Source organism: Caballeronia sp. LZ016, from assembly GCF_031450805.1.
Taxonomy (GTDB): Bacteria; Pseudomonadota; Gammaproteobacteria; order Burkholderiales; family Burkholderiaceae; genus Caballeronia.
In genome coordinates, this window is record NZ_JARTVY010000001.1 from 1,035,193 (window position 1) to 1,092,863 (window position 57,671).

Sequence of the window (57,671 nt, forward strand, 5' to 3'; positions counted from 1 at the left end):
CGACGAGATCCACTTCCGTATGCGGCACGCCGAGCGCCTCGATCATGTGCTTGGTCGACGACGTCGGCGGACAGGCGCATTCGAACGTGCATCCCCGCTGCGACCGGGCGAGGAAGTCGTTCAGTTCGTGATGAAAATGAAAGCGCGCCGTGACCATGCAGCAGTATGGCATCGGCCGCCGCTGCGTGCTTCGGGGCGTTGTGCTCTACTGGCGTGACTCAGGACAACGGATAGCGGAGCGCATCAGTATGGATATCGGATTCATCGGATTGGGAGAAATGGGCAGCGCGATGGCGAGCAATGCGCTGAAGGCGGGGCATTCGGTGCGCGTGTGGAATCGCTCGCGCGACAAGACGCGCGCGCTCGCGGATCAGGGCGCGTCCGTCGTCGATACACCCGAGCAGGCCTTCGCCGGCGACGCGGCCTTCTCCATGCTCGCCGACGATAACGCGCTGCGCTCGGTGCTCATCGACGGCGGCCTCGTCAAGCATGCGCCGAAGGGGCTCGTGCACGTCAACATGGCGACGATCTCGGCGGCGCTCGCCGTCGAACTGGCGGAACTGCACGCGCAGCATGGCGTCGCGTATGTCGCCGCGCCCGTGCTCGGCCGTCCCGATGTCGCCGCGGCGGGCAAGCTCAACATTCTCGCGGCGGGCGCGGACGCGGATATCGATCGCGTGCAGCCCGTGCTCGATGCGCTCGGGCAGAAGACGTGGCGCGTCGGTCAGGCGCCGCAGCACGCGAACGTGCTCAAGCTCGCGGCGAATTTCATGCTGGCATCGGCGATCGAGACGGTCGGCGAAGCGGCGGCGCTCGTGACCGGCCACGGCATCGAAGCCCAGGCGTTCCTCGACGTCATCACGAATTCGCTGTTTCCGGGGCCGGTCTATGCGGGATACGGCAAGATGATCGCGGAGCGACGCTACGAGCCGGCGTTGTTCAAGGCGCGGCTCGGGCTGAAGGACGTGCGCCTCGCCATCGCCGCCGGCGATGCCGTCAACGTGCCGCTGCCTGTCGCAAGCGTCGTTCGCGACAACCTCGTCGATGCGCTTGCGCACGGCGACGGTGAGAAGGACTTCGCGGTGCTCGGACAGGTCGCAGCGCGGCGCGCGGGTCGATAAACAACACGCGCGTTGGGCCGGGAGGGGCACGCGGCATAATCCTCTCCCTTTCTTTTCTTCCCATGCCGCAATGAAGTTGCAAGTCTGGTGGCCGTTCGTCGCCTCCGCCTTCGTGATATTCGCCATTCCCGGTCCCAGCCTGCTGCTCATGATGACGCACGCCGCGCGCTACGGCATGCGCCGCTGCGTCGCGACGATGGCCGGATCGCTCTGCGCGCTCGTCATCATGCTGTCCGGATCGGCGGCGGGACTGCACGTGCTGCTCGATGCATGGCCGCGCGTTTTCGATGCGCTGCGTATCGCCGGCGGCGCCTATCTCGTCTGGCTGGGCGTCAGAAGCTGGCGCGCGAAGGCCGGCCCGGTGGAGGCGCGCGATAACAGCGGCGGTGCGCAAACGCCCGTCGTCAAATCCGCGACGCTCTTTCGCAATGGATTCTTCGTCGCGAGCAGCAACCCTAAAGCGATCGTCTTTGCCGCCGCGGTGCTGCCGCAATTCATCGATGCCACGCAGCCGATCCTTCCGCAGTTCTCCGTGCTGTTGCCGACGTTCGCGGTCATCGTGGTCGGCTGGTACGCCGTCTATGCGGGACTCGGCGCGCGCATCGGCGAGAAGCTGAGAAGCGCAGCCGTCGCGCGAACCTTCAACCGCTTGACGGGCGGCGTGTTCGTCGGCTTCGGCGCGGTCATGGCGCTGCTGCGGCACTGATACTCCGGACCGCTAAGGTCTGCATAAACGGGAGCAGGCTTTGCTGCTATTGCAACGCTTCATTCGCTTGCGAACATACGGGCACGGCTCGCCAGGACGATAGTAGCGGTCGGGCAGCACAGCGAGAACGCAACTGTCGCGCGGCAAGGCCTGTGCGACACGTTGCATGGGATGAAGGCCGCCGCAATCACGACACGCGAGCCGCGCTCGATCGACAGGAGACGCCCATGCATACAAGGAGACGAAGCGTCGCGCTCACCGCGTTTTGTTGCGGCGTGATGATCGCGTTGCCGTTCGCGTCAGCCGCCCGCGCCGACGATACCCCAAGCCCCTGCGATGCGTTGAAGCGCATCGTGGCGGCATCGCCGAAGTTTTCATCGCTGACGGCGATCGACGGCCGTCCGGTCGCGCTCTCTTACGGCGACGACGCGCAATGCGCGGCATCGCAGATGAACTATCGATGCACGTGGACGCCGCACGGCGGCTCGAGCGCCGACGCGCTGCAAGGCGTCGCCGCCGATATCGCAGCGTGTCTGCCCGACGCGACGCACGACCAGAACTCGCCCGCGCGGCAGCATTTCGTCATCGGGCCGCGTGGATCGCGTACGGAAATCGCGGCGTCGCAGGCGGGCGCGAACAAACTCAGGCTCGAAATCTACGCAACCCGGTGAGGCGGTCATGAGCAAACGCATCCTGATAGCCGATGACGACGACGACGCGTTGACGGGTCTCGCGCATCTGCTCAACGGCATGGGACACGACGTGGCGCTGGCGGCCAACGGCGCGCAGGCGGTGAAAGTGGCGGCTCAGTTCGCGCCGGAAGTGGTGATTCTCGATCTCGGAATGCCCATCGTCGACGGCCTCGCTGCGGCGCGTGCGTTGCGCGAGACGCCCAACGGCGCGGCAATGCTGCTGGTCGCGCTGACGGGCTGGGGACAGCCGCAGCATCGGGAGATGACGCAGGAGGCAGGTTTCGACATTCATCTCGTCAAGCCGATCTCTGCCGATCAACTGCAGTTCATCCTGTCGATGACGCAGCCATGAAGCGGGAATTGTTGCGACGCATCATTTATTTTGGTATAGTCGTTCCTGTCTCCTCCATGTCTCCACTGAATGGATTCAGCCCGCCAACCCAGGCGGGCTTTTTTTCGTCTGTCGTCCGCACGTTGCGCATGAAAAAAGCCGACGCAAGGTCGGCTTCCTGGTCCGATACAGCGACGTGGTCAGCGCTGCAGGCCGGCGGCTTCGTCCGCGCCGATGGCCAGATTCATGCACTGGATCGCCGCGCCCGATGCGCCCTTTCCGAGATTGTCCAGCCGCGCGACCGTGACGAAGCGCTCGTCGTTGCCGAACACGAAGATATCGACGCGATTGGTGTCATTGCACGCCTGAACGTCGAAGAAGCCGTTATCCAGATTGCTTTCGGCGTCGAACGGCATCACGCGGACGAACGGCTCGTTCGCGTAGTATTCGGCGAGCATCGCGCGCACGTCCTGCGGCTTGGCCGGCCGGGCGAGCTGGTCGGGCGAAAAATACGTCGTGACCGCGAGACCCTTCAGGAACGGCCCGACGATGGGCGTGAAAATCGGCGCGCGCTGCAAGCCGGTGCGCACCGACATCTCCGGCAGATGCTTGTGCGTCAGGCCGAGCGCATAGGCGCGCGGGCTCGTGAGGCGCGCATCGCCGCCCGCTTTGTATTCGGCGATCATCTTCTTGCCGCCGCCGCTGTAGCCGGTGATGGAGTACGCGTGCGCGGCGAAGTCGATCGGCAACAGTCCGCCCGCGACCAGCGGCTGTACCGACAACACGAACGCCGACGCATGGCAGCCCGGCACCGCAATGCGCTTCGACGTGCGCAGCCGCTCGCGCTGGGCGCGCGACAGTTCGGGCAGGCCGTACGCCCAGTCGTCGGCGGTGCGGAAGGCGGTGCTGGCATCGATCACGCAGGTTCTGTCGTTGCCCGGCTCGACCAGGGAAACCGATTCGCGCGACGCCGCATCGGGCAGGCACAGGAACGTCACGTCCGACGCGTTGATGAGCCGGCCGCGCTCGGCGACGTCCTTCCGTTTCGCTTCGTCGATGCGCAACACTTCGATGTCACGGCGCTGCGACAGATATTCAAAAATCTTCAGGCCGGTGGTGCCTTCCTGTCCGTCGACAAATACTTTCGTGGTCATCTCGATCTCACTGGTTCGGGCGACACCGCACGCGCGCCTGCCGCAAAAACGCCATTCTAAGTCGTTTCCGAGGCCGGTTGATGTCGCGCCGCGCAGCGAAGACGAAGCGGCCGCGTCCTGTTGCGCAACTTACCGGCCGGACCAGCGCGCCGTGACGGCGGCGATGCGCGCGCCGAACGCCTTCGCCGTTTCCAGATCGCCGGCGGGCGGCGCTTCTTCCGGCGATGCATCGGCGGGCGATTGCGCCAGCAGTCCCGTGAAACCGCCAACGAAGTTCAGGTCGTTGCGCGTCGCGGCCTTCGTGTTCGACGGCATCATGCCGGTGCCCGCCCAGATCATGCCGTGCTGCATCGCGAGCGTGACCAGATAGGAGATCGTCGAGAACTTGTCGCCGTTCATCGTCGCGGAATTGGTGAAGCCGGCCGCGATCTTGTCCTTCCACTTCTGGGCGAACCACGGTTTCGAGCTGGCGTCGGCAAACTTCTTGAAGTCGGCGGACGGCCCGCCCATGTAGGTCGGCGCGCCGAAGACGATGGCGTCGGCGGCGTCGAGTTCGGCCCAGGCGGCATCGTCGATTTCGCCGACAGCCAGCAATTTCGCGTTCGCGCCGGCGTCGCTTGCGCCGGTCAGCACGGCTTCTGCGACCTTCTTCGTGTGACCGTAGCCGCTGTGATAAACGATGATGATGTTCGACATGTCCCCTCCTGGCTGCCGGTCCGCCGATAGCGGCGCGCGCATCGAAACGCGAATGGCACGATGCGCGCGGCCAGTCTAGCAAGAACAAATTCGTCGATACTGGCGCGAACGCACGCTGGAAGCGAAATAGTCGCGCGGGCGTTCAGCGCTCGGGCCTTTCGGTTATCGCTTGAGGGTGAAGGTGAACTGCGCGCTGGCGATGGCCATCGTGCGGATTTCGTGCTCGAACATGAGCGCGGGCGTGCCCTGGCGCAACCGCAGTTCGTCGCTGCTCAGCGCGTACACGGTCACGACATAGCGGTGCGCCTTGCCGGGCGGCGGACACGGGCCGCCATAGCCTTCTGTGTCCCAGTCGTTGCGCGCTTCGACTGCGCCGAGCTTGCGCAGCGCGCCGGACGCGCTCGCGTTGGCCGGCAGACGGGTGACGTTCGCCGGAATGCCGGCGACGGCCCAGTGCCACCAGCCGCGTCCGGGAGCGTCGACGTCGAAGATGGTTATCGCGAAGCTGCGGGTTTGCGGCGGCGCGCCGCGCCATGCGATCTGCGGGGAGTGATTGCCGCCTTTGCAGTCCGACTCATTGAAAAGCAATTCCCGGCCGACGGATTTGCCCGGCGTGATATCCGTGCTCGAAACAGTGAACGCCGACTCTGCAGCCACGACGCGCGCATGGAACAAAAAAGTGACGAAACTGATGGCACTCGAGGCAAATACAGCAGCGTTTCTCCAACGCATGATCCGACATGCGACGCGCATGGCTGACTCCAGGCAGTCGCTTCCGCGCGTATAGCAGCGTTTCGCCGACTGCAACGATGTTTTTTGTCTCAGTGATGCGCTTCATACGAAGATGCAGTTTAACATTGCAACAAAGCATTAAAAGGTTGATCCTTGGGATTCAACCTATAGCGCAAATTCAGCGGCGTTCTGTATGGCGCTCCTGAAGGCGGTCATGACACCAGACTCTGTTGGTCAAAATATGAGCTATTTGACATCGATTCGCGTGGCAGTCAATCAACCGGATATGGGGGAAGAATAAATGAGCCAGCGAATACAGGTCATCATCGCAGACGACCATCCGGTCATTTTGTTCGGCGCCACGCAGGCACTGAGCAAGTTTCCGGAAGTCGATGTGGTCGGGCAGGCCCGGCAGTCGACGGAACTCGTCCAGCTTCTCCAGAAAACGCATTGCGACGTTCTGGTGACGGACCTTGCCATGCCCGGCGGATCATACGGCGACGGCATGCCGCTGCTCGGCTATATCGGCCGCCAGTTCCCGAAGGTGCGGCTCGTCGTGCTGACGATGCTCGAAAATCCGGCCTTGCTCAAACGTTTGCGTGAAGTCGGCGTCATGTCGATCATCAACAAGGCCGACGACATGAACCACATCGGCTGGGCCATCCAGCACGTGATGCGCGGGCAGGAGTATCTGGGGCCATCGGTGAAGGCGGCGCTCGACAGCATGGGCATCGGCGTGACGGGGCAACAGCGCGGCGTCATCCTGTCTAAGCGTGAGCTCGAAGTGGTGCGCCTCTTCGTGTCCGGCATGACGATTACTGAAATTGCGGCTCAGTTGCGTCGCAGTATCAAGACCATCAGCACGCAAAAGAACACGGCGATGCGCAAGCTCGGCATCGAACGCGATTCCGAGCTTTTTCAGTGTGCGCAGAGTAACGGGTTAATGAATCTGTCCGCATATTCAGGCGATGGCTCGCTTGAAGATTCTCCGATGCCCAATCCCAACGCGCTTTAACGGCTAATAAGCGCTCGAATGAAAAAAGCCGCTGATTTTAGTCAGCGGCTTTTCTTTTTTATGTATTAAAAACAGCGAGCGCCTTATTGCGGTGCTGCGGTGGCGCCGCCGTGCGCGGCCGACCATTCAGCCGGCGCGTGCAGGAATTTCTCGACTTCATCGAGCGTTCTGGTTTCGAAATAGCCCTGTTCCTTGGCGACGCGCAATACGTCCCACCAGGTGGCGAGCGCGTGCAGATCGACATCGATGTCCTTCAGCACCGACACGCTTTCCTTGAAGATGTTGTAGTGAAACAAGACGAAGCAGTGGTTCACCGTTGCGCCGGCCGTGCGCAGCGCGTTGATGAAGTTGATCTTGCTGCGGCTGTCGGTGGTCAGGTCTTCGACGAGCAGCACGCGCTGGCCTTCGGTGAGCAGGCCTTCGATCTGCGCATTGCGGCCGAAGCCCTTCGGCTTCTTGCGCACGTACTGCATCGGCACCATCAGGCGATCGGCGATCCACGCGGCGAACGGAATACCGGCGGTCTCGCCACCCGCGACGGCATCGATCTGTTCGTAGCCGACATCGCGCAGGATGGTGGCTTCCGCCATTTCCATCAGGCCGCGGCGCACGCGCGGATACGAGATCAGCTTGCGGCAGTCGATATAAACCGGGCTCGCCCAGCCGGACGTGAAGATGAACGGTTTTTCCGCGTTGAAATGCACCGCCTGCACTTCGAGCAGCATCTTGGCGGTGGTGTCGGAGATCGTCTGGCGATCGAAGCCTGTCATGGGCGAATCCTTGAACTGGTGTGGCGCTTCGAGAAGCGAGAAGGCGGCGCGAGGGCCCGGGCGTTTTGGGCGGGACGCGAAACGAGCCGTCTTTCGAAGGGCTGTTCCACCTGTCCCTGCGCGCGTGTCGACGGGACTTTCGACGCCTCCAGCGCCCACTGTCCCACGCACGGCTAACCCGCGATTTTACCCGAGGCGGCGCGCCGGAGCGAGCCGCGGCCGGTGTTTCGCGCTTTCTGGCCGGTATTTGCCAAAGTCGCAGCGGCGGGGCGGCGCGCTGGCTCCTAGACTGATCTGACACCGCTGCAGACGACGTTTAAGGCAAGCGGTGATTCATCCTTGGGGTGCGCGTCGCTGTACGGCATGCCTTTGTTCAAGGGAATTCGCATGGTGCGTGACAAGGCGGACAACGTCGGCGCGCTGATCGTCGTGCTGTGGCTTGCAGTGACTCATGCGTCCGGCGGGCAAGCCGCGACGTGTGCGCCCCCATCACCTTCGGCAACGTCCTATACGGCGAGCGGCTGCGACGCAATCGTCCCCGGCGGCACATTCGATACGGGCGCGGCGGCCTACGCGGCCGTCCTGCATGCCGCGAATAGCGGATCGATCACCGTCACCGCGCCCGTCACGCTTCGCTCATCCGGCGACGAATCGACCGGCGGCTATGTCGAAAGCGGCGGCCGCATCGACTTCGGCGATAGCGGCTCCTCCGTGACGACACGCGGCGCGCATTCCAACGGCGCGCACGTGTTCGGCGACGGGAGCATCGCCGGACGCGTCAGCCTGACGACCTACGGCGAGCGCTCCCATGCCGCGTTCGTCGATTTCGGCGGAACGATGACGCTCCGCGATTCGACCATCGTCACGTACGGGCCGCAGGCGGGCGGGCTGATCGTCGCGACCGGATCGATCAGCCTGCTGGGCACGAGTTCGGTAACGACAGCGGGCGACGACGCCCCGGGGCTCGGGCAGTCTTCGGACGGGTCGAGCATCGTCGTCGATGCGGGCGGCGGCCGCACATCGGTGCGTACGACGGGGACCGGCTCGCCCGGCGCGCTCGTCGAATCGCCCGGTTCGATGGTGCTGCGCAACGTCGATGTGCGCACCGAAGGCGGCGCGTCGCCGGGGCTTGCCGCGACGGTCGCGGGCGCGTCGATCGATGCAGCCGGCACCACCGTGACCACGCTCGGCGATGCCGCAATCGGCGCAGACGCGACCGGCTCGGGCACGCTCACGTTGAACGCCGGTGCGATAACGACATCCGGCGCTGGGGCGCATGCGCTCGTGGCGAGCGGCGCGGATTCGCGGATCACCGCCGAGCGCGCGCAAGTGACGACGCAAGGCGCGTCCGCGCATGGGATCGTGTTGCGCGACGGCGGCGGCATCGTCATGCGCAACGCGGCGGTGCGGGCGCTCGGCGCGGCGGCGGACGCGTTGAGGGTGACGGGCGGTACGCCATCCGCTCCGATGCGCGCGGAGTTCGCCGGCACGACGCTCGCGAGCAGCCAGGGCGCGGCAATCGCCGTGCAGGACGGATCGGCGCGCGTGCTGGTTGCGGGCGGTGGCGCATCGGGTCCGGCGTTGCTGGCGGTGGACAGCATCGCGCGGTCGAGCGATCTCGAGCTTACTGCGAGCGGCGCGACGCTCTACGGCGCGTCGGCGATGCGCGGGCCGGCGTCGGCTGGCGCGACCGTCCGCGTGACGCTCGTCGACGGCGCGACGTGGTGGATCACCGGCGATTCCACGCTCACGAGCCTGAACAGCGCGGGCAGCGTCGCAGGCTTCGCACGGGTCCCGGATGGCGCGTTCCACAGCCTGACGGCGCGCCAATTTCACGGCGACGCAGCGACGCTCGTGCTGAACACTGCGCTCGGCGGCGATCGTTCGGCGTCGGATCGGCTCGTCATCGACGGCGGCGCGGCAACGGGCACCACCGGCGTGCGCATCGCGAACGCGGGGGGACGCGGCGCGCTCACGTTCGACGGCATTCGCGTCATCGAAGCGATTAACGGCGGCATCGCGCCCGAGACCGCGTTCAGATTGAGCGGGCGGGCGGTGGCGGGGCCGTATGAATATCGCCTGTATCGGGGAAGCCTCACCGCTCCCGGCGATGGCAACTGGTACTTGCGCTCGCAGCGACCGCCCAAGCCGCCGCTGCCGCCGGCGCCTTCGCCCGGTCCGACGCCATCGCCATCGCCATCGCCGTCGCCGTCGCCGTCGCCTGAACCTGCGCCCGGTCCGACGCCGACGCCCACGCCGCAATATCGCCCGGAAGTAGCGGCCTACCTCGCGAACGCCACTGCCGCGAGAATGATGTTCCTTCACAGCCTCCACGATCGCCTGAATTCGCTTCCCGCCGATCCCGCAGCGGCCTCCGACGAAGCCGGTCGCGACGCATGGCTGCGCCTCGTCGGGCGTTCGACCAACAGTGCTGCATCCGGCGACGAATACAGCGCGCGAATACGCAGCGTGCTGCTTCAGGGCGGCAGCGACCTCGTGCACCGCCGCCTTATGAGCGATGACGATCGCCTGCTGTTCGGCGCGATGGCCGGCTACGGCTACGTCCACAGCGATGGATCCGCTGCCGACAGCGACGAGCACGCGGCGGGCACCGTCAACGGCTACAGCGTCGGCATGTATGCGACGTGGTTCGCAAACGCACGATCGCGTCTCGGACCGTACGTCGATAGCTGGCTGCAATTCGGATGGATGGACAAGCACGTGCGCGGCGACGACCTGCCGGACGTCGGGTATCACACGAAGGCGTGGGCGGCATCGGTCGAGACGGGCTGGGCGTTTCCGCTCGGCGTGTCGTGGCGGATCGAGCCGCAGGTGCAGGCGGTCTGGCTGCGGCAACTCGGTATCGACGTGACGGAGCCGAACGGCACCGAGCTCACGAAGGGCGCGTCGAGCAACATCATCACGCGCGTGGGCGTGCGGCTATCGCGTGAAATCGACGCGGGCGGCGGCCGGCGCTTCGCTCCTTACGCCGCGTTCAACTGGTGGCACGACCAGTCGAACCTCGTCATCGCATTCAGCGATGTCTCCTTGCCGCAGATGTTTCCGACCAACCGCTACGAAGTGCGGCTTGGGCTGAACGCCGCATTCGCCAGGCGCTGGTCGGCCTGGGGCGACATTTCCGGCCAGTGGGGCGCACAGGCCTATTCGCAATACGGCGTGCGGTTCAACGCGCGCTACATCTGGTGATCCGTCACGCCGACGAACGCAGCCTGCAATGCTGCTTCGCGTCATTTCAAAGACGCGGTGTACACTGAACGTCCAAAAAATATCGAGCCTTCGTCCGCCCGCATCACCCCTGCGGGCGCGACGCCGTGTCTATCCGACATGCCGGGCGACTGAAAACATGGGTCCATCGATTCACACCCCCACTCATTGTTCGAGCGGTCGCAGGCTGTGAACCCTGTCCAAATAAATTCCCAAACGTCTCAGGATAATCAGGTCAATCATGGACGAACAACTGAAGCAAAGCGCTCTCGCGTATCACCAGAATCCCCGCCCCGGCAAGATTTCGGTCACGCCGACCAAACCGCTGTCGAATCAACTCGACTTGTCGCTGGCGTATTCGCCGGGCGTGGCAGCCGCCTGCATGGCCATCTTCGATGAACCGCTCGACGCGCAGAAGTACACGTCGCGCGCGAACCTCGTCGGTGTCGTGACGAACGGCACGGCCGTGCTGGGCCTCGGCAACATCGGTCCGCTCGCGGCCAAGCCGGTAATGGAAGGCAAGGGGTGTCTGTTCAAGAAGTTCGCGGGCATCGACGTGTTCGATATCGAGTTGGACGAAACGGACCCGGACAAGCTCGTCGATGCGATCGCAATGCTCGAGCCGACGCTCGGCGGCATCAACCTCGAGGACATCAAGGCGCCGGAATGCTTCTATATCGAAAAGAAGCTGCGCGAACGCATGAAGATTCCGGTCTTCCATGACGATCAGCACGGTACGGCGATCATCGCATCGGCCGCGATTCTCAACGGCCTGAAGGTGGTCGGCAAGAAGCTCGATGAAGTGAAGCTCGTTTGCTCCGGCGCGGGTGCGGCAGCGATCGCATGTCTGGACCTGCTCGTGCATCTGGGCCTGAAGAAGTCGAACACGCTCGTCGCCGATTCGAAGGGCGTGATCTATGAAGGCCGCGGCAATCTCGATGCTTCGAAGGAGCGCTATCAGGCGAGCACCGACGCACGGACGCTCGGCGATGCGATGCACGGCTGCGACGTGTTCCTCGGCTGTTCGAGCGCCGGCGTGCTCAAGCCGGAGATGGTCGCGACGATGGCCGACAAGCCGCTGATTCTCGCGCTGGCGAATCCGGAGCCGGAAATTCGTCCGGAAGAAGCGAAGAAGGTGCGGCCCGACTGCATCATCGCGACGGGCCGTTCGGACTATCCGAACCAGGTCAACAACGTGCTGTGCTTCCCGTTCATCTTCCGCGGCGCGCTGGATGTCGGCGCGACGACCATCACGGAAGAAATGAAGCTCGCATGCGTGCGCGCGATCGCGGAACTCGCCGAAGAAACCGATCAGGGCGATGAAGTCGCCAAAGCGTACGAAGGCCATTCGCTGGAATTCGGTCCGGAGTATCTGATTCCGAAGCCGTTCGATCCGCGTCTCATCATCAAGATTGCGCCGGCTGTCGCGCAGGCCGCGATGGATTCCGGTGTCGCGACGCGTCCGATTCAGGACATGGATGCGTATCGCGAGACGCTCGGCGCGACGGTGTATCGCACGGGCATGGTGATGCGTCCGGTGTTCGCGGCGGCGAAGGCGGCGCCTGCGCGCATCGCGTTCGCGGAAGGCGAAGATGAGCGCGTGCTGCGCGCCGCGCAATTCGTGCTGCTGGAGAAGATTGCGAAGCCGATCATCATCGGCCGTCCGGCGGTGGTCGAGATGCGTCTGCAAAAGATGGGTTCGAAGCTGAAGCCGGGCGTCGACTTCGAGATCGTGAACCCGGAAGACGATCCGCGCTATCAGAAGAGCTGGCAGGCGTATCACGAGATCGCCGCGCGCGAGGGCGTGACGCCGGAAAGCGCGAAGGCCGCGCTGCGCAAGTTCAACACGCTGATCGGCGCGATCCTGATTCATACCGGCGATGCCGACGGCATGATCTGCGGGCTGATCGATACGTATCAGGATCACCTGAAATTCGTCGAGCAGGTGCTCGGCAAGGCGGAAGGCGCAAATAACTTCGCGGCGATGAATCTGCTGATGCTGCAGGGGCGCAATCTGTTCATCAGCGATACGTACGTCAACGAGACGCCGACACCCGAGCAACTCGCCGACATGACGATTCTCGCTGCGCGTGAGATCGAGCGGTTCGGGATTCAGCCGAAGGTGGCGCTGGTGTCGAATTCGAACTTCGGCAGCGTGCCGAGCGCGTCGAGCAAGCGGATGGCGGAAGCGCGCAAGCTGCTTGCGGAGCGTGCGCCCGATCTCGAAGTGGATGGCGAGATGCACGGCGATGCGGCTTTGTCGGAGACCGTGCGTAAGTCCGCGTTCCCGGGGACGACGCTGCACGGTGAGGCGAATTTGCTGATCATGCCGAACGTCGAGGCGGCGAATATCACGTACAACCTGCTCAAGATGGTGAGCGGGGAAGGCGTCACCGTCGGACCCTTCTTGCTGGGTGCTTCCAAACCGGTGCATATTCTGACGCCTGCGGCTACCGTGCGGCGGATCATCAATATGACGGCGGTGGCGAGCGCTAATGCGAGCGTGAATAAGGCTAAGTAAGCGGTAGTTTCGCTGCGTTGATGACGGCGATCCGGGGACCGGGTCGCCGTTTTCGTTATTGGCCTAGCAAGGACGCAATCTTGAGAACCGTGTCGAATAGCGGCCCGGTTGCGAAAATCTGCTGTCGCTTTAGCCTGTCCGGTGAAAGTCGGGCGGCCTGGCCGTGATGTAATACGGTCTGCTTAGCTTCTCGTCGGCAGCATGGAGATCATCGTAGAAACGTTTCGAGCAACCGGCGAAGCATCGGCGGCGGCGATTCGCGTGCGTCCGCTGGCGGGGCAAGGACTCAGTACCGCATTGCGCGTCGAATGCAGTCGGAGCATGCGACAGCAATATCCTGTCGGCACGCTCTTTCGACTGGTGGTGAAGCTGATTCATCGCGAAGGCACGCCCTTGCTTTATGCACACTTCGCCGCGCTGTTCGAGTCCGTCACGCCAGAAGAAGCAGAGCGCTTTATCGCCGCGAGGTATCGCAGGACCGGAGGGTCAATGCTTTGACGTGAACTGCAAGAAGAAGGCGGTTCGCACGCGAACCGCCTCTCGGGGGAAGTGAAGAGCGCTCACGCCACCTGCCGCTTCGCCCCGCCTTCCCGATCCCGCCACTGCGCCAGCAGCTTCTCCCACTTGACCTTCGCCGCCTTGACGTTGTTCTCCTTGATGTGCCCGTACCCGCGCATCGAATCGGGAAGACTGGCGAGTTCGATCGCCAGTGGCAGCTTCTGCATCGACAATCCGGTGATCAGTTCGCGAACGAGCGCCTCGTATTCCGCAATCAACGCCCGCTCCATCTTCCGTTCTTCCGTGCGCCCGAACGGGTCCAGCCCCGTCCCGCGCAAGAACTTGAGGCGAGCGAGAAAACGCATCGCGGGCATCATCCACGGGCCGTACTGCTTTTTGACCAGCCGCCCGTGCGCGTCCTTCCTGGAAAACGAAGGCGGCGCGAGATGAAACTTGATCTTCCAGTCGCCTTCGAAGCTCCCGCGAACCTTCTCGATAAAAGCCGGATCGGCATATAACCGCGCGACTTCGTACTCGTCCTTGTAAGCCATCAGCTTGTGCAGATTCCTCGCGACAGCTTCGGTGAGCAGGAAATCGCCGACGCCCAGCGCCGCCTCGGCCGCACGCACGTCCGCAACGAGCCTTCCATAACGCGCGGCGTACGCGGCGTTCTGATACTTCGCCAGGTAATCGAGCCGCTTGTCGATCAGCGAATCGAGCGCCTTCGGCGTGTGCAGCGCGATGATCTTCGCCGGCGACGCATCGGGCGATCCATGAGCCAGCCGCGTCACGGCCGCCAGATCATGGGCCGCGCGCCGTCCCCACTCGAACGCGGCCAGATTCTTCTCGACCTGCACCGCGTTCAACTCGATCGCCCGCACCAGCGATTCATGCAGCAGCGGCAACCATCCCTTCTGCCACGCGTACCCGAGCACGAACGGATTCGTGTAGATCGCGTCGCCCATGAGCGCAACGGCGAAACGGTTCGCATCGACGAGCGCGACATGCTCGCCAGCCGCCGCGCGGATATCGGCTTCCGCACTCGCGCCCGGAAAACGCCAGTTCGGGTCCTTGATGAACGCGGCAGTCGGCGTCTGCGCACTATTGACGACGACGCGCGTATGCCCCGGCTGCATCCGCGAGCCGCATTCGTCGCTCGCGGTCACGAGGGCGTCGCAGCCGATGACGAGATCCGCCTCGCCCATCGCGATGCGCGTCGCGTGGATATCGGCGGGGCTGTTCGCAATCTGCACGTGGCTCATCACGGCGCCGCCCTTTTGCGCGAGGCCGGTGACATCGAGCACCGTCACGCCCTTCTGTTCCAGATGCGCCGCCATGCCGAGCAGCGCGCCGATGGTCACGACGCCCGTGCCGCCGACGCCCGTCACAAGCACGCCGTACGGCCGGCCGATGGAAGGCAGGTCAGGCGTGGGAACAGGCGGCATCGCTTCGCCGGCGACGCTCGTCGCCTTCGGCTTCTTCAGCTGGCCGCCTTCGACCGTCACGAAGCTCGGGCAGAAGCCGTTGAGGCACGAGTAGTCCTTATTGCACGTCGACTGATTGACCTGGCGCTTCGTACCGTACTCGGTATCCAGCGGCTCGACGGAAAGGCAATTCGACTTCACGGAGCAATCGCCGCAGCCTTCGCACACCGCCTCGTTGATCACGACACGTTTCGCCGGATCGGGAAACGCACCGCGCTTGCGGCGGCGACGCTTCTCCGTAGCGCACGTCTGGTCGTAGATCAGAATCGACGTGCCGGCGATCTCGCGCAACTGGCGCTGAATGTCGTCGAGCTTGTCGCGATGATGCACCTCGATGCCCGGCGCAATGCCGACGTCCGGCGTGTACTTTTCGGGCTGATCGGTCACGATCACGATCTTCGCCGCGCCTTCCGCAGCCAGTTGATGCGTGATCTGCGGCACGGTCAGCACGCCGTCGACGGGTTGGCCGCCCGTCATCGCGACGGCATCGTTATAAAGAATCTTGTAGGTGATGTTCACCTTCGCCGCGATCGCCGCGCGAATGGCGAGCAGCCCGGAGTGGAAGTACGTACCGTCGCCGAGATTGGCGAACACGTGCTTGTCGCCGGAAAACGGCGCCTGCCCGACCCACGCAACGCCTTCGCCGCCCATCTGGCTGAACGTGCTCGTGTTACGGTCCATCCAGACCGTCATGTAGTGACAGCCGATGCCCGCCATCGCACGCGATCCCTCGGGCACGTTCGTCGACGTGTTGTGCGGGCAACCCGAGCAGAACCACGGCTTGCGCTCGGCCTCGACACGCGGCCGGGCGAGCGCCTTCTCCTTCGCTTCGATCACCGCGATGCGCGCCGCGATACGCGCGCGGACATCGGCGGGGAGATCGAATTTGTCGAGCCTCGTTGCGATCGCCTTCGCGATGATCGCCGGCGACAGTTCGTAATGCGCGGGCAACAGCCAGTTGCCCATCGGCACCGACCATTCGCCGCCCGCGCCGTCCTTTTCGTCGAACTTGCCGAAAACGCGCGGACGCTGCGCATCGGGCCAGTTGTACAACTCTTCCTTGATCGCGTATTCGAGAATCTGGCGCTTCTCTTCGACGACGAGAATTTCGTCGAGACCGCGCGCGAATTGCTGCGCGCCTTGCGCTTCGAGCGGCCACACGCAGCCGACCTTGTACAGGCGAATGCCGATCTGCGCGCAGGTTTCATCGTCGAGGCCCAGGTCGGTGAGCGCCTGACGCACGTCGAGGTACGCCTTGCCCGCCGTCATGATGCCGAAGCGGGCCCGCGGCGAATCGATCTCGATGCGGTCCAGCTTGTTCGCCCGCACATAGGCGAGCGCGGCATACCACTTGTAATCGAGCAGACGCGCTTCCTGCACGAGCGGCGGATCGGGCCAGCGGATGTTCAGGCCGCCGTCGGGCATCGCGAAATCGGTCGGAATCACGATCTGCGTGCGATGCGGGTCGATATCCACCGACGCCGACGATTCCACCACGTCCGTCACGCACTTCATCGCGACCCAGAGGCCGGAATAGCGGCTCATCGCCCAGCCGTGGAGACCGAAGTCGAGATACTCCTGCACGTTCGACGGAAACAGCACCGGCAACCCGCACGCCTTGAAAAGATGCTCGGACTGGTGCGCGAGCGTCGATGACTTCGCGGCGTGGTCATCGCCGGCGAGCACGAGAACGCCGCCATGTTGCGACGATCCGGCGGAATTGCCGTGCTTGAAGACATCGCCGGAGCGGTCGACGCCGGGGCCTTTGCCGTACCACATCGAAAAGACGCCGTCGTACTGTGCGCTCGGATACAGGTTGACTTGCTGCGAGCCCCAGACGGCCGTCGCCGCCAGGTCTTCGTTCACGCCCGGCTGAAATACGACCTGATGCGCGGCCAAATGCTTCTTCGCCTTCCACAGCGACTGATCGAGACCACCGAGGGGAGAACCGCGATAACCGGAGATGAAGCCGGCGGTATTGAGACCGGCGGCCTTGTCGCGCTCTTGCTGGAGCATCGGCAGGCGCACCAGCGCCTGGATGCCGCTCATATAAGCGCGGCCGCGTTCGAGCGTGTATTTGTCGTCGAGTGTGACGGATTTCAGCGCGGCTTCTAGCGAAGCTCTTTGTTCTGCGTCTAGCGGGGCGTTCATTATGTGTCTTCCTCCACCCGAGTTTGGGATCACCAAAGCATGTTTCGGGCCGCCGCCTCTTGTGGACGCGTTGGCCGGGACTTCAAGTGTGCCGATGCACGCCTCGGGCAGACAGTGGGACAAACCCGTTCGTTATCCCGCCGCGCGCAGGCTGCGCTTTGTTACAGGTGTAAAAGCGACGCGAATGCGGAACCCTCGTTTCGAACTCTGTCTAAACGGGCGCCTGGCGCGGTTTGCCAGGAGTCGTACACGCAGTCATAAGGAGAAATTAAATGAAGCAACGCCACATCCAGAGTTTCCTGATGGTCTCGGCGGCCTTTTTCGCGATCAGCGCCCCGATGGGCGGCGCCCGCGCAAACTCGCCGTTCGGAGCGACGTCCGCGCCGCAAGTCGTGCAGGCGCGCGCGCAAATTTCGCAGACGCGCACCGGCGAGCGTCGCGAATCCGAACGCAGCAACGACGATACGGCGAACTGACCGCATCGCAGCGGCGGGTTCGGCTGAAATCCGCCGCGAAAAGCAAAAGGGACATGAGCGCTTCATGTCCCTTTTTTGCGTCCGCTCCCTTGTTAGCTCGCGCTGGTGTCTTTCAGGACACCGCGCCGCATCTGGTCCAGTTCGATCGATTCGAACAGCGCCTTGAAGTTGCCCTCGCCGAAGCCCTGATTCCCCTTGCGCTGAATGATCTCGAAGAAGATCGGCCCGATCTGGTTCTCCGTGAAAATCTGCAGCAGGATTTCGTCGCGCACGCCGTCGATCAGAATCTTGCGCTTGCGCAACTCCGCGACGTTTTCGCCGTGGTTCGGCACGCGGCGATCGACGAGTTCGTAATACGTGTCGATGGTATCGAGCAGCGCGATTTCGGCCGTGCGGAGGCCATCGACGGTGGCGTAGATATTGTTCGTGCCCAGCGCGATGTGCTGAATGCCTTCGCCGCGATAGGCGTCGAGATATTCCTGAATCTGGCCGGCGTTCTCGGAGCCTTCTTCGTTGATCGGAATGCGGATCTTGCCGCACGGTGAGGTCATCGCCTTGGACTTCACCGCGGTCACCTTGCCTTCGATGTCGAAATAGCGCGCTTCGCGGAAGTTGAAGAGACGCTCGTAGAACTCGGCCCATTCGATCATCCGGCCGCGATGCACGTTATGCGTCAGATGGTCGATATACGTCAGCCCGTGACCGACCGGATTCGGGTCCGCGCCGGGAATCGGCTCGAAATCGACATCGTAAATGCTGATGTCGCCAATGCTGCCCGGCTGCGCGCCGTTCTTGCCGCGCCAGCGGTCGACGAAGTAGATCAGCGAATCGCCGATGCCCTTGATCGCCGGAATGTTCAGTTCCATCGGGCCGGTCTTGTTGTCGAAGCCCCACGCGCCCAGTTCGAGCGCGCGTTGATAAGCCTTGCCGGCATCCGCGACGCGAAACGCAATCGCGCAAATTGACGGACCGTGCAGGCGCGCGAAGCGCTGCGCGAAGGAATCGGCTTCCGCGTTGATGATGAAGTTGATATCGCCTTGCCGATACAGCGTCACGTTCTTGTGCCGATGCTTTGCAATGGCGGTAAAGCCCATCTGCTCGAACAATCGCCCGAGGGCGACGGGATCGGGCGCGGTGTACTCGATGAATTCGAAGCCGTCGGTGCCGACGGGATTCTCCCAGTTCGATGCGGTCATTGCGTGTCTCCTGATCTGCGCGGCGTTGCGCGACGTGGAGACAAGTTTAGCGAGCGTCGCGCGCCAAAAGTTTGCGAAACAAATCGCCGCTTTCTAGTATTGCGCAACAAGCTGCCAACAGAACGCGAACGGGAGACAGATCATGGCCGAACCTGAAATCGACGCAATCGACCGCAAGATTCTCGCGATTCTGCAGGAGAACGGGCGGCTATCGAACCAGGAAATCGCGGATCGCGTGAGCCTGTCACCCAGTCCGTGCTTGCGGCGCATTCGGCGGCTGGAGGAAACGGGCGTGATTCGTGGCTATGTTGCGCTGCTCGACGCCAAAAAGCTCGGGCTAGGGCTTCTGGCATATGTCAACGTGCGGCTGGAAAAGCGCGGCGGAATGCCGGTCGCCGCCGGCACGCCGAAACCGCCGACGCACGGCGATCTGTTTCGTGAAGCGGTGCGCTCATGGCCCGAAGTGGTCGCCTGCGACGCGATGACCGGCGAAATGGACTTCCTGCTGCGCGTGCAGGTGCGCGACATGGAGCACTTTTCGCGCTTCGTGGAGGATCAGTTGCTGCACCATCCGTCGGTAATCGACGTTCGTTCGAGCTTTTCGCTCGAGCGCATCAAGGAAACGACGGTGCTGCCGCTGCGTTAGCCTGAACAAAAAGAAAGGGCGGTCTCGGCCGCCCTGGTGTGGTCCCGCTCGCAGCGCGCCCCGCGCTGTCCTAAAGAATCAGGCCGCGTCGGCCGTCGGCATGAACGCCTTGAAAACTTGCGATGCGCGATGCGCCTGGCGCTTGATCGCGTAGTCGAACACGGCGGCTTGCTCCTGAAGCATTTCGGCCATGATGCTCGTCTGATCGGCCGGTTGAAGCGAGAGATACGCGTCCGCTTCGCCGTATGCGTACTCGATCTTCATGCCCGACTTGCGCGCGATATGCATCATCGTCTTGTTGCGCGAAAGACAATGCATGTACAACTCCGACACGTGCGTATTGCGGCTGCGCATGGCGGCGCGTTCGAACAGCTTCGTGCCGATGCCGCGCCCGCGCGCGCTTTCGAGCACCGATACGCCGAATTCGGCGGTGCGCTTGTCGCCGTCGGCAGGCAGATAGGCCAGGTGGCCGACGCCGACCAGTTCCAGCGAGGCGCCGAACACGCCGAAAACCGTGTCGTTCGTGAAGTTCAGATTGCGAACGTAATTCTCGATGACGTGATCCGGCACGATCTGGCCGAACCGCAGCAGACGGTCGTCTTCGTCGAGCGCAAGAAAGTGCGTGAGGAGACGCTCGCGGTCTGCCGAAGACAGTTCGCGCACGAGAACTGGCATACGCGCGGCGTCCGGCAGCGGACGGTCGCTAGCGACGATCTGCTCGGCGTTGCGGTTGTAGGTCAGTTCCACGATGTTCTCCTGTCGTTCGTACGAATGCTGCATAGCAAAACGCATTCTATCCGGTTCGGGAGAATTCGATACGGGAAAACCCTTAAAAACCGTGGAGCGGGAGTTCTAAATAGTTGTGTGATCGCGACAATATCGAGCGAATTCAGTCGGTTACGTGATTGGCTGCGTACCGCAGGCCGCGTTGTCGCACCGCAGCAAGCTCAACGGTCCGCGTCGGCAAGCCCGTGCTCGATCATCCCGACGACCTCCTCCGCGAACTCGCCGTAGCCCAGCTTGCCGCCCGGCTTGAGCCACGTGAACGTCCAGTTGATCATGCCGAAGACCATCATCGTGAGCGCGGTCTGATTGTCCTTCGTCACGCGGTGCGGGTACGCGCGCGCGAGTTGGCGCGCGAACGCCGCGACGATATCGCGCTGACGGCCGAGCACGATCTCGCGCTGCGCCTCTTCAAGATATTTGACGTCGTTTAGAAGCGCGACGTGCCGGCTGTGCGACGTCTCATACTCCGCGAGGAACGCGCGCAGCAGTTCGGCGAAGGCCTGGCGCTCGTCGAGGCCGCGTCGCTCGCTCGCGCCTTCCACCTCCGCGATGATCAGCATCAGCCGCTTCGTGTAGCGGTCGAGAAGATCGAAGAGGATCGCTTCCTTGCTCTCGTAATAGTGATAAAGCCGCGCTTTCGACGTGCCGCTCGCGGCGGCCAGATCCGCCATCGACGTGCTCGGGTAGCTCGTCTGCGCGAATTTGGCGGCGGCCAGTTCGAGAATCTGCTCGCGTTGTGTTTCGTGGTCAGGCGCTTTCGTACGGGCCATTGATCGGACGTTCTTTTCGGCTTATTGGCTTGTCTGCATTACCGCCGCAGTTCGGCGTCGACGATTTCCGACGGGGTGCCGCGTATTTTAAGCCGCCCCGCCGCGACGAGTTCGCGGCATCGCCAGAAGGCGACCGAATCGCTCAGCAGGAAGTCGAACTGCTGCGTCATCGCCTCGCCGGCGATGCGCCTCGCGGGGCGCCACTCGGACGTCGCGATGTCGAGCATCGCTTCGTCGACGTCGGTCCACGTGCCTGAGACCAGCATGTTGTCGCGCAGGCGGCGGTTTTCGGCGTTGGAGTGCTTCGCTTCCTGCCATTCGAGCGCGAGCCGGCTGATGCGCAGCACGGAGATGGGCGCGGCGCTCGGCAGCTTCGCCACCAGTTGATGCGGCGAGAACATGCCGACAGCGGTCGCGCGGTCGGGCCGGCTCGCCTCCTCGGGATGCGCGTCAGGAGCGGCGACGGACAGATCGTCGAAGGCCAGCTTCGCTTCGTTCAGCCGCTGCGGCACATTGCGCAAGTGATAGGCGACGCGCCGCAGCGTGAGCTGATCCGCCGCGCTCTGGCCGTGCCACACGACCACCTGCGCATCGCCGCGCGCGAGACGGCCGAAGAGCGCCTGTTGCGCCTTGAGCTCCGCTTCGAAATCGACCGCGCTGTTCCAGACGTGACGCCAGAACGTCGCGCGCGCGACCGGCGATTCGTCCACATCGCGGATGGGACCGACGGCGAGATCGTCGCGCAGGGCGATCACCTGGTCGTCGCGCCCGGCGAGCAGAAGCGCTTCTGTCAGCGACCGGGCGGCGCTGTCGCCATTCGTGACGTGAATCAAGTTCATGGTGTCGGCATGCCGGAAGACGAAGGGACCGCGATGTGCGGTCCCAGTTTAAGCCAATCGCCGCGCGCGCCGGTGTGGCCTTTCGCGCTCAGATCAACGCTCGTCGAAGCTCACGACGACGCGCTCGCTCACCGGATGACACTGGCACGTCAGCACGAATCCGTCGTCGATTTCGTGTTGCTCGAGCGTGTAGTTCTTGTCCATCTTCACCGTCCCCTCGACGACCTTCGCGCGGCACGTGCAGCAGACGCCGCCCTTGCATGCATAGGGCAGCGCGAGCCCCGCCTTCAGGCCGACATCCAGCACGCTCACGCCTTCGTACGGCAGGCGCAGCTTGCGCTTCTTTCCGTCGATGATCAGTTCGAGGTCCGCCGCCGGCGTGCTTTCCGTGATCTCGATTTGCGGCACGCCCGCTTGCGGCAGCGGCGTACCGAACCGCTCGACGTGGATGCGATCCGCCGCCACGCCCGATTCCTTCAGCGCGGATTCGGCGGCATCCATCATCGGCGCGGGACCGCAGATGAACGCTTCGTCGATTTCGTCCGGCGGCAACAGCGTCTCGAGGAATGCCTTGCACTTCGCCTTGTCGAGCACGCCGTTGAACAGCTCGACGTCCTGCAGGTCGTCCGACAGCACGTGATACAGCACGAGCCGGCTCATGTAGCGGTTTTTCAGGTCTTCCAGTTCTTCGGCGAACATGATCGCGTCCACGCTGCGGTTGCCGTACACGAGCGTGAAGCGGCTCGTCGGCTCGAGATCGAGCGTCGTCTTGATGATTGCCAGCACTGGCGTAATGCCCGAGCCGCCCGAAAACGCGACATAGTGCTTCGCGTGATCGGCGTTCAGGTGCGTGAAGAAGCGCCCGTCGGGCGTCATGACCTCGATTTCATGACCCGGCTTAAGGGTGTCGAACGCGAAGTTCGAGAAGCGTCCGCCCCGCACGCGCTTGATGCCGATGCGCAATTCGCCGTCGCGATCGTAATCGGTCACGCCGACGCAAATCGAATACGAGCGGCGCGTTTCCTCGCCGTCGATATGCGTCTTCAGCGTCACGAACTGGCCCTGCGTGAAGCGAAAAGCGTCGCGCAGTTCGGGCGGCACGTCGAACGAGACGGTGACGGCATCGGCGGTTTCGGGACGAACGTCGCGGATGCGCAGCGGATGAAATTGCGGAGTCGCCATGATGATCGTGTCTCGGAGCAGTCAATACGGCTTGAAGTAATCGAACGGCTCGCGGCAATCGATGCAGCGATACAGCGCCTTGCACGCCGTCGAGCCGAATTGCGCGAGCCTTTCCGTGTGCGCGGAGCCGCAGCGCGGACAGGGGATGACTTCCTTCTTGTACGGCACGAAGCGCAGCGGTTGTTCGGTGCTGCTGCAAGCGCCCGTGGGCGGCGCGATGCCGTAGCGGCGCAGCTTTTCGCGCGCGTCGCCGGTAATCCAGTCGGTCGTCCAGGCGGGCGCGAGCACGGTCTTGACGCGATGCGCGCCGAGTTCCGCGTTCTCGAGCGCATGGGCGATGTCCTCCGCGATCTGCGACATCGCCGGGCAACCGGAGTACGTCGGCGTGATGACGACTTCGAGCACGCCGTCGTCGCCGTGGCGGACGTCGCGCAGGATGCCGAGCTCACGGATCGACACGACCGGGATTTCCGGATCGGGCACCGATTCGAGGACGGACCACGCGCGTTGCAGCGCGGCGTCGCTCTGGGCGTTCGGGCTCGTCGTCACCAGGTCGCACCCGGATGCTGCCGCGCGAGACTTTGCATTTCCGCGAGCAGATAACCCATGTGCTCCGAATGCTCGCCGAGCTTGCCCGTGCTGACGTGCTTCACTTCTGCGGGCGCGCGCAGGGTGGCTTCGTCGATCGCCGATGCAACCGCATCGCGCCACACGGCTTCGAAATCGCTCGCCAGCGGCGCGATGCCCGCTTCGGCCACCGCGCGCTCGACGGCGTCGGGATGAAAGAATTCGCGCGTGTAGGGCATCAGATAATCGAGCGCCGCCTGCGCCCGCCGGTGCGATTCGTCCGTGCCGTCGCCGAAGCGCACGAACCAGTCGCGGGCGTGGTGCAAGTGGTATCGCGTTTCCTTGATCGATTTCGCCGCGATCGCCGCGAGCTGCGCATCCGACGATGCCTGCAACGCCGTCCACAGCTCGGCCATCAGCGCCGAATACAGAAAGTTGCGCACGATGGTCACCGCGTAGTCGCGTTCGGTGCGCGCCGTGCCCGCGAGCGGGCCGAAGTGCGGCAGCTCGACGAGCGTGTAATTCGCGAAATCGCGCTCGCCGCGGAAATAGGCGTAATCGTCTTCCGTCTTCTGCTGGCCGGTGAGCGCGGCTTCGAGCGTCGCCGCATGGGAGTACAGCAGCCGCGCCTGCCCGATCAGATCGAGACTCATGTTCGCAAGCGCGATGTCTTCTTCCAGCGCCGGGCCGTGACTGCACCATTCGGCGTTGCGCTGGCCGAGGATCAGCGCGTTATCGGCGAGACGCAGCACATAGGCGAGATGTTCGGTGCTCATGTCGCGCCCTTACATGTGGTTGATTTCGTCGGGCAGCACGAAGAACGTCGGATGCCGGTAGATCTTGTCCCCGGCGGGCTCGAACAGCTCGCCCTTGTCGGCCGGATCGGACGCCGTAATGGCCGACGACGGCACCACCCAGATGCTCACGCCCTCCTGACGTCGCGTGTAGACATCGCGCGCCATGCGCAGCGCGGCGCTGGCATCGGCGGCGTGGAGGCTGCCGCAATGCTTGTGATCGAGTCCCTGCTTGCTGCGCACGAAGACTTCCCAGATCGGCCATTCCTTGTTCATCTCTCTCGTCTCCTGATTACGCTGCTTCGCGATGCGCGCGCGCCGCTTGTTTTTGCGCGTACGCAAGCGCGGCCTCACGCACCCATGCACCGTCGTCGTGTGCCTTGACGCGGGTGGCGAGGCGCTCCTTGTTGCAGGGGCCGTCGCCGTTGACGACGCGCCAGAATTCTTCCCAGTCGATCTCGCCGTAGTCGTGCGCGCCGCGCACCGCGTTCCATTTCAGATCGGGATCGGGCAACGTGACGCCGAGAATCTTCGCCTGCTCGACGGTCGCATCGACGAACTTCTGCCGCAGGTCGTCGTTCGAGATGCGCTTGATGCCCCAGGCGAACGACTGGCCGCTGTGGATCGAATCCTTGTCGCTCGGGCCGAACATCATCAGCACCGGCCACCACCAGCGGTTCACCGCCTGCTGCACGAGATCCTTTTGCGCCTGCGTGCCTTTCATCATCGCGAGAAGGGCGTCGAAACCTTGCCGCTGATGGAACGACTCTTCCTTGCAGATGCGGATCATCGCCCGCGCATAAGGGCCGTAGGTGCAGCGGCACAGCGGGATCTGGTTCATGATCGCCGCGCCGTCGACCAGCCAGCCGATCACGCCGACATCGGCCCACGTGGGCGTCGGATAGTTGAAGATGCTCGAATATTTCGCTCGGCCCGCGTGCAGCGCATCGACCAGTTGATCGCGCGATACGCCCAGCGTTTCTGCCGCGCTATATAGATAGAGACCGTGGCCGCCTTCGTCCTGAACCTTGGCGAGCAGGATCGCCTTGCGCTTGAGGCTCGGCGCGCGGCTGATCCAGTTGCCCTCCGGCTGCATGCCGATGATCTCGGAATGCGCGTGCTGCGAAATCTGCCGAACCAGCGTCTTGCGGTAAGCCTCCGGCATCCAGTCTTGCGGTTCGATCTTGCCGTCGGCCTGCATCACGGCGTCGAAGCGTTGCTGATCGGAAGAGGCGTCGGCGGGGGCCTCCGAAGCGGGCTGCTGACCGGGAAGATCGAGAGATTGGGTGTACATGGCGGACACTCGCTCATGGGAAGTCGCTGTCGGCCGATTATAAACCGACCGGACGGTCGGGCAATTGCTTTTTTCGGGATGGCCGGGAATTCACCTAGGCGGGCCGCAATGAAAAACGGCGCCGCTCCTTTTGGGAGCCGGCGCCGCGTCGCGGATGGCAGGGAATTGCTTAGCGAACAGTTTGTCCGGCGAAATCCTCAGCGTCGACGTCATAGCCCGACGGCTCCCAGCGCACCGCGAACAGTGCGACGAGCCCGGCGAGCGGCGCGACCGCGATGATCCAGAACACCTTCGTCCCGAGCGCGGCGGACAGCACAGGGAACAGGAACAGCGAAACGGTCGAGCTTGCGCGCATGAGCGTCTGGTTGAAGCCGACGCCCACGCCGCGCAGCGATGTCGGATAGCTCAGCGACGCGAACGTCATGCTGTGCGAGCCCGGCCCGATGCCCTGGCCCAGCAGGAACGCGGCGAGCAGCGCGATCGCAATGACGACCTGCGCGCCCGTCGCCGGCTTGCCGACGACCGCGAGCCCGACGAGCGCCGCCAATTGAAACGCGTAGCCGACGACGGTGAGGTTCCACGCGCCGAACTTCGGCACGGTCCGCACCGCGAACAGCCCGCCGGCGAACGCAAAGCACAGGTTCAGCGCGAGCGACGCGAGAATCGTGGTGAGCATCGACTGCGCGAGGAAGCTGGAGATGATGACCGGCAGCCCGAACGCGACGGCGTTATACGCGAACGAAGACGCAATCGCGATGACCGTCGCCAGCACGGTGCGGCGCAGATACACCCCGCGCAGCAACGCGCCATAGTTCGCGAACGACGCGCGGCGCGCTTTCGGTGCTTTCGATGCTGCCAGTGCGCTCGCGTCTACGCGGGCATCGATGCCATATGAGCGTTTCAGGATCGCGGCGGCGCCGGCGAGATCGCCCTGATTGGCCGCCCACACGGGCGATTCGCTCATGTAGCGGCTGCGGATCGCGATGATCGCGATCGCCGGGACCGCCCCGAAGCCGAGAATCAGCCGCCACAGCCAGCCCGCGTTGTGCTCGGGCAGCACGGCGTACAGGCCGAGCACGAGCAGATAGGAAACGCTGATCGCGGCGTACCACGTCGGGCACCACATCGCGACGCGCGCGGCCTTGTTGCCACGACCTTGCAACCGCGAGAACTCGGCGAGAAACGCCATCGCGACCGGTAGATCGATGCCGACGCCCAGCCCCATCACGAAGCGCGCTCCGCCGAGCACCCACGCGTTCGGCGCGAGCGCGCAGGCAATCGCCGCGACGACGAAGAAGAACATGTCGGCCATGAAGACGCGATAGCGGCCGACCTTGTCGGTCAGATAGCCGCCAAGAAATGCGCCGATGATCGCGCCGAAGGTGATCGCGGATGCGACGAAACCGGTTCCGGTCGGCGTCAACGAAAACTCGCGGGCGATGTCCTTCATGCCGAACGCGAGCGCGCCGAGGTCGTAGGCATCGAGGAAAATTCCGCCGAGCGCGATGGCGACGACAATGCGCGCGTCGCTCCCGACGGCCGCGCCGCGATTGACCAGACTGGAAACATCCGCGGCGCTGCGGATAACGGGGCGCGCGTCGGGGGCGGCTTGAGGTGAAGCGCGATCGGGCGCGGTGGAGACTGACATGACTGGACCAAAAAGGTAGAAAGTTGTCGATTCAACGAATCGCGCGATCGTACTGGCCGGACTCCGTGCGACCAAATTCTTTTTTGTTATTTAAAGACTTACGAGGACGCGCGGGCTCTGCGCGAGTCGCGCCGACCGTGCGATGCGACAATGGCGCTCTCGTTTCTTAGCGGCTTTGAGGATGGCGTCTGTCAAAAACAACGAATCGGTCGAGCAGGTGGTCGAAGTTGCGATCGTCGGCGGCGGGCCGGCCGGCCTGATGGCCGCCGAAGCGCTCGCGGCAGGCGGCGCGCGCGTCGACGTCTTCGATGCGATGCCGTCCGTCGGTCGGAAGTTTCTGATGGCCGGCAAGGGCGGCATGAATCTCACCCACTCCGAGCCCGCCGATGCGTTTCTCGGCCGGTATGGCGCGCGCCGCGCGAACATCGCCCCGCTGCTCGCGCGGTTCGACGCCGCCGCGCTGCGGGAGTGGGTGCACAACCTGGGCGTCGAGACGTTCGTCGGCAGTTCGGGCCGCGTCTTCCCTACCGACATGAAAGCTGCGCCGATGCTGCGCGCGTGGCTGCATCGGCTGCGCGCGTCGGGGGTGACGCTGCACATGAGGCATCGATGGCTCGGCTGGGCCGGCGAAGGCGTCTCGGTTTCGCGTTTCGCCACGCCGCAGGGCGAGAAGCGCGTTCGTCACGACGCGCTCGTGCTCGCGCCGGGCGGGGCAAGCTGGCCGCAACTGGGCTCGGATGGCGGTGCGGTCGCCCATCTGGCGGCGCGTGGCGTCGACGTGCGGCCGTTTCTGCCGTCGAACTGCGGTTTCGATGTCGGCTGGACGCGGCACTTCAGCAGCCGGTTCGCGGGCGAGCCGCTCAAGTCGGTGGCGATCGGCGTGCCGCGCGCGGATGGCGAGGTGGACTGGCGCATCGGCGAATGCCTGATTACGGAGCAGGGCATCGAGGGGAGTCTGATCTACGCGCTTTCCGCACCGATTCGGGATCGTCTGATCGCAAGCGGCGATGCGGGGACGACGCTTCTCCTCGATCTCACGCCGCAGCTTTCCGCCGAGCGTGTCCGCGATGAAGTGCTGCATCCGCGCGGGGCGCGTTCGCTGTCGAGTCATCTGCAGAGCCGCCTGCATCTGGCGGGTGTCAAGGCGGGATTGCTGCGCGAATGTCTCGCGAAAGAGGAGTACGCCGATCTCGAGACGCTCGCGGCACGCATCAAGGCGCTGCCCTTGCGCGTGCTGCGCCCCCGTCCGATTGCCGAAGTCATCAGTAGCGCGGGCGGCGTCGCGTTCGAATCGCTCGATGAGCGGTCGATGATCGCCGCGCTGCCCGGCGTGTTCTGCGCGGGCGAGATGCTCGACTGGGAAGCGCCGACGGGCGGTTATCTGCTGACGGCGTGTTTTGCGAGCGGACTTGTCGCGGGGGAAGGGGCGCTCGCGTGGCTTCGGGAGCGGGCTCGCGATCTATAGTCAAACGCCCGGCGACCGCGCGCAGCGACCGCCGGACACCCCACTTCAAATCATCGCGCGACGAGCCGCCAAAGCGACGTCACTTCCGCCGATCGCGCCGCATAAAGCGGGTCGGCCTTGTCCGCCGCGCGCGGATGATGCGGCTTCACGTCGATCCGGCCGTCGACCTTGAGACCCGCTGCATCGATCCATTCCTGAAGCTGCGCACGCGTGCGCAGCCCGAGATGTTCCGCAAAGTCGGAGAGGATCAACCAGCCTTCGCCGCCCGGGGTCAGATGCGCGGCGAGCCCGTCGAGGAAGCCGCGCAGCATGCGGCTGTCGGGATCGTAGATCGCGTGCTCGATGGCGGCGCTCGGTCGCGCCGGCAGCCACGGCGGATTGCAGACGACCAGCGGCGCGCGTCCTTCGGGAAAGAGATTCGCCTCGACGACTTCGACCTGCTTGCCCAGGCCCAGTTGGGCGATGTTCTCGCGTGCACACGCGAGCGCGCGCGGATCGACGTCCGTTGCTACAACGCGCTCGACGCCGCGGCGCGCCAGCACCGCCGCCAGCACGCCGGTTCCGGCGCCGATATCGAAGGCAAGCGAATGAGACGGCAGCGGCTGATTGGCGACCAGATCGACATACTCGCCGCGCACGGGCGAAAACACGCCGTAATACGGATGAATCCGGCCGCCGGTCGCCTTGATCTCGACGCCCTTCTTGCGCCACTCGTGCGCGCCGATCAAACCGAGCACTTCGCGCAACGAAACGACCGAGGCTTCGTCGGCCGGTCCATAGGCCTCTTCGCAAGCCTGACGCACGTCCGGCGCGCGGCGCAGCGGAATGGCGTACTGCTCGTCGAGCGGAAGGATCAGCATTGCGAGGGTGCGCGCACGCTGCGATTGCGCGAGACGATGAAAATTGAACGCATCGACGGGCGAAGCGGGTTTTTCCGCCGCCGCTTTCTTCGCCTTGCGCGGCTTGTTGTCGATACGGCGGGCCATCGCCTGCAGCAACTGGCGCGCGTTCTGGAAGTCTCCACGCCAAAGAATCGCGGTGCCCTCGCAGGCGAGGCGGTACGCGTGATCGGCGGTCATCTGATCGTGTCCGATCACGACGCGCTTCGGCGGCTGATTGCCGCTTTCGGATCGCCAGCGGGCAGAGCGGGCTTCGCCGTCTTCTTCCCAGTGAAGCTGCGGCGGAACATCGGTTGTGCTGCTTTTCGATTGCATAGTGTCTTTGCGCCAAAGGATCTGGCTGCATTGTGAGGCCATTTCGGGCGCGCGGGCCGACGGACCACACATTCGACGCCTTACATGTGACGATCAGGCACAATTCTGCCTTTCTTCGAACCCATCGCCGAATGAAACTCCGAGTTCTCGCCGCGACTTGCGCGGCTGCGCTTGTGCTCCCGTTCGCTTGCGCATCGAGCGCGATCGCCGCCGATACGGCCGAGGCGCCCGTCAACGACCACTGGGTCAGCGCGTGGGCGACCGCATTGCAGGCGATCCCGCACCTCGCCAAGCTGCCGCCGCTTTATCGCGCGCCGGAGGTCGGCGGCCGGACCGTGCGTCAGGTGATCTATCCGCAACTCGCCGGCCGGGAAATGCGGCTGCGCATCAGCAATTTGTATGGCAGTGAGCCGCTTGTAGTCCAATCGATGACGGCAGCGCGCGCAGTCAGCGGCAATGGTGCGGCGATTCAGCCGGCGACGAGCCGGCCGGTGCTGTTTGCCGGCAACAAAAGCGTGACGGTCCCGCCCGGCGGACAGGTCGCGAGCGATCCCGTCGCTTTCGATGTCGTGGCGCATCAGCCGCTCGCCATCAGTATGTCCATGGGCAAGGATCAGAAGCTCGTGGCGTGGCATCGGATCGCCAGTCAGGTGAATTATGTGTCGACGCCGGGCGACCGGACGGAGGACGCGGCCGCGACAGCCTTCCGCACGCGGTTCACCCAGTATGCGTGGCTCACGAACGTGTCGGTGCAAAGTCCGTCGGCGCGTGCCGTCGTTGCCATCGGCGATTCGATCACGGACGGCATGCGTTCGACGCTGAACGCGAACCGTCGCTGGCCCGACGCCTTTGCGCGGCAAATCGCGCAGAAAGGCGACGGGCAGGTGGCGGTCGTCAACGCGGGAATCAGCGGAAACCGGCTGCTCAGTAATTCCCCGTGCTACGGCGAGGCGATGGTGAGCCGCTTCGACCGGGACGCACTGCGCCAGCCAGGCGTGCGCGCGATCATCGTGCTGATCGGTATCAATGACATCAACTTTGCGGCGATGCCCGCGCGGGAGGGGCTCGATTGCGACGCGCCTCATACGCAGGTCAACGCAGAAGCGCTCTTGCGCGGGTATCAACGGTTGATCGCTCAGGCGCATCAGCGTGGCATCAAGATTTATGGCGCGACGCTGACGCCCGCTTCGCTGCCGGCCGAGCGCGAGGCTATCCGCACGGCAGTGAACGCGTCGCTGCGCTCGAGCCGGTCTTTTGACGGCGTCATCGATTTCGACGAGGCGTTGCGTGACCCCGCGCGTCCGAGCGAAATGCAGCGGCGGTATGACAGTGGCGATCACATTCATCCGAGCGACGCTGGGTATGCGGCGATGGCGGCAGCGGTGCCGGTGGAACTCGTGGCGGGCGCGTCAAGATAGGAGTCGTTCAGGCACTTGTTCGGCGACGGGAAATAAATCTGCGTCATCCCCTTGTAATCGCGGTCTGGTTGGCCTAATATTCCGCTCCTTGTCGCAAGACGAGGAGACGCCAGAGAAACAGGCGTCCTCGAAGTCGACAGATTTTGGAAGCGAAAGCAAAAAAAGTTGTTGACAGAGAGAAAAAGATTCTTCATAATCTCGTTTCTCTGCTGCTGACGCAGCGACGCAAGACGAAGCAGGAAGGTCTCGCGAATGTTCTTTAAAAACTAACAGCCGATAAGTGTGGGCGCTTGATGGCGAGTGCGGTTCTGGTGCTTAGGTGCTGGAGCGACAAGCAAAAGTAATCAAGAGTCTCACACGAAGTATTAAGAGGAAGGTTTATCTGTCTTCGGACGGATTAATCATCGTCAGTACGTTGAGTGAGCGACCGGTTTCTAACGGAACCGAAAAACAGTAACAGGGTTTGAACTGAAGAGTTTGATCCTGGCTCAGATTGAACGCTGGCGGCATGCCTTACACATGCAAGTCGGACGGCAGCGCGGGTTTCGGCCTGGCGGCGAGTGGCGAACGGGTGAGTAATACATCGGAACGTGTCCTGTAGTGGGGGATAGCCCGGCGAAAGCCGGATTAATACCGCATACGATCTACGGAGGAAAGCGGGGGATCTTCGGACCTCGCGCTGCAGGGGCGGCCGATGGCAGATTAGCTAGTTGGTGGGGTAAAGGCCTACCAAGGCGACGATCTGTAGCTGGTCTGAGAGGACGACCAGCCACACTGGGACTGAGACACGGCCCAGACTCCTACGGGAGGCAGCAGTGGGGAATTTTGGACAATGGGGGCAACCCTGATCCAGCAATGCCGCGTGTGTGAAGAAGGCCTTCGGGTTGTAAAGCACTTTTGTCCGGAAAGAAAACTTCGTCCCTAATATGGATGGAGGATGACGGTACCGGAAGAATAAGCACCGGCTAACTACGTGCCAGCAGCCGCGGTAATACGTAGGGTGCGAGCGTTAATCGGAATTACTGGGCGTAAAGCGTGCGCAGGCGGTCTGTTAAGACCGATGTGAAATCCCCGGGCTTAACCTGGGAACTGCATTGGTGACTGGCAGGCTTTGAGTGTGGCAGAGGGAGGTAGAATTCCACGTGTAGCAGTGAAATGCGTAGAGATGTGGAGGAATACCGATGGCGAAGGCAGCCTCCTGGGCCAACACTGACGCTCATGCACGAAAGCGTGGGGAGCAAACAGGATTAGATACCCTGGTAGTCCACGCCCTAAACGATGTCAACTAGTTGTTGGGGATTCATTTCCTTAGTAACGTAGCTAACGCGTGAAGTTGACCGCCTGGGGAGTACGGTCGCAAGATTAAAACTCAAAGGAATTGACGGGGACCCGCACAAGCGGTGGATGATGTGGATTAATTCGATGCAACGCGAAAAACCTTACCTACCCTTGACATGGTCGGAACCCTGCTGAAAGGTGGGGGTGCTCGAAAGAGAACCGGCGCACAGGTGCTGCATGGCTGTCGTCAGCTCGTGTCGTGAGATGTTGGGTTAAGTCCCGCAACGAGCGCAACCCTTGTCCTTAGTTGCTACGCAAGAGCACTCTAAGGAGACTGCCGGTGACAAACCGGAGGAAGGTGGGGATGACGTCAAGTCCTCATGGCCCTTATGGGTAGGGCTTCACACGTCATACAATGGTCGGAACAGAGGGTTGCCAAGCCGCGAGGTGGAGCCAATCCCAGAAAACCGATCGTAGTCCGGATCGCAGTCTGCAACTCGACTGCGTGAAGCTGGAATCGCTAGTAATCGCGGATCAGCATGCCGCGGTGAATACGTTCCCGGGTCTTGTACACACCGCCCGTCACACCATGGGAGTGGGTTTCACCAGAAGTAGGTAGCCTAACCGCAAGGAGGGCGCTTACCACGGTGGGATTCATGACTGGGGTGAAGTCGTAACAAGGTAGCCGTATCGGAAGGTGCGGCTGGATCACCTCCTTTCTCGAGCTTCGCGCTTAAAGTTAAGCGCTCACGCTTATCGGCTGTCAGAAAGACAGGCTAAGGGTCTGTAGCTCAGTCGGTTAGAGCACCGTCTTGATAAGGCGGGGGTCGTTGGTTCGAATCCAACCAGACCCACCATCCGAATCAGGCGTGGCTGGGCAACACCTTAGTCAGGCCTCATCGGGGGATTAGCTCAGCTGGGAGAGCACCTGCTTTGCAAGCAGGGGGTCGTCGGTTCGATCCCGTCATCCTCCACCAATCCTCAATGCCTAGCGCTTCGGGTAAGCGTTAAGCATTGGCGATTGCTAGCCAGTTGATGTCGCAAGTATTGAAACACGCTTGTCGGCTAAACGTTCTTTAACAATCTGGAAGAAGTAGTAAAGAGAATCTGGGAAAGCGCTTAGAGATGGGCGTGAGTAGCAGGTTCAGGGTAGTGATTGTATCGAGTATGAAAAGTGATCTTAATGATGACTTGGAATACGGCACAACGCGAAAACTCAGCCTATGGCGGATGTGGCTCGATGAGAGACGCACTCGTTATAGGGTCAAGCGAACAAGTGCATGTGGTGGATGCCTTGGCGATCACAGGCGATGAAGGACGCGGTAGCCTGCGAAAAGCTTCGGGGAGCTGGCAAACGAGCATTGATCCGAAGATGTCCGAATGGGGAAACCCGGCCCGTATGGGTCACCCATGACTGAATACATAGGTCATGTGGAGCGAACGCGGTGAACTGAAACATCTAAGTAACCGCAGGAAAAGAAATCAACCGAGATTCCCAAAGTAGTGGCGAGCGAAATGGGAAGAGCCTGTACTCTTTATCTGCATTGTTAGCTGAACGCTCTGGAAAGTGCGGCCATAGCAGGTGATAGCCCTGTAAGCGAAAGCAGCGTGGAAGAACTAGGGGTACGACAAGTAGGGCGGGACACGTGAAATCCTGTCTGAAGATGGGGGGACCATCCTCCAAGGCTAAATACTCGTGATCGACCGATAGTGAACCAGTACCGTGAGGGAAAGGCGAAAAGAACCCCGGGAGGGGAGTGAAATAGATCCTGAAACCGCATGCATACAAACAGTCGGAGCCTCGCAAGGGGTGACGGCGTACCTTTTGTATAATGGGTCAGCGACTTACGTTCAGTAGCGAGCTTAACTGATTAAGGCAGGCGTAGCGAAAGCGAGTCCGAATAGGGCGATCAGTTGCTGGGCGTAGACCCGAAACCAAGTGATCTATCCATGGCCAGGTTGAAGGTGCGGTAACACGTACTGGAGGACCGAACCCACTAACGTTGAAAAGTTAGGGGATGAGCTGTGGATAGGGGTGAAAGGCTAAACAAACTTGGAAATAGCTGGTTCTCTCCGAAAACTATTTAGGTAGTGCCTCGTGTATCACCTTCGGGGGTAGAGCACTGTCATGGTTGTGGGGTCCATTGCGGATTACTACGCCATAGCAAACTCCGAATACCGAAGAGTGCAATCACGGGAGACAGACATCGGGTGCTAACGTCCGGTGTCAAGAGGGAAACAACCCAGACCGCCAGCTAAGGTCCCCAAGATTGGCTAAGTGGGAAACGAAGTGGGAAGGCTAAAACAGTCAGGAGGTTGGCTTAGAAGCAGCCACCCTTTAAAGAAAGCGTAATAGCTCACTGATCGAGTCGTCCTGCGCGGAAGATGTAACGGGGCTCAAGCCAGTCACCGAAGCTGCGGATGCGTACGCAAGTACGTGTGGTAGGAGAGCGTTCCGTAAGCCTGCGAAGGTGTGTCGAAAGGCATGCTGGAGGTATCGGAAGTGCGAATGCTGACATGAGTAGCGATAAAGGGGGTGAAAAGCCCCCTCGCCGTAAGCCCAAGGTTTCCTACGCAACGTTCATCGGCGTAGGGTGAGTCGGCCCCTAAGGCGAGGCAGAAATGCGTAGCTGATGGGAAGCAGGTCAATATTCCTGCACCATTGTTAGATGCGATGGGGGGACGGATCGCGGAAGGTTGTCCGGGTGTTGGACGTCCCGGTCGCTGCATTGGAGAAGGTGCTCAGGCAAATCCGGGCACAGGATTCAAGGGTGTGGCGCGAGCTTCTTCGGAAGCGAAGCAATTGGAAGTGGTTCCAAGAAAAGCCTCTAAGCTTCAGTCTAACGATGACCGTACCGCAAACCGACACAGGTGGGCGAGATGAGTATTCTAAGGCGCTTGAGAGAACTCGGGAGAAGGAACTCGGCAAATTGGTACCGTAACTTCGGGATAAGGTACGCCTCTGTAGCTTGACTGGCCTGCGCCAGAAGGGTGAAGAGGTTGCAATAAACTGGTGGCTGCGACTGTTTAATAAAAACACAGCACTCTGCAAACACGAAAGTGGACGTATAGGGTGTGACGCCTGCCCGGTGCCGGAAGATTAAATGATGGGGTGCAAGCTCTTGATTGAAGTCCCGGTAAACGGCGGCCGTAACTATAACGGTCCTAAGGTAGCGAAATTCCTTGTCGGGTAAGTTCCGACCTGCACGAATGGCGTAACGATGGCCACACTGTCTCCTCCCGAGACTCAGCGAAGTTGAAGTGTTTGTGATGATGCAATCTCCCCGCGGCTAGACGGAAAGACCCCATGAACCTTTACTGTAGCTTTGCATTGGACTTTGAACCGATCTGTGTAGGATAGGTGGGAGGCTATGAAACCGGAACGCCAGTTTCGGTGGAGCCGTCCTTGAAATACCACCCTGGTTTGTTTGAGGTTCTAACCTTGGTCCGTGATCCGGATCGGGGACAGTGCATGGTAGGCAGTTTGACTGGGGCGGTCTCCTCCCAAAGCGTAACGGAGGAGTACGAAGGTACGCTAGGTACGGTCGGAAATCGTGCTGATAGTGCAATGGCATAAGCGTGCTTAACTGCGAGACCGACAAGTCGAGCAGGTGCGAAAGCAGGTCATAGTGATCCGGTGGTTCTGTATGGAAGGGCCATCGCTCAACGGATAAAAGGTACTCTGGGGATAACAGGCTGATACCGCCCAAGAGTTCATATCGACGGCGGTGTTTGGCACCTCGATGTCGGCTCATCTCATCCTGGGGCTGTAGCCGGTCCCAAGGGTATGGCTGTTCGCCATTTAAAGAGGTACGTGAGCTGGGTTTAAAACGTCGTGAGACAGTTTGGTCCCTATCTGCCGTGGGCGTTGGATATTTGAAGGGGGCTGCTCCTAGTACGAGAGGACCGGAGTGGACGAACCTCTGGTGTACCGGTTGTCACGCCAGTGGCATCGCCGGGTAGCTATGTTCGGAAGAGATAACCGCTGAAAGCATCTAAGCGGGAAACTCGCCTTAAGATGAGATATCCCCGGGGCTTCGAGCCCCTTGAAGGGTCGTTCCAGACCAGGACGTTGATAGGTCAGGTGTGTAAGTGCAGTAATGCATTGAGCTAACTGATACTAATTGCCCGTAAGGCTTGATCCTATAACCAGTGTGTTTCGCAGTGAGTTAGCGCTTTAGCGCTTACTCACTGCAACCCCCGAAGGGGGCACGCCGGTTGAGTGACGCGACTGTGCCCAACAGTCACTACCGAATCTACTTCTTCCCAGATTGGTTGTGCCGTCCCCAACGCGCACAACAACAAGTCATGCCTGATGACCATAGCGAGTCGGTCCCACCCCTTCCCATCCCGAACAGGACCGTGAAACGACTCCACGCCGATGATAGTGCGGATCCCCGTGTGAAAGTAGGTAATCGTCAGGCTCCTCATGCCTTAAACAAAAACCCCACCCCTCAAAGGTGGGGTTTTTGCGTTTCGTCTTACCTATAAGTGAGAGCCTCGTGTTCAGGGTCGCAAATATTGCTTGACAAGAGCGTGTTGCTACCCCATAATCGATAGTTCTCTGCGGAGGGGTGCCCGAGTGGCTAAAGGGGGCAGACTGTAAATCTGTTGGCTTACGCCTACGTTGGTTCGAATCCAACCTCCTCCACCAGAATTCAAGCGGTAAGGAAATCCAACCCTCGCGGGTGTAGCTCAATGGTAGAGCAGAAGCCTTCCAAGCTTACGACGAGGGTTCGATTCCCTTCACCCGCTCCAGTGTCGGTTAGTTAGTGCCCATGTGGCTCAGTGGTAGAGCACTCCCTTGGTAAGGGAGAGGTCGGCAGTTCGATCCTGCCCATGGGCACCAGTCGTATCAGTCTAGTAAGTAGTAAGTTGCGCGCGGCGCAAGGTGCGAAAATCCTGTTAGGAGTCGAAAATGGCCAAAGGTAAATTCGAGCGGACCAAGCCGCACGTGAACGTGGGCACGATCGGTCACGTTGACCACGGCAAGACCACGCTGACGGCAGCGATCACGACGGTGCTGACCAAGAAGTTCGGCGGCGAAGCGAAGGCATACGACCAGATCGATGCAGCGCCGGAAGAAAAGGCGCGTGGTATCACGATCAACACCGCGCACGTCGAGTACGAAACGGCTAACCGCCATTACGCACACGTCGATTGCCCGGGCCACGCCGACTACGTGAAGAACATGATCACGGGCGCAGCGCAAATGGACGGCGCGATCCTGGTGTGCTCGGCCGCTGACGGCCCGATGCCGCAAACGCGTGAGCACATCCTGCTGGCGCGTCAGGTCGGCGTGCCGTACATCATCGTGTTCCTGAACAAGTGCGACATGGTCGACGACGCCGAGCTGCTCGAACTGGTCGAAATGGAAGTGCGCGAGCTGCTGTCGAAGTACGACTTCCCGGGCGACGACACCCCGATCGTCAAGGGTTCGGCAAAGCTGGCGCTGGAAGGCGACACGGGCGAGCTGGGCGAAGTGGCGATCATGAGCCTGGCCGACGCGCTGGACACCTACATCCCGACGCCGGAGCGCGCAGTCGACGGCTCGTTCCTGATGCCGGTGGAAGACGTGTTCTCGATCTCGGGTCGCGGCACGGTGGTGACGGGTCGCGTCGAGCGCGGCGTGGTGAAGGTCGGCGAGGAAATCGAAATCGTCGGTATCAAGCCGACGGTGAAGACCACCTGCACGGGCGTGGAAATGTTCCGCAAGCTGCTCGACCAGGGTCAGGCAGGCGACAACGTCGGTATTCTGCTGCGCGGCACGAAGCGTGAAGACGTCGAGCGTGGCCAAGTGCTGGCCAAGCCGGGTTCGATCACCCCGCACACGCACTTCACCGCTGAAGTGTACGTGCTGAGCAAGGACGAAGGCGGCCGTCACACGCCGTTCTTCAACAACTACCGTCCGCAGTTCTACTTCCGTACGACGGACGTGACGGGCTCGATCGAGCTGCCGAAGGACAAGGAAATGGTGATGCCGGGCGACAACGTGTCGATCACGGTCAAGCTGATCGCCCCGATCGCCATGGAAGAAGGTCTGCGCTTCGCTATCCGTGAAGGCGGCCGTACCGTCGGCGCAGGTGTCGTTGCGAAGATTATCGAGTAAGAGCCAGAAATCTTTTCGGTAGTCTGTAGTTTTCGGGGTCGGCGAAACCGTCGGCCCCAAATGGTTTAGGGGTATAGCTCAACTGGCAGAGCGTCGGTCTCCAAAACCGAAGGTTGGGGGTTCGATTCCCTCTGCCCCTGCCAAATTCTCGCGCCACGTGGCGCTGTTTAAGGTGTTATGGCGAATCCTTCCGTCGAAACTGTTAATACTTCCAGCGACAAGCTGATGTTGGCGGCTGGTGTATTGTTGGTCTTGGCCGGGTTCGTGGGTTTCTTTCTGCTCGACCGCCAAGAGTGGTATGTTCGCGGTGCGGCGCTTGCCGTCGGCCTCATCGCTGGCGTGGCCGTCGGTCTGGTCTCTGCGCCTGGTAAGGGCTTCATCGCGTTCGCGAAGGACTCTTACAAGGAAGTTCGCAAGGTCGTCTGGCCGACTCGGAAAGAGGCGACGCAGACCACTCTCGTGGTGTTTGCATTTGTCCTCGTCATGGCCATTCTGCTTTGGCTTAGCGATAAGTCGATCGAATGGGTGATTTTCTCGGCGATTCTGGGTTGGAAATGATATGAGCGATACTCCGACATCCCCGAGTGGAAAGCGTTGGTATGTGGTGCACGCCTACTCCGGCATGGAGAAGAGCGTGCAACGTGCGCTTCAGGAGCGCATCGAGCGCGCCGGGATGCAAGACCAGTTCGGTCAGATTCTCGTCCCGACCGAAGAAGTAGTCGAAGTAAAGGGTGGCCACAAGTCGGTCACTGAGCGTCGTTTCTTCCCGGGATACGTCCTGGTCGAAATGGAAATGACGGACGAAACGTGGCACTTGGTCAAGAACACGGCCAAGGTCACTGGTTTCATCGGCGGCACACGCAACCGGCCAAGCCCGATTTCCCCGCGTGAAGTCGAAAAGATCATGTCGCAGATGCAGGAAGGTGTCGAGAAGCCACGGCCGAAGACTCTTTTCGAGGTGGGCGAGATGGTTCGGGTGAAGGAAGGTCCTTTCACCGACTTCAACGGCAACGTCGAGGAAGTGAACTACGAGAAGTCTAAAGTTCGTGTTTCCGTCACGATCTTCGGACGATCGACTCCGGTCGAACTGGAATTCGGTCAGGTCGAAAAGACTTAATCCGAACACATCGCGCGTAGCCTGGTGGCTATCGCGCGATTCGCGCTTACGGTCCGCGTAATGGCCGTTGAGGAGCGTCAGTAGCCGTCATGGTCGAACGCGCGCTATCACTCACCGAACGCTCTCGCGTTCAGCAGAGGTTTTCAACATGGCAAAGAAAATCATCGGCTTTATCAAGCTGCAGATTCCTGCAGGTAAAGCCAACCCGTCGCCGCCGGTCGGTCCGGCACTGGGCCAGCGCGGCCTGAACATCATGGAGTTCTGCAAGGCGTTCAACGCGCAGACTCAAGGCATGGAGCCGGGTCTGCCGGTGCCGGTCGTCATTACGGCATTCGCGGACAAGAGCTTCACCTTCATCATGAAGACGCCGCCGGCTACCGTTCTGATCAAGAAGGCAGCCGCTGTGCAGAAGGGTTCGGCCAAGCCGCACACCGACAAGGTCGGCAACATCACCCGCGCTCAAGCGGAAGAAATCGCGAAGACCAAGATGCCGGACCTTACGGCAGCTGATCTGGACGCCGCCGTGCGCACCATCGCTGGCAGCGCGCGTTCGATGGGTATCACTGTGGAGGGCGTGTAAATGGCTAAGCTTTCTAAGCGCCTTCAGGCATTCGCAAACAAGGTTGATCGCCAGAAGCTGTACGCGATCGACGATGCACTGGCTCTCGTCAAGGAATGCGCAAGCGCAAAGTTCGACGAGTCGATCGACGTAGCAGTGCAACTCGGCATCGATGCGAAGAAGTCGGACCAAGTGGTTCGCGGCTCCGTCGTTCTGCCGGCCGGCACCGGTAAGTCGGTCCGCGTCGCAGTGTTCGCGCAGGGCGAGAAGGCCGAGCAAGCGCGTGCCGCTGGCGCGGAAGTCGTCGGTATGGAAGACCTGGCGGAGCAAGTGAAGGCCGGTAACCTGGACTTCGACGTCGTGATCGCTTCGCCGGACACGATGCGTGTTGTCGGTACGTTAGGCCAGATCCTCGGTCCGCGTGGCCTGATGCCGAACCCCAAGGTCGGCACCGTTACGCCGGACGTCGCGCAAGCAGTCCGCAACGCGAAGGCTGGTCAGGTGCAGTTCCGCGTCGACAAGGCCGGTATCATCCACGGCACGATCGGTCGCGCATCGTTCGAACCTGCTTCGTTGCGTCAGAACCTGGCTGCGCTGATCGACGCGCTGCAAAAGGCCAAGCCGGCGACGAGCAAGGGCGTGTACCTGCGTAAGGTCGCACTGTCGAGCACGATGGGTGTCGGCGTTCGCGTGGATCAGTCCTCGCTGGCGCAATAGTAAGGAATTCCGGCGCGGTCGTCAGACCGCGTCAAACAGGGCTTTGGGCGGTTGTGTAGCGGCGTCATCGCTTCGCAGCCGGTTGTCAAAGACCGTTGGTGGCGGTGTAGAAGTCAGGCAGCGCCTTAATTCAAGCCAACGCAGATGGCGAACCCGAAACAGTTTTGCAGTGGTTGAAGTCGTTTGTCGTGCGTCGCTAGACGGACACCAATCGATCGAAATACTCCTAACAGTCGGACGCCGTTGTCGAACGTGGTGCATGAGGGTTGGACGCCCAAGTGCATCGAATCTGGAGGTTTAACCGTGCCACTGAACAAAGAAGATAAGCAGGCAGTCGTCGCTGAAGTCGCCGCGCAAGTCGCGAAGGCTCAGACGATGGTGCTCGCTGAGTATCGTGGGATCACGGTTGGCGATCTGACCAAGCTGCGCGCGAAAGCGCGTGAGCAACAGGTGTATCTGCGCGTGTTGAAGAACACGCTGGCGCGTCGCGCTGTCGAAGGTACCCCGTTCGCTCCGCTGGCTGAGCAGATGACCGGTCCTCTGATCTACGGCATCTCGGAAGATGCCATTGCCGCTGCCAAGGTCGTCAATGACTTCGGCAAGAGCAATGACAAGTTGATCATCAAGGCTGGTTCCTACGAAGGCAAGGTGATGGACAAGGCAGGCGTGCAAGCGCTGGCCAGCATCCCGAGCCGCGAAGAGCTGCTCTCCAAGCTGTTGTTCGTCATGCAAGCGCCTGTTTCCGGCTTTGCGCGCGCTCTGGCCGCGCTGGCGGAGAAGCAAGGCGAAGCCGCATAACGGAGCCGCTTGGGCGCCCGTCGCTCAGTTAGGTATTAGCTAGATCGCTAGCTCGATCCGAATTCAATTTAGGAGTATTTCAAATGGCAATCGCAAAAGAAGACATCCTGGAAGCCGTTGGCGCGATGTCGGTTCTGGAACTGAACGAGCTGGTCAAGGCGTTCGAAGAGAAGTTTGGCGTGTCGGCAGCTGCTGTTGCTGTCGCTGGCCCGGCTGGTGGCGGCGCTGCTGCTGCTGCCGAAGAGCAAACCGAGTTCACCGTGAACCTGCTCGAAGCAGGCGCGAATAAGGTTTCCGTGATTAAGGCTGTTCGCGAACTGACGGGTCTCGGCCTGAAGGAAGCGAAGGACCTGGTCGACGGCGCACCGAAGCCCATCAAGGAAGCGGTGCCGAAGGCTGCTGCTGAAGAAGCGAAGAAGAAGCTGGAAGACGCAGGCGCGAAGGCTGAAATCAAGTAAGTTTCATTGCGCTGTGCGAAGGCTGGCGGTTTTTCACCGCCGGCCTTTTTGTGCTTTGTGGGGACTGAGTTTTTATGCTTGCGAGCAAGCAAAACGTCCCTGCAGAAGCCAAAGAGAACGGTCGGATCGGCAGGATATTCCGGCATTTCTCTTTGTCTTCTGAAGCGACTGCAGAAGGCAAGTTTGGTCGGGTAGCGGGAAACACAGGCATCCGCTGCCGTCAGCCAGCGGTTGGTAGCGGCCAACCACCAAGCTTCTAGACTCGCGCGTCCTCCCCGGACACGTGCGCGGGTCTCAGTCGGTGAACACCGGGCCGTGTCGTCGAGGTATCCCGCCTCGGTAACGCCCGCCGTGATTCGGAGATCGTATGCAATATTCCTTCACCGAGAAGAAGCGTATTCGCAAGAGTTTCGCGAAGCGCCCCATCGTTCACCAAGTTCCCTTTTTGCTGGCGACCCAGCTTGAATCATTCCAGACGTTTCTGCAAGCAGATACGTCTTCCTCGCAGCGCAAAGCGGAAGGCTTGCAGGCCGCATTTACGTCTGTTTTCCCGATCGTTTCGCACAATGGCTTCGCGCGTCTCGAGTTCGTCAGCTACATGCTGTCGCCGCCCGCATTCAACATCAAGGAATGCCAGCAGCGCGGCCTGACGTACTGCTCCGCCCTGCGCGCGAAGGTCCGCCTCGTTCTGCTCGACAAAGAGTCGCCGAGCAAGCCCGTCGTCAAGGAAGTGAAAGAGCAGGAAGTGTACATGGGCGAAATTCCGCTCATGACGCCGACCGGCTCGTTCGTCATCAACGGTACCGAGCGCGTAATCGTGTCGCAGCTCCACCGTTCGCCTGGCGTGTTCTTCGAGCATGACAAGGGCAAGACCCACAGCTCGGGCAAGCTGCTGTTTTCGGCGCGCATCATCCCTTACCGTGGTTCGTGGCTCGACTTCGAATTCGACCCGAAGGACGTGCTGTATTTCCGCGTCGATCGTCGCCGCAAGATGCCGGTCACGATCCTGCTGAAGGCCATCGGGCTTTCGCCGGAACAGATCCTCGCGAACTTCTTCGTGTTCGACAACTTCGCGCTGATGAACGAAGGCGCGCAGATGGAATTCGTGCCTGAGCGTCTGCGCGGCGAAGTCGCCCGCTTCGACATTCAGGACCGCGAAGGCAACGTCATTGTCACGAAGGACAAGCGGATCAACGCGAAGCACATTCGCGACCTCGAGAACGCCAAGACGAAGTTCATCTCGGTGCCCGAGGAGTATCTGCTCGGCCGCGTGCTGGCGAAGAACGTGATCGACCCCGAGACCGGCGAAGTCATCGCGAACGCGAACGAGGAAATCACGGAATCCGTCCTCGAAAAGCTCCGCGAAGCCAAGGTCAAGGACATCCAGACGCTCTACACGAACGATCTGGATCAAGGCCCGTACATCTCGTCGACACTGCGTATCGACGAAACCGCCGACAAGATGGCCGCGCGCATCGCGATCTATCGCATGATGCGTCCGGGCGAACCGCCGACCGAAGAAGCAGTCGAGGCGCTGTTCAACCGTCTGTTCTACAGCGAAGACGCGTACGACCTGTCGAAGGTCGGCCGCATGAAGTTCAATCGCCGCGTGGGCCGCGATGAAATCATCGGACCGATGACGCTGCAGGACGACGACATCCTCGCGACGATCAAGATCCTGGTCGAGCTGCGCAACGGCAAGGGCGAAGTGGACGACATCGACCACTTGGGCAATCGCCGCGTGCGTTGCGTCGGCGAACTGGCCGAAAACCAGTTCCGCGCAGGTCTCGTGCGTGTGGAGCGTGCAGTCAAGGAACGCTTGGGCCAGGCCGAAAGCGAAAACCTGATGCCGCACGATCTGATCAACTCGAAGCCCATTTCGTCGGCAATTCGCGAGTTCTTCGGTTCGTCGCAGCTCTCGCAGTTCATGGACCAGACCAACCCGCTGTCGGAAATCACGCACAAGCGCCGTGTCTCCGCACTGGGCCCGGGCGGTCTGACGCGCGAGCGCGCGGGCTTCGAAGTCCGCGACGTGCATCCGACGCACTATGGCCGCGTGTGCCCGATCGAAACGCCGGAAGGTCCGAACATCGGTCTGATCAACTCGCTGGCGCTATACGCGCACCTGAACGAATACGGCTTCCTCGAAACGCCGTATCGCAAGGTAGTGGACAGCAAGGTCACGGACCAGATCGACTATCTGTCGGCAATCGAAGAAGGCCGTTACGTGATCGCTCAGGCGAACGCGGCGGTGGCCGAAGACGGCACGTTGACCGACGAACTCGTGTCGTCGCGTGAAGCGGGCGAAACGCTGATGGTCACGCCGGATCGCATCCAGTACATGGACGTGGCGCCGTCGCAGATCGTGTCGGTGGCAGCATCGCTGATTCCGTTCCTCGAGCACGACGACGCGAACCGCGCGCTGATGGGCTCGAACATGCAGCGTCAGGCGGTGCCGTGTCTGCGTCCGGAGAAGCCGGTCGTCGGTACGGGCATCGAGCGTACGGTGGCGGTCGACTCGGGTACGACGGTTCAGGCAATGCGCGGCGGCGTCGTCGATTATGTCGACGCGGGCCGTATCGTGATTCGGGTGAACGACGACGAAGCCGTGGCCGGCGATGTCGGCGTGGACATCTACAACCTGATCAAGTACACGCGTTCGAACCAGAACACGAACATCAACCAGCGTCCGATCGTGAAGATGGGCGACAAGGTCGCGCGCGGCGACGTGCTGGCCGACGGCGCCTCGACGGACCTGGGCGAGCTCGCGCTCGGTCAGAACATGCTGGTCGCGTTCATGCCGTGGAACGGCTACAACTTCGAAGACTCGATCCTGATCTCGGAAAAAGTTGTGGCCGACGACCGTTACACGTCGATCCACATCGAAGAACTGAACGTGGTTGCTCGCGACACGAAGCTCGGACCGGAAGAAATCACGCGCGACATCTCGAACCTCGCGGAAGTGCAGCTTGGCCGTCTCGACGAGTCGGGCATCGTGTACATCGGCGCGGAAGTGGAAGCGGGCGACGTGCTGGTCGGCAAGGTCACGCCGAAGGGCGAGACGCAGCTGACGCCGGAAGAAAAGCTGCTGCGCGCGATCTTCGGCGAGAAGGCATCCGACGTGAAGGACACGTCGCTGCGCGTGCCGTCGGGCATGAGCGGCACGGTCATCGACGTCCAGGTGTTCACGCGCGAAGGCATCACGCGTGACAAGCGTGCGCAACAGATCATCGACGACGAACTGAAGCGCTATCGCCTCGACTTGAACGATCAGCTGCGTATCGTGGAAGGCGACGCGTTCCAGCGTCTCGCACGCATGCTGAACGGCAAGGTCGCGAACGGCGGTCCGAAGAAGCTCGCGAAGGGTACGAAGATCGACCTCGCGTACCTCGAAGATCTCGACCACTACCACTGGTTCGACATCCGCCTCGCGGACGAAGAAGCAGCGGCGCAGCTGGAGGCGATCAAGGACTCGATCGAGCAGAAGCGTCACCAGTTCGACCTCGCGTTCGAAGAGAAGCGCAAGAAGCTCACGCAAGGCGACGAACTGCCGCCGGGCGTGCTGAAGATGGTCAAGGTGTATCTCGCCGTGAAGCGTCGCCTGCAGCCTGGCGACAAGATGGCGGGCCGCCACGGTAACAAGGGTGTCGTGTCGAAGATCGTTCCGATCGAAGACATGCCGTACATGGCCGATGGCCGTCCGGCCGACGTCGTGCTGAATCCGCTCGGCGTTCCGTCGCGGATGAACGTGGGTCAGATTCTCGAAGTGCATCTGGGCTGGGCCGCGAAGGGTCTCGGCTGGCGCATCGGCGAGATGATGCAGCGTCAGGCGAAGATCGAAGAACTGCGCGTGTTCCTCACGCAGATCTACAACGAGTCGGGCCGCAAGGAAGAGCTGGAAAGCTTCTCCGACGACGAGATCCTCGAACTCGCGAAGAACCTGCGCGAAGGCGTGCCGTTCGCAACGCCGGTGTTCGACGGCGCCACGGAAGGCGAAATGGAGCGCGCGCTGGATCTGGCGTTCCCCGACGACATCGCTCAGAACCTGGGCATGAATGCGTCGAAGAACCAGGTCCAGTTGCACGACGGCCGCACGGGCGAGCCGTTCGAGCGCAAGGTCACGGTCGGCTACATGCACTACCTGAAGCTGCACCACCTGGTCGACGACAAGATGCACGCGCGTTCGACCGGCCCGTACTCGCTCGTCACGCAGCAGCCGCTGGGTGGTAAGGCGCAGTTCGGTGGTCAGCGCTTCGGTGAAATGGAAGTGTGGGCGCTCGAGGCGTACGGCGCGTCGTATGTGCTGCAGGAAATGCTGACGGTCAAGTCGGACGACGTGACAGGCCGGACGAAGGTTTATGAGAACCTGGTCAAGGGCGATCACGTGATCGACGCGGGCATGCCGGAATCCTTCAACGTGTTGGTGAAGGAAATCCGCTCGCTCGGTATCGATATCGATCTCGACCGCAACTAATCGGACTACGGAGAGAAAGCAATGAAAGCTCTGCTCGATCTATTCAAGCAAGTCCAACAAGAAGAAGTTTTTGATGCGATCAAGATCGGCCTCGCGTCGCCCGACAAGATCCGTTCGTGGTCGTTCGGCGAAGTGAAGAAGCCGGAGACCATCAACTACCGCACGTTCAAGCCGGAGCGGGATGGTCTGTTTTGCGCGAAGATTTTCGGGCCGATCAAGGACTACGAGTGCCTGTGCGGCAAGTACAAGCGCCTGAAGCACCGTGGCGTGATCTGTGAAAAGTGCGGCGTCGAAGTGACGCTGGCGAAGGTGCGCCGTGAGCGGATGGGCCACATCGAGCTGGCCTCGCCGGTCGCGCACATCTGGTTCCTGAAGTCGCTGCCGTCGCGTCTGGGCATGGTGCTCGACATGACGCTGCGCGACATCGAGCGCGTGCTGTACTTCGAAGCCTACGTGGTCATCGATCCGGGCATGACGCCGCTGAAAGCGCGGCAGATCATGACCGAAGAGGATTACTACAACAAGGTCGAAGAGTACGGCGACGAATTCCGTGCCGAGATGGGCGCGGAAGGCGTGCGCGAGCTGCTGCGCGCGATCAACATCGACGAACAGGTCGAAACGCTCCGCACCGAACTCAAGAACACCGGTTCGGAAGCGAAGATCAAGAAGTACGCGAAGCGCCTGAAGGTGCTCGAGGCGTTCCAGCGTTCGGGCATCAAGCCTGACTGGATGGTGCTCGAAGTGCTGCCGGTGCTGCCGCCGGAACTGCGTCCGCTCGTGCCGCTGGACGGCGGCCGTTTCGCGACCTCGGACCTGAACGACCTGTATCGCCGCGTGATCAACCGTAACAACCGGTTGAAGCGTCTGCTCGAACTGAAGGCGCCTGAGATCATCGTCCGCAACGAAAAGCGGATGCTGCAGGAAGCCGTCGATTCGCTGCTCGACAACGGTCGTCGCGGCAAGGCCATGACCGGCGCGAACAAGCGTCCGCTGAAGTCGCTCGCCGACATGATCAAGGGCAAGGGCGGTCGTTTCCGTCAGAACCTGCTCGGTAAGCGTGTCGACTACTCGGGCCGTTCGGTCATCGTCGTGGGCCCGACGCTCAAGCTGCATCAGTGCGGCCTGCCGAAGCTGATGGCGCTCGAACTGTTCAAGCCTTTCATCTTCAACAAGCTGGAAGTGATGGGCGTCGCGACGACCATCAAGGCCGCGAAGAAGGAAGTCGAGAACCAGACGCCGGTGGTGTGGGACATCCTCGAAGAGGTGATCCGCGAGCATCCGGTCATGCTGAACCGCGCGCCGACGCTGCACCGTCTTGGCATTCAGGCTTTCGAGCCCGTGCTGATCGAAGGTAAGGCAATTCAGCTGCACCCGCTCGTTTGCGCGGCGTTCAACGCCGACTTCGACGGTGACCAGATGGCCGTGCACGTGCCGCTGTCGCTCGAAGCGCAGATGGAAGCGCGCACGCTCATGCTGGCGTCGAACAACGTCCTGTTCCCGGCCAACGGCGATCCGTCGATCGTGCCGTCGCAGGATATCGTGCTGGGCCTGTACTACGCGTCGCGTGAAGCAGTGAACGGCAAGGGCGAAGGCCTGACGTTCACGGGCGTGTCGGAAGTCATCCGCGCGTACGAGAACAAGGAAGTCGAGCTGGCTTCGCGCGTCAACGTCCGCATTACCGAAATGGTGGCGAACGAAGACCAGAGCGAAGGCGCGCCGAAGTTCGTGCCGAAGGTCACGCTGTACGCGACCACGGTCGGCCGTTCGATCCTGTCGGAAATTCTGCCGCCGGGGCTGCCGTTCTCGGTGCTGAACAAGCCGCTCAAGAAGAAGGAAATCTCGCGCCTGATCAACACGGCGTTCCGCAAGTGCGGTCTGCGCGAGACGGTGATTTTCGCCGACCAGCTGATGCAGATGGGTTTCCGCCTCGCAACGCGCGCCGGCATCTCGATTTGCGTGGACGACATGCTCGTGCCGCCGCAGAAAGAGACGATCGTCGGCGACGCCGCGAAGAAGGTGAAGGAGTACGACCGTCAGTACATGTCGGGTCTCGTCACCGCGCAGGAACGCTACAACAACGTGGTCGACATCTGGTCGGCGACGTCGGAAAGCGTCGGCAAGGCGATGATGGAGCAGCTCGCAACCGAGCCCGTGGTGGATCGCGAAGGCAAGGAAACGAAGCAGGAGTCGTTCAACTCCATCTACATGATGGCCGACTCGGGCGCACGTGGCTCCGCCGTGCAGATTCGTCAGCTCGCCGGTATGCGTGGCCTGATGGCGAAGCCGGACGGCTCGATCATCGAAACGCCGATTACCGCGAACTTCCGCGAAGGCCTGAACGTGCTGCAGTACTTCATCTCGACGCACGGCGCACGTAAAGGTCTGGCGGATACGGCGCTGAAGACGGCGAACTCGGGTTACCTGACGCGTCGTCTCGTCGACGTGACGCAGGATCTCGTCGTGGTCGAAGACGATTGCGGTACGTCGAACGGCGTCGCGATGAAGGCGCTGGTCGAAGGCGGTGAAGTTGTCGAAGCGCTGCGTGACCGTATCCTCGGTCGCGTCGCGGTGGCGGACGTCGTCAATCCGGAAACGCAAGAGACGATGTACGCGTCGGGCGAACTGCTCGACGAAGACGCGGTGGAAGAGATCGAACGCCTCGGCATCGACGAAGTCCGCGTGCGCACGCCGCTGACCTGCGAAACGCGTTATGGCCTTTGCGCCGCGTGCTACGGCCGCGACCTGGGTCGTGGCTCGCGCGTGAACGTCGGCGAAGCGGTCGGTGTGATCGCGGCGCAGTCGATCGGCGAACCGGGCACGCAGCTCACGATGCGTACGTTCCACATCGGTGGTGCGGCATCGCGTGCGGCAGTGGCATCGACGGTCGAAGCGAAGTCGAACGGTACGGTGCGTTTCACGGCCACGATGCGCTACGTCACCAACGCGAAGGGCGAGCAGGTCGTCATCTCGCGTTCGGGCGAAGCGATCATCGCGGACGACTTCGGTCGCGAGCGTGAGCGTCACAAGGTGCCGTACGGTGCGACGCTGCTGCAGCTCGACGGCGCGCAGATCAAGGCCGGCGCGCAACTCGCGCAGTGGGACCCGCTGACGCGTCCGATCATCACCGAGTGGGGCGGTACGGTGAAGTTCGAGAACGTCGAAGAAGGCGTGACGGTTGCCAAGCAGATCGACGACGTGACCGGTCTTTCGACCCTCGTCGTGATCGATGCGAAGCGCCGCGGTTCGCAGGCCGGCAAGAGCGTGCGTCCGCAGGTCAAGCTGCTCGACGCGAACGGCGAGGAAGTGAAGATCCCGAACACCGAGCATTCGGTGCAGATCGGCTTCCAGGTCGGCGCACTGATCACCGTGAAGGATGGTCAGCAAGTGCAGGTCGGTGAAGTGCTCGCACGTATTCCGGTTGAAGCGCAGAAGACGCGCGACATTACCGGTGGTCTGCCGCGTGTGGCCGAACTGTTCGAAGCGCGCTCGCCGAAGGACGCCGGCATTCTGGCGGAAGTCACGGGCACGACGTCGTTCGGTAAGGACACGAAGGGCAAGCAGCGTCTCGTCATCACGGACCTCGAAGGCAATCAGCACGAGTTCCTGATCGCGAAGGAAAAGCAGGTGCTGGTGCACGATGGTCAGGTCGTCAACAAGGGCGAAATGATCGTCGACGGTCCTGCCGATCCGCACGACATCCTGCGTCTGCAGGGTATCGAGGCGCTGTCGCGCTACATCGTGGACGAAGTGCAGGACGTGTACCGTCTGCAAGGCGTGAAGATCAACGACAAGCACATCGAAGTGATCGTGCGTCAGATGCTGCGCCGTGTGCAGATCACCGACAACGGCGATACGCGCTTCATTCCGGGCGAACAAGTCGAGCGATCGGACATGCTCGACGAGAACGACCGCATGATCGCGGAAGACAAGCGTCCGGCGACCTACGAGAACGTGCTGCTGGGTATCACGAAGGCGTCGCTGTCGACGGATTCGTTCATCTCGGCGGCGTCGTTCCAGGAAACGACTCGCGTGCTGACCGAAGCCGCGATCATGGGCAAGCGCGACGATCTGCGCGGGCTGAAGGAAAACGTGATCGTCGGCCGTCTGATTCCGGCCGGTACGGGTCTCGCGTTCCACAAGGCGCGCAAGACGAAGGAGTCGGCGGATCGCGAACGCTTCGACCAGATCGCTGCCGAAGAGGCATTCGATTTCGGTACGCCGGAAGCACCGGCAACGGAGCAGCAGCCGCATACCAACGAGTAAGCGAGCCGCGTTTCTCGCAGCACCATCGAACCGCCCGGTACGCCGGGCGGTTTTTTTTGACCTCACGTTTCTCAGCGCATCTCGTCCGAATGGCCAACGTCGCGATCAATGCGGTGTCGTTCGAGCGTGCGTTGATAAAATCGCGTATCCCTCCATGCCGCAGTTCGCGCCTCCCCCTATGACCCGTTCGCTCCAGATCCTCAATGAAGTTTTCGGCTATCCGGCGTTTCGCGGACAGCAGGCGGAGATCGTCGAGCACGTTGCCAACGGTGGCGATTCCCTGGTGCTCATGCCCACGGGCGGCGGTAAATCGCTGTGCTACCAGATTCCGTCGCTGGTGCGGAAGGAAGCGGGCTTCGGCGCGGGCATCGTCGTCTCGCCGCTGATCGCGCTGATGCAGGATCAGGTCGCGGCGCTCACCGAACTCGGCGTGCGTGCCGCATATCTCAATTCGACGCTGTCGGGCGCAGAAGCGGCCGCAACCGAGCGCGCGCTGCGCAACGGCGCGATCGACCTGCTCTATGTGGCGCCGGAGCGCCTCATGACGCCGCGCTTCCTCGACCTGCTCGAGAGTTCGCCGGTCGGCCTGTTCGCGATCGACGAGGCGCACTGCGTCTCCCAGTGGGGCCACGATTTCCGGCCCGAGTACATTCAGCTTTCGGTGTTGCACGAGCGGTTTCCGAACGTTCCGCGGATCGCGCTGACGGCGACGGCCGACGCGATCACGCGCGACGAGATCGTGCATCGGCTGGCGCTCGACGACGCGCGCATCTTCGTGTCGAGCTTCGACCGGCCGAATATCCGCTATCGGATCGTCGAAAAGGATAACGCGCGCTCGCAACTGCTCGACTTCATTCGCGCCGAACACACGAACAGCGACGGCACGACGGACGCGGGCGTGGTTTATTGCCTCTCGCGCCGCAAGGTGGAGGAAACCGCCGACTGGCTCAAAGGGCAGGGCGTTCGCGCGCTGCCCTACCACGCGGGCATGGAGTTCGAAACGCGGCAGAGGCATCAGGAGATGTTCCAGCGCGAGGAAGGCATCGTGATGTGCGCGACGATCGCGTTCGGCATGGGCATCGACAAGCCGGATGTGCGTTTCGTCGCGCACCTGGATCTGCCGAAGAGCGTCGAGGGCTACTATCAGGAAACCGGGCGTGCCGGCCGCGATGGCATGCCCGCGAACGCATGGATGGCCTACGGCCTCGGCGATGTCGTGCAGCAACGCAAGATGATCGACGAGTCCGATGCCGACGACGCTCACAAGCGCGTTCAGGGCGGCAAGCTGGATGCACTCCTGGGCCTCTGTGAAGCTGCGACGTGCCGTCGCGTTCGCCTGCTCGCATACTTCGGCGAGACGAGCAAGCCATGCGGAAATTGCGATACCTGTCTGGAGCCGCCCGCGTCCTTCGATGCCACCCGCGAAGCGCAGATGGCGCTGTCGTGCGTCTACCGCGCACACAAGGCGAGTGGCTTCCATTTCGGCGCGGGGCATCTGATCGACATTCTGCGCGGGACGCGTAGCGAGAAGGTACTGCAGCGCGGCCACGAGAAGATCTCTACGTTCGGCGTCGGAGCAGCGCTGTCCGAGCAGGAATGGCGCGCGGTGTTCCGGCAACTCGTCGCGTTCGGCTATCTGGCCGTCGATCACGACGGCTTCGGCGCGCTCGTTCTCACCGACGCGAGCAAGCCCGTGCTGAAGGGCGAAGAGCGTGTCACGCTTCGCAAATATGTGAAGCCGGTGCGCAATCGGCAATCATCGGGGCGCACCGGCGAACGCGCCGATCCGACGGCGGGCATGTCGCCCCGCGAAAAGGCGCGTTGGGATCGCTTGCGGACCTGGCGTGCCGAAACCGCCAAAAGCGACGGCGTGCCGGCGTATGTCATCTTCCACGACGCGACGCTCGCCGAAATCGCCCGCAGCGATCCCGATAGCATCGACGATTTGCGTCATATCCCCGGCATCGGCGTACGAAAACTCGAGCGTTTCGGCGATGAACTTCTGGACGTGGTCGGCGCGGACTGATGGTCTCCCGCCGCGCGGTGCATTAATTCACGCAACGTGTTGACCGGATTGGGATTTTCAGAATATCATGCTAGGTTCTCGTTCTTGGGGTGATTTCGGGCGCGGCCTAAAGCCGGTCAGTTCGGGCGAAGCCCTATACGAGAAGGTCAGACGCGCGGTTCTTCACGCTTTGCCCGTTCGGAATCGCGCCGATTTTGTTCATTTTTAGGATTAGACAATGCCAACCATCAATCAACTGGTTCGCAAAGGCCGCACGTCGGAAACGACGAAGAGCAAGTCGCCGGCCCTGCAGGACTGCCCGCAGCGTCGTGGCGTGTGCACGCGCGTGTACACCACGACGCCGAAGAAGCCGAACTCGGCACTTCGTAAGGTCGCCAAGGTGCGCCTGACGAACGGCTTCGAAGTCATTTCGTACATCGGTGGTGAAGGCCACAACCTGCAGGAACACTCGGTCGTGCTGATTCGCGGCGGCCGTGTCAAGGACTTGCCGGGTGTGCGTTACCACATGGTTCGCGGCTCGCTGGATACCCAGGGCGTCAAGGATCGTAAGCAGGCTCGCTCGAAGTACGGTGCGAAGCGTGCCAAGGCTGGCAAGTAATAGCCGGCTTTTGCAGTAGTTTCAGGTCGCCGCAAGGCGGTTAAGGCGGTGGTGCCGGAAGTGCCGGTGCTGTCGAGTAAGTGGTCACCCGGCCAAGCTGGTTTAGTCGAGAGATGGATCGGGTTAGTTGGTGGCCGCGGAGCGAAAACGCTCCAACTGAAAAAGTAAAGGAAGAATCATGCCGCGTCGTCGCGAAGTCCCCAAGCGGGAAGTGTTGCCGGATCCGAAGTTCGGCAACGTAGATGTAGCCAAGTTCATGAACGTGCTGATGCTCTCCGGCAAGAAGTCGGTTGCCGAGCGTATCGTGTACGGCGCTTTTGAGCAGATCCAGACCAAGGGTGGCAAGGACCCGCTGGAAGTGTTCACGGTCGCGCTCAACAACGTGAAGCCGGTGGTCGAAGTGAAGAGCCGTCGCGTTGGTGGTGCGAACTATCAGGTTCCGGTCGAAGTGCGTCCCTCGCGTCGTATGGCATTGGCGATGCGTTGGTTGCGCGAAGCCGCGAAGAAGCGCAGCGAAAAGTCGATGGCCCTGCGCCTGGCAGGTGAGCTCTCCGAAGCGGCTGAAGGCCGCGGCGGCGCGATGAAGAAGCGCGACGAAGTTCACCGCATGGCAGAGGCCAACAAGGCATTCTCGCATTTCCGTTTCTAAGCTCCCGCTCGTAGGGCAAACGGAAAAATCAGGGCGGGTGCGCTTTTCCAGGCGCCTCGCCCGTTTGTGTTAGGGCGCTGCCGGCTCATAAGCAATGATCCGGCGCGTCGACCGAATAAAGGATCCCAAGTGGCTCGCAAGACACCTATCGAGCGCTACCGCAACATCGGTATTAGCGCTCACATCGACGCCGGCAAGACGACGACGACCGAGCGCATCCTGTTCTACACGGGCGTGAACCACAAGATCGGTGAAGTTCACGACGGCGCAGCAACGATGGACTGGATGGAGCAGGAGCAGGAGCGCGGCATCACCATCACGTCGGCTGCTACCACGGCCTTCTGGAAGGGCATGGGCGGCAACTATCCCGAGCACCGCATCAACATCATCGACACCCCGGGGCACGTCGACTTCACGATCGAAGTGGAGCGCTCGATGCGCGTCCTCGACGGCGCGTGCATGGTCTACTGCGCGGTCGGCGGCGTGCAGCCGCAGTCGGAAACCGTGTGGCGTCAGGCGAACAAGTACAAGGTTCCCCGTCTCGCGTTCGTCAACAAGATGGACCGTACGGGCGCGAACTTCTTCAAGGTCTATGACCAGTTGAAGACGCGTCTGAAGGCGAACCCGGTTCCCGTCGTCGTGCCGATCGGCTCGGAAGAGAACTTCAAGGGCGTCGTCGATCTGCTGAAGATGAAGGCGATCATTTGGGACGAAGCGTCGCAAGGCACGAAGTTCGACTACGTCGACATCCCGGCTGAGCTCCTCGACTCGTGCAACGAGTGGCGCGAGAAGATGATCGAGTCGGCTGCTGAAGCCAGCGAAGAGCTGATGGAAAAGTACCTCGGCGGCGAAGAGCTGAGCGAAGCGGAAATCGTCAAGGCGATCCGCGACCGGACCATCGCGTGCGAAATCCAGCCGATGCTGTGCGGCACCGCGTTCAAGAACAAGGGCGTGCAGCGCATGCTCGACGCGGTCATCGACTTCCTGCCGTCGCCGGTCGACATTCCGCCGGTCACGGGTGAACTGGAAAGCGGCGAAAAGGCCGAGCGCCGCGCTGCCGACGACGAGAAGTTCTCGGCGCTGGCGTTCAAGATCATGACGGACCCGTTCGTCGGTCAGCTGATCTTCTTCCGCGTGTATTCGGGCATCGTGAATTCGGGTGACACCATCCTGAACGCGACCAAGGACAAGAAGGAACGTCTGGGTCGTATTCTGCAGATGCACGCGAACCAGCGCGAAGAAATCAAGGAAGTGCGCGCGGGCGACATCGCTGCAGCCGTCGGCCTGAAGGAAGCGACCACCGGCGACACGCTCTGCGATCCGCAAAGCCCGATCGTCCTGGAACGCATGATTTTCCCGGAACCGGTGATTTCGCAGGCAGTCGAGCCGAAGACGAAGGCTGACCAGGAGAAGATGGGCCTGGCGCTGAACCGTCTCGCGCAGGAAGACCCGTCGTTCCGCGTCCAGACGGACGAAGAATCGGGCCAGACCATCATTTCGGGCATGGGCGAGCTCCACCTCGAAATTCTGGTCGACCGGATGAAGCGCGAATTCAACGTGGAAGCGACCGTCGGGAAGCCGCAGGTTGCGTACCGCGAAACCATTCGCACGACGGCCGCCGATGTCGACGGCAAGTTCGTCAAGCAGTCGGGCGGTCGCGGCCAGTACGGTCACGCGGTCATCACGCTGGAGCCGAACGAGCAGGGCAAGGGCTACGAGTTCCTGGACGAGATCAAGGGCGGCGTGATTCCGCGCGAATACATCCCGGCCGTGGACAAGGGTATCCAGGAAACGCTGAAGTCGGGCGTGCTAGCTGGCTTCCCCGTCGTGGACGTGAAGGTTCACCTGACGTTCGGTTCGTACCACGACGTCGACTCGAACGAAAACGCGTTCCGCATGGCCGGCTCGATGGCCTTCAAGGAAGCAATGCGCAAGGCAAGCCCGGTCATCCTCGAACCGATGATGGCCGTGGAAGTCGAAACGCCGGAAGACTACATGGGCAACGTGATGGGCGACCTGTCGGGCCGTCGCGGTATCGTCCAGGGCATGGAAGACATGGTTGGCGGCGGCAAGATCGTGCGCGCCGAAGTGCCGCTGTCCGAAATGTTCGGCTATTCGACGTCGCTGCGGTCGCTGACGCAAGGCCGTGCTACGTACACGATGGAGTTCAAGCACTATGCTGAAGCTCCGCGTAACGTCGCCGACGCGATCATCAACGCCAAGGGTAAGTAATACCCGCAAGTCATTCGGCGCGAGCCACAAGCTTTAACCGACAAACAATCTTTGAACGAAGGTAATCATGGCAAAAGGTAAATTCGAGCGGACCAAGCCGCACGTGAACGTGGGCACGATCGGTCACGTTGACCACGGCAAGACCACGCTGACGGCAGCGATCACGACGGTGCTGACCAAGAAGTTCGGCGGCGAAGCGAAGGCATACGACCAGATCGATGCAGCGCCGGAAGAAAAGGCGCGTGGTATCACGATCAACACCGCGCACGTCGAGTACGAAACGGCTAACCGCCACTACGCACACGTCGATTGCCCGGGCCACGCCGACTACGTGAAGAACATGATCACGGGCGCAGCGCAAATGGACGGCGCGATCCTGGTGTGCTCGGCCGCTGACGGCCCGATGCCGCAAACGCGTGAGCACATCCTGCTGGCGCGTCAGGTCGGCGTGCCGTACATCATCGTGTTCCTGAACAAGTGCGACATGGTCGACGACGCCGAGCTGCTCGAGCTGGTCGAAATGGAAGTGCGCGAGCTGCTGTCGAAGTACGACTTCCCGGGCGACGACACCCCGATCGTCAAGGGTTCGGCAAAGCTGGCGCTGGAAGGCGACACGGGCGAGCTGGGCGAAGTGGCGATCATGAGCCTGGCCGACGCGCTGGACACCTACATCCCGACGCCGGAGCGCGCAGTCGACGGCTCGTTCCTGATGCCGGTGGAAGACGTGTTCTCGATCTCGGGTCGCGGCACGGTGGTGACGGGTCGCGTCGAGCGCGGCGTGGTGAAGGTCGGTGAGGAAATCGAAATTGTCGGTATCAAGCCGACGGTGAAGACCACCTGCACGGGCGTGGAAATGTTCCGCAAGCTGCTCGACCAGGGTCAGGCAGGCGACAACGTCGGTATTCTGCTGCGCGGCACGAAGCGTGAAGACGTCGAGCGTGGCCAGGTGCTGGCCAAGCCGGGTTCGATCACCCCGCACACGCACTTCACCGCTGAAGTGTA

43 protein-coding genes, 6 tRNA genes and 3 rRNA genes (2 of these 52 only partly in view) are annotated in these 57,671 nt (G+C 62.0%); 35 read left to right on the forward strand and 17 right to left on the reverse strand.

Features of this window, described 5'->3' with window-relative positions; translation table 11 throughout:
- Positions 1 to 157, reverse strand: partial view of a Mut7-C RNAse domain-containing protein gene (locus P9220_RS04920; RefSeq protein WP_309765388.1) — the 5' end (the start) only. Its footprint begins 602 nt before the window's first position; only the first 157 of its 759 coding nucleotides appear in the window; it begins with the start codon at positions 155 to 157; its stop codon lies beyond the left edge, outside the window.
- Here P9220_RS04920 and P9220_RS04925 point away from each other — a divergent pair.
- The 4 genes from P9220_RS04925 (at position 156) to P9220_RS04940 (ending at position 2,871) form a co-directional block, all read left to right on the forward strand.
- Complete coding sequence (locus P9220_RS04925) at positions 156 to 1,121, forward strand: NAD(P)-dependent oxidoreductase (RefSeq protein WP_309765389.1); 966 nt, start codon at positions 156 to 158, stop codon at positions 1,119 to 1,121. The genes P9220_RS04920 and P9220_RS04925 overlap by 2 nt on opposite strands.
- Positions 1,122 to 1,191: 70 nt before the next feature.
- Positions 1,192 to 1,827 carry a LysE family translocator gene (locus P9220_RS04930; RefSeq protein WP_309763855.1) on the forward strand — a complete coding sequence of 212 codons (636 nt, stop codon included), beginning with the start codon at positions 1,192 to 1,194 and terminating at the stop codon, positions 1,825 to 1,827.
- Between the two features lie 227 nt (positions 1,828 to 2,054).
- Positions 2,055 to 2,498 (forward strand): hypothetical protein, encoded by a 444-nt coding sequence (locus P9220_RS04935; protein ID WP_404980370.1) that lies wholly within the window; start codon positions 2,055 to 2,057, stop codon positions 2,496 to 2,498.
- A gap of 7 nt (positions 2,499 to 2,505) precedes the next feature.
- Positions 2,506 to 2,871, forward strand: coding sequence for a response regulator (locus P9220_RS04940; protein WP_309763856.1), 366 nt, complete (start codon positions 2,506 to 2,508; stop codon positions 2,869 to 2,871).
- Positions 2,872 to 3,050: 179 nt separating this feature from the next.
- Here the strand turns inward: P9220_RS04940 and argC are convergent, their stop codons facing one another.
- From argC to P9220_RS04955, 3 genes are all read right to left on the reverse strand, one after another.
- Positions 3,051 to 4,004 (reverse strand): N-acetyl-gamma-glutamyl-phosphate reductase, encoded by a 954-nt coding sequence (gene argC / locus P9220_RS04945; RefSeq protein WP_309763857.1) that lies wholly within the window; start codon positions 4,002 to 4,004, stop codon positions 3,051 to 3,053.
- Between the two features lie 129 nt (positions 4,005 to 4,133).
- Positions 4,134 to 4,700 carry a flavodoxin family protein gene (locus P9220_RS04950; RefSeq protein WP_309763858.1) on the reverse strand — a complete coding sequence of 189 codons (567 nt, stop codon included), beginning with the start codon at positions 4,698 to 4,700 and terminating at the stop codon, positions 4,134 to 4,136.
- A 162-nt stretch (positions 4,701 to 4,862) separates the two neighbouring features.
- Entirely contained in the window at positions 4,863 to 5,432 is a 570-nt protein-coding gene (locus P9220_RS04955) for a YbhB/YbcL family Raf kinase inhibitor-like protein (RefSeq protein ID WP_404980369.1), read from the reverse strand.
- Positions 5,433 to 5,733: 301 nt separating this feature from the next.
- Here P9220_RS04955 and P9220_RS04960 point away from each other — a divergent pair, with 301 nt between their 5' ends.
- Positions 5,734 to 6,447 (forward strand): response regulator, encoded by a 714-nt coding sequence (locus tag P9220_RS04960; protein WP_309763860.1) that lies wholly within the window; start codon positions 5,734 to 5,736, stop codon positions 6,445 to 6,447.
- 83 nt (positions 6,448 to 6,530) lie between these two features.
- Here P9220_RS04960 and P9220_RS04965 read toward each other — a convergent pair whose 3' ends face one another.
- Complete coding sequence (locus P9220_RS04965) at positions 6,531 to 7,217, reverse strand: orotate phosphoribosyltransferase (protein WP_309763861.1); 687 nt, start codon at positions 7,215 to 7,217, stop codon at positions 6,531 to 6,533.
- Positions 7,218 to 7,604: 387 nt separating this feature from the next.
- Here P9220_RS04965 and P9220_RS04970 point away from each other — a divergent pair, with 387 nt between their 5' ends.
- From P9220_RS04970 to P9220_RS04980, 3 genes are all read left to right on the forward strand, one after another.
- Positions 7,605 to 10,424, forward strand: a complete 2,820-nt coding sequence (locus P9220_RS04970; protein WP_309763862.1) for an autotransporter outer membrane beta-barrel domain-containing protein — start codon at positions 7,605 to 7,607, stop codon at positions 10,422 to 10,424.
- A gap of 259 nt (positions 10,425 to 10,683) precedes the next feature.
- Positions 10,684 to 12,963, forward strand: coding sequence for an NADP-dependent malic enzyme (locus tag P9220_RS04975; protein WP_309763863.1), 2,280 nt, complete (start codon positions 10,684 to 10,686; stop codon positions 12,961 to 12,963).
- 321 nt (positions 12,964 to 13,284) lie between these two features.
- Positions 13,285 to 13,461: a hypothetical protein gene (locus P9220_RS04980; protein ID WP_309763864.1), complete on the forward strand. Its 177-nt coding sequence runs from the start codon at positions 13,285 to 13,287 to the stop codon at positions 13,459 to 13,461.
- A 62-nt stretch (positions 13,462 to 13,523) separates the two neighbouring features.
- Here the strand turns inward: P9220_RS04980 and P9220_RS04985 are convergent, their stop codons facing one another.
- The gene (locus P9220_RS04985) at positions 13,524 to 17,096 is read right to left on the reverse strand and encodes an indolepyruvate ferredoxin oxidoreductase family protein (RefSeq protein WP_309763865.1); all 3,573 of its coding nucleotides are present in this window, start codon (positions 17,094 to 17,096) and stop codon (positions 13,524 to 13,526) included.
- A 272-nt stretch (positions 17,097 to 17,368) separates the two neighbouring features.
- Between P9220_RS04985 and P9220_RS04990 the strand changes: the two genes are divergently transcribed.
- Positions 17,369 to 17,572 carry a hypothetical protein gene (locus P9220_RS04990; RefSeq protein WP_309763866.1) on the forward strand — a complete coding sequence of 68 codons (204 nt, stop codon included), beginning with the start codon at positions 17,369 to 17,371 and terminating at the stop codon, positions 17,570 to 17,572.
- A gap of 92 nt (positions 17,573 to 17,664) precedes the next feature.
- Here the strand turns inward: P9220_RS04990 and hppD are convergent, their stop codons facing one another.
- Complete coding sequence (hppD, locus tag P9220_RS04995; RefSeq protein ID WP_309763867.1) at positions 17,665 to 18,768, reverse strand: 4-hydroxyphenylpyruvate dioxygenase; 1,104 nt, start codon at positions 18,766 to 18,768, stop codon at positions 17,665 to 17,667.
- Between the two features lie 142 nt (positions 18,769 to 18,910).
- On the opposite strand from hppD, the gene P9220_RS05000 reads away from it, so the two are divergent.
- Positions 18,911 to 19,414, forward strand: a complete 504-nt coding sequence (locus P9220_RS05000; RefSeq protein ID WP_309763868.1) for an Lrp/AsnC family transcriptional regulator — start codon at positions 18,911 to 18,913, stop codon at positions 19,412 to 19,414.
- A gap of 78 nt (positions 19,415 to 19,492) precedes the next feature.
- Here P9220_RS05000 and P9220_RS05005 read toward each other — a convergent pair whose 3' ends face one another.
- From P9220_RS05005 to P9220_RS05045, 9 genes are all read right to left on the reverse strand, one after another.
- Complete coding sequence (locus P9220_RS05005; protein ID WP_309763869.1) at positions 19,493 to 20,161, reverse strand: GNAT family N-acetyltransferase; 669 nt, start codon at positions 20,159 to 20,161, stop codon at positions 19,493 to 19,495.
- Between the two features lie 200 nt (positions 20,162 to 20,361).
- The gene (locus P9220_RS05010; RefSeq protein ID WP_309763870.1) at positions 20,362 to 20,970 is read right to left on the reverse strand and encodes a TetR/AcrR family transcriptional regulator; all 609 of its coding nucleotides are present in this window, start codon (positions 20,968 to 20,970) and stop codon (positions 20,362 to 20,364) included.
- Positions 20,971 to 21,008: 38 nt separating this feature from the next.
- Positions 21,009 to 21,809 carry a DUF1835 domain-containing protein gene (locus P9220_RS05015; protein WP_309763871.1) on the reverse strand — a complete coding sequence of 267 codons (801 nt, stop codon included), beginning with the start codon at positions 21,807 to 21,809 and terminating at the stop codon, positions 21,009 to 21,011.
- Positions 21,810 to 21,902: 93 nt separating this feature from the next.
- Positions 21,903 to 22,991 carry a 1,2-phenylacetyl-CoA epoxidase subunit PaaE gene (gene paaE, locus P9220_RS05020; protein WP_309763872.1) on the reverse strand — a complete coding sequence of 363 codons (1,089 nt, stop codon included), beginning with the start codon at positions 22,989 to 22,991 and terminating at the stop codon, positions 21,903 to 21,905.
- A gap of 21 nt (positions 22,992 to 23,012) precedes the next feature.
- A complete protein-coding gene (gene paaD, locus P9220_RS05025) occupies positions 23,013 to 23,540 on the reverse strand; it encodes a 1,2-phenylacetyl-CoA epoxidase subunit PaaD (protein WP_404980368.1) in 528 nt (175 codons plus the stop codon).
- Positions 23,537 to 24,334 (reverse strand): 1,2-phenylacetyl-CoA epoxidase subunit PaaC, encoded by a 798-nt coding sequence (gene paaC, locus P9220_RS05030; RefSeq protein WP_309763873.1) that lies wholly within the window; start codon positions 24,332 to 24,334, stop codon positions 23,537 to 23,539. The genes paaD and paaC overlap by 4 nt, the downstream gene beginning before the upstream one ends.
- Positions 24,335 to 24,343: 9 nt before the next feature.
- On the reverse strand, positions 24,344 to 24,628 hold the full coding sequence (paaB, locus tag P9220_RS05035) for a 1,2-phenylacetyl-CoA epoxidase subunit PaaB (protein ID WP_309763874.1): 285 nt from the start codon (positions 24,626 to 24,628) through the stop codon (positions 24,344 to 24,346).
- Positions 24,629 to 24,644: 16 nt separating this feature from the next.
- Complete coding sequence (gene paaA / locus P9220_RS05040) at positions 24,645 to 25,646, reverse strand: 1,2-phenylacetyl-CoA epoxidase subunit PaaA (RefSeq protein ID WP_309763875.1); 1,002 nt, start codon at positions 25,644 to 25,646, stop codon at positions 24,645 to 24,647.
- Between the two features lie 169 nt (positions 25,647 to 25,815).
- Positions 25,816 to 27,294, reverse strand: a complete 1,479-nt coding sequence (locus tag P9220_RS05045; protein ID WP_309763876.1) for an MFS transporter — start codon at positions 27,292 to 27,294, stop codon at positions 25,816 to 25,818.
- 181 nt (positions 27,295 to 27,475) lie between these two features.
- Between P9220_RS05045 and P9220_RS05050 the strand changes: the two genes are divergently transcribed.
- Positions 27,476 to 28,759, forward strand: a complete 1,284-nt coding sequence (locus P9220_RS05050; protein ID WP_309763877.1) for a TIGR03862 family flavoprotein — start codon at positions 27,476 to 27,478, stop codon at positions 28,757 to 28,759.
- Between the two features lie 50 nt (positions 28,760 to 28,809).
- On the opposite strand, the gene P9220_RS05055 is transcribed toward P9220_RS05050, so the two are convergent.
- Positions 28,810 to 29,973, reverse strand: coding sequence for a class I SAM-dependent methyltransferase (locus P9220_RS05055; RefSeq protein ID WP_309763878.1), 1,164 nt, complete (start codon positions 29,971 to 29,973; stop codon positions 28,810 to 28,812).
- Positions 29,974 to 30,104: 131 nt separating this feature from the next.
- On the opposite strand from P9220_RS05055, the gene P9220_RS05060 reads away from it, so the two are divergent.
- The 24 genes from P9220_RS05060 to tuf (P9220_RS05175) all read left to right on the forward strand — a co-directional run.
- Entirely contained in the window at positions 30,105 to 31,391 is a 1,287-nt protein-coding gene (locus P9220_RS05060) for an SGNH/GDSL hydrolase family protein (RefSeq protein ID WP_309763879.1), read from the forward strand.
- A gap of 465 nt (positions 31,392 to 31,856) precedes the next feature.
- Positions 31,857 to 33,388: ribosomal RNA gene (locus P9220_RS05065) — 16S ribosomal RNA — on the forward strand.
- Positions 33,389 to 33,449: 61 nt separating this feature from the next.
- A tRNA-Ile gene (locus tag P9220_RS05070) sits at positions 33,450 to 33,526 on the forward strand.
- A gap of 44 nt (positions 33,527 to 33,570) precedes the next feature.
- A tRNA-Ala gene (locus tag P9220_RS05075) sits at positions 33,571 to 33,646 on the forward strand.
- 285 nt (positions 33,647 to 33,931) lie between these two features.
- Positions 33,932 to 36,814: ribosomal RNA gene (locus P9220_RS05080) — 23S ribosomal RNA — on the forward strand.
- A 166-nt stretch (positions 36,815 to 36,980) separates the two neighbouring features.
- Positions 36,981 to 37,093 (forward strand): 5S ribosomal RNA (gene rrf, locus P9220_RS05085).
- Together the 16S, 23S and 5S rRNA genes with 5 tRNA genes alongside form the textbook arrangement of a ribosomal RNA operon.
- Positions 37,094 to 37,237: 144 nt before the next feature.
- A tRNA-Tyr gene (locus P9220_RS05090) sits at positions 37,238 to 37,323 on the forward strand.
- Between the two features lie 30 nt (positions 37,324 to 37,353).
- A tRNA-Gly gene (locus tag P9220_RS05095) sits at positions 37,354 to 37,427 on the forward strand.
- Positions 37,428 to 37,443: 16 nt separating this feature from the next.
- Positions 37,444 to 37,518 (forward strand) — tRNA-Thr (locus P9220_RS05100).
- 69 nt (positions 37,519 to 37,587) lie between these two features.
- A complete protein-coding gene (tuf, locus tag P9220_RS05105; protein ID WP_309763880.1) occupies positions 37,588 to 38,778 on the forward strand; it encodes an elongation factor Tu in 1,191 nt (396 codons plus the stop codon).
- Positions 38,779 to 38,845: 67 nt separating this feature from the next.
- Positions 38,846 to 38,921: transfer RNA gene (locus tag P9220_RS05110), tRNA-Trp, on the forward strand.
- 34 nt (positions 38,922 to 38,955) lie between these two features.
- Positions 38,956 to 39,336, forward strand: a complete 381-nt coding sequence (secE, locus tag P9220_RS05115; protein ID WP_309763881.1) for a preprotein translocase subunit SecE — start codon at positions 38,956 to 38,958, stop codon at positions 39,334 to 39,336.
- A gap of 1 nt (position 39,337) precedes the next feature.
- The gene (nusG, locus tag P9220_RS05120) at positions 39,338 to 39,895 is read left to right on the forward strand and encodes a transcription termination/antitermination protein NusG (protein WP_035970531.1); all 558 of its coding nucleotides are present in this window, start codon (positions 39,338 to 39,340) and stop codon (positions 39,893 to 39,895) included.
- Between the two features lie 148 nt (positions 39,896 to 40,043).
- Positions 40,044 to 40,475 carry a 50S ribosomal protein L11 gene (gene rplK, locus P9220_RS05125; protein ID WP_061163555.1) on the forward strand — a complete coding sequence of 144 codons (432 nt, stop codon included), beginning with the start codon at positions 40,044 to 40,046 and terminating at the stop codon, positions 40,473 to 40,475.
- Positions 40,476 to 41,171 (forward strand): 50S ribosomal protein L1, encoded by a 696-nt coding sequence (rplA, locus tag P9220_RS05130; protein ID WP_309763882.1) that lies wholly within the window; start codon positions 40,476 to 40,478, stop codon positions 41,169 to 41,171.
- 303 nt (positions 41,172 to 41,474) lie between these two features.
- Complete coding sequence (rplJ, locus tag P9220_RS05135; protein ID WP_040050478.1) at positions 41,475 to 41,969, forward strand: 50S ribosomal protein L10; 495 nt, start codon at positions 41,475 to 41,477, stop codon at positions 41,967 to 41,969.
- A gap of 83 nt (positions 41,970 to 42,052) precedes the next feature.
- A complete protein-coding gene (rplL, locus tag P9220_RS05140; RefSeq protein WP_035970538.1) occupies positions 42,053 to 42,427 on the forward strand; it encodes a 50S ribosomal protein L7/L12 in 375 nt (124 codons plus the stop codon).
- A 367-nt stretch (positions 42,428 to 42,794) separates the two neighbouring features.
- Complete coding sequence (rpoB, locus tag P9220_RS05145; RefSeq protein WP_309763883.1) at positions 42,795 to 46,901, forward strand: DNA-directed RNA polymerase subunit beta; 4,107 nt, start codon at positions 42,795 to 42,797, stop codon at positions 46,899 to 46,901.
- A gap of 21 nt (positions 46,902 to 46,922) precedes the next feature.
- Positions 46,923 to 51,164, forward strand: coding sequence for a DNA-directed RNA polymerase subunit beta' (gene rpoC / locus P9220_RS05150; RefSeq protein ID WP_309763884.1), 4,242 nt, complete (start codon positions 46,923 to 46,925; stop codon positions 51,162 to 51,164).
- A 178-nt stretch (positions 51,165 to 51,342) separates the two neighbouring features.
- On the forward strand, positions 51,343 to 53,190 hold the full coding sequence (recQ, locus tag P9220_RS05155; RefSeq protein WP_309763885.1) for a DNA helicase RecQ: 1,848 nt from the start codon (positions 51,343 to 51,345) through the stop codon (positions 53,188 to 53,190).
- 217 nt (positions 53,191 to 53,407) lie between these two features.
- On the forward strand, positions 53,408 to 53,788 hold the full coding sequence (rpsL, locus tag P9220_RS05160) for a 30S ribosomal protein S12 (protein WP_006053290.1): 381 nt from the start codon (positions 53,408 to 53,410) through the stop codon (positions 53,786 to 53,788).
- A 178-nt stretch (positions 53,789 to 53,966) separates the two neighbouring features.
- On the forward strand, positions 53,967 to 54,437 hold the full coding sequence (gene rpsG / locus P9220_RS05165) for a 30S ribosomal protein S7 (RefSeq protein WP_006053291.1): 471 nt from the start codon (positions 53,967 to 53,969) through the stop codon (positions 54,435 to 54,437).
- 129 nt (positions 54,438 to 54,566) lie between these two features.
- On the forward strand, positions 54,567 to 56,669 hold the full coding sequence (gene fusA / locus P9220_RS05170) for an elongation factor G (protein ID WP_309763886.1): 2,103 nt from the start codon (positions 54,567 to 54,569) through the stop codon (positions 56,667 to 56,669).
- A 67-nt stretch (positions 56,670 to 56,736) separates the two neighbouring features.
- Positions 56,737 to 57,671: the 5' portion of an elongation factor Tu gene (gene tuf, locus P9220_RS05175; protein WP_309763880.1), read on the forward strand. The gene runs 256 nt beyond the window's last position; only the first 935 of its 1,191 coding nucleotides appear in the window; its start codon is at positions 56,737 to 56,739; its stop codon lies off the right edge, out of view.

Excerpts from the sequence above, each read along its gene's own strand:
- rpoC (WP_309763884.1), top strand. The coding sequence starts at position 46,923 with ATGAAAGCTCTGCTCGATCTATTCAAGCAAGTCCAACAAGAAGAAGTT.
- paaC (WP_309763873.1), bottom strand. The coding sequence starts at position 24,334 with ATGAGCACCGAACATCTCGCCTATGTGCTGCGTCTCGCCGATAACGCG.
- P9220_RS04940 (WP_309763856.1), top strand. The coding sequence starts at position 2,506 with ATGAGCAAACGCATCCTGATAGCCGATGACGACGACGACGCGTTGACG.
- rplA (WP_309763882.1), top strand. The coding sequence starts at position 40,476 with ATGGCTAAGCTTTCTAAGCGCCTTCAGGCATTCGCAAACAAGGTTGAT.
- P9220_RS04970 (WP_309763862.1), top strand. The coding sequence starts at position 7,605 with ATGGTGCGTGACAAGGCGGACAACGTCGGCGCGCTGATCGTCGTGCTG.
- P9220_RS04950 (WP_309763858.1), bottom strand. The coding sequence starts at position 4,700 with ATGTCGAACATCATCATCGTTTATCACAGCGGCTACGGTCACACGAAG.
- nusG (WP_035970531.1), top strand. The coding sequence starts at position 39,338 with ATGAGCGATACTCCGACATCCCCGAGTGGAAAGCGTTGGTATGTGGTG.
- P9220_RS04975 (WP_309763863.1), top strand. The coding sequence starts at position 10,684 with ATGGACGAACAACTGAAGCAAAGCGCTCTCGCGTATCACCAGAATCCC.
- rplK (WP_061163555.1), top strand. The coding sequence starts at position 40,044 with ATGGCAAAGAAAATCATCGGCTTTATCAAGCTGCAGATTCCTGCAGGT.
- paaB (WP_309763874.1), bottom strand. The coding sequence starts at position 24,628 with ATGAACAAGGAATGGCCGATCTGGGAAGTCTTCGTGCGCAGCAAGCAG.
- hppD (WP_309763867.1), bottom strand. The coding sequence starts at position 18,768 with ATGACCGCATCGAACTGGGAGAATCCCGTCGGCACCGACGGCTTCGAA.
- P9220_RS04985 (WP_309763865.1), bottom strand. The coding sequence starts at position 17,096 with ATGAACGCCCCGCTAGACGCAGAACAAAGAGCTTCGCTAGAAGCCGCG.
- P9220_RS04960 (WP_309763860.1), top strand. The coding sequence starts at position 5,734 with ATGAGCCAGCGAATACAGGTCATCATCGCAGACGACCATCCGGTCATT.
- P9220_RS05015 (WP_309763871.1), bottom strand. The coding sequence starts at position 21,809 with ATGAACTTGATTCACGTCACGAATGGCGACAGCGCCGCCCGGTCGCTG.
- rpsG (WP_006053291.1), top strand. The coding sequence starts at position 53,967 with ATGCCGCGTCGTCGCGAAGTCCCCAAGCGGGAAGTGTTGCCGGATCCG.
- rpoB (WP_309763883.1), top strand. The coding sequence starts at position 42,795 with ATGCAATATTCCTTCACCGAGAAGAAGCGTATTCGCAAGAGTTTCGCG.
- P9220_RS05060 (WP_309763879.1), top strand. The coding sequence starts at position 30,105 with ATGAAACTCCGAGTTCTCGCCGCGACTTGCGCGGCTGCGCTTGTGCTC.
- rplL (WP_035970538.1), top strand. The coding sequence starts at position 42,053 with ATGGCAATCGCAAAAGAAGACATCCTGGAAGCCGTTGGCGCGATGTCG.
- P9220_RS04955 (WP_404980369.1), bottom strand. The coding sequence starts at position 5,432 with ATGCGTTGGAGAAACGCTGCTGTATTTGCCTCGAGTGCCATCAGTTTC.
- P9220_RS04935 (WP_404980370.1), top strand. The coding sequence starts at position 2,055 with ATGCATACAAGGAGACGAAGCGTCGCGCTCACCGCGTTTTGTTGCGGC.
- P9220_RS05055 (WP_309763878.1), bottom strand. The coding sequence starts at position 29,973 with ATGCAATCGAAAAGCAGCACAACCGATGTTCCGCCGCAGCTTCACTGG.
- P9220_RS05045 (WP_309763876.1), bottom strand. The coding sequence starts at position 27,294 with ATGTCAGTCTCCACCGCGCCCGATCGCGCTTCACCTCAAGCCGCCCCC.
- rpsL (WP_006053290.1), top strand. The coding sequence starts at position 53,408 with ATGCCAACCATCAATCAACTGGTTCGCAAAGGCCGCACGTCGGAAACG.
- tuf (WP_309763880.1), top strand. The coding sequence starts at position 37,588 with ATGGCCAAAGGTAAATTCGAGCGGACCAAGCCGCACGTGAACGTGGGC.
- paaA (WP_309763875.1), bottom strand. The coding sequence starts at position 25,646 with ATGTACACCCAATCTCTCGATCTTCCCGGTCAGCAGCCCGCTTCGGAG.
- P9220_RS05010 (WP_309763870.1), bottom strand. The coding sequence starts at position 20,970 with ATGGCCCGTACGAAAGCGCCTGACCACGAAACACAACGCGAGCAGATT.
- recQ (WP_309763885.1), top strand. The coding sequence starts at position 51,343 with ATGACCCGTTCGCTCCAGATCCTCAATGAAGTTTTCGGCTATCCGGCG.
- P9220_RS05050 (WP_309763877.1), top strand. The coding sequence starts at position 27,476 with ATGGCGTCTGTCAAAAACAACGAATCGGTCGAGCAGGTGGTCGAAGTT.
- P9220_RS04930 (WP_309763855.1), top strand. The coding sequence starts at position 1,192 with ATGAAGTTGCAAGTCTGGTGGCCGTTCGTCGCCTCCGCCTTCGTGATA.
- P9220_RS04980 (WP_309763864.1), top strand. The coding sequence starts at position 13,285 with ATGCGACAGCAATATCCTGTCGGCACGCTCTTTCGACTGGTGGTGAAG.
- P9220_RS04925 (WP_309765389.1), top strand. The coding sequence starts at position 156 with ATGCAGCAGTATGGCATCGGCCGCCGCTGCGTGCTTCGGGGCGTTGTG.
- paaE (WP_309763872.1), bottom strand. The coding sequence starts at position 22,991 with ATGGCGACTCCGCAATTTCATCCGCTGCGCATCCGCGACGTTCGTCCC.
- P9220_RS04990 (WP_309763866.1), top strand. The coding sequence starts at position 17,369 with ATGAAGCAACGCCACATCCAGAGTTTCCTGATGGTCTCGGCGGCCTTT.
- P9220_RS05000 (WP_309763868.1), top strand. The coding sequence starts at position 18,911 with ATGGCCGAACCTGAAATCGACGCAATCGACCGCAAGATTCTCGCGATT.
- secE (WP_309763881.1), top strand. The coding sequence starts at position 38,956 with ATGGCGAATCCTTCCGTCGAAACTGTTAATACTTCCAGCGACAAGCTG.
- P9220_RS04965 (WP_309763861.1), bottom strand. The coding sequence starts at position 7,217 with ATGACAGGCTTCGATCGCCAGACGATCTCCGACACCACCGCCAAGATG.
- argC (WP_309763857.1), bottom strand. The coding sequence starts at position 4,004 with ATGACCACGAAAGTATTTGTCGACGGACAGGAAGGCACCACCGGCCTG.